The following is a 43,995-nucleotide window of genomic DNA, read 5'->3' as shown; positions in this document are numbered from 1 at the left end:
CCAGTTCTTCTTTGGATAACTGGCCCAAACTTTCTTTTTCTAGTTCTTGAGGCAGGTTTTGGTTCATATTTGTGATACTCCACCTCAACTGTCCCCTTTGTCAATACTCTGTTACCTGAATCCTTACGTTAAAAGTAACTTTTTTACAGCAGAATTTAACGTGACTTGTGTTAGATTATATTTTGTGAGTTATGAGTTATGGAACGCATAACTTCTACTAGTATTTTAAGACTATTCCATATGTCTCCGTCAGATGAATACCCTAGATATAAAGATAAAAGAACGGAGAGATTTGCTTTAGGAGAAAGGGTTAAAGAGTTTCAATCTTTTGAGAGACAAGCACAAAAATGGCTAGATATCCTAGAAGCCGCCCCCAACAAAGAAGCTTTAATGCAGCTACCAAGTAATCGTTTTGAGTCTTTAGGAGGGGATAGGAAAGGTCAGTACAGTATCCGAATTAATGACCAATGGAGAATTTGCTTTAACTGGCCTGATGATTTTCCCAAGCCCTTCAACATAGAAATCACAGATTATCACTGAAGGAGAGTTAAATGGCACGTCCACCCATCCACCCAGGAGAAATTCTTGCTGACGAAATTACTGAACTCGGAATGACAGCCAGTGATTTAGCTCGTGTTCTTCATGTTCCAAAAAATAGAATTACCGAAATCATCAATGGAAAAAGAGGGATTACAGCTGATACAGCTTTGCGATTAGGGCAATATTTTGGAACTGGTGCAGAACTCTGGCTAAATCTTCAGAAAAACTATGAACTGAGGTTAGCTGAACAAACAGTAGGCAAGGAAATTCAGGAAACAATAATTCCTCGTGTCTTAGTATCTTAATTTGTCAACCTTTTGTTTAACACAAGGGTTAGATAAAAGTTAAACCAGTGTTTAATTTTAGGAAAGTGCATAATGTTAGCAGAGTTATCAAGATAAAAAGCAAAAACTATTTCTGTCTAAATTCAACTCGGAAATTGTTTGCCCCAATATCCAATAAAGCAAAAGTGTTGAATCTCGCAACACAACTTTACAATCTTTGTGTTTTACCCAGGTAAATTTCTTGTCCTATTGAGAATAAAGTCATTAAACACTCGAATTTGGTATCACCAACACCAATGCACATCTTGAGCAATATCCTCAAAATCTTAACATTCAACACTTTTGCAACTGATGATAAATCTTTTGGAATGTTTCTTGACTTCTATGTATGTTAGCTTGGGAAAATGTTGAAATACTTACGTCGATTCCTGTATTATTTAATCGTTTAAATAAGTTCCGCATACTTGTTAAACTATTATCCAAGGCATAAGCCAACCAACACTCAACGTAAAGACGGCTGTTCAAAACCGGATAATCATTTTTTGGTAACGGTCTGAGTATATCTTTGACAATCTTGGGAAATGAATTTACAATCATTATCAATCAATTTGTTTTAATCTTTTGCCCAAAATTTACCATATTTTGGGCGTTTTTTATCACATATTTCTTAACATTCAACACTTCTGCCTTTATCCTAACCTCTCACGGATGCTACTTTCCTGCTTTGTATGCTTGATTGGACTCACGGCAAGCTTATCCTTCTAATTTAGACTAACGGCAAACTTATGGTTCCAAACTGCCAATTTCATTCAAAATTAGCTGACGCAAGAATGAGGGTTATAGTATTGTTTGCGGCAAAGTTATGCTTCCAGGGGTGGCAAAGTTATGGGTAAAGTCACATTTTACCCATCAATAGCCGTGAAATAATGTAGGCGATCGCACACCATAATTTACCCAGCAAGACCAACCAATAAATCATTCTCGTGGAGAGAAGAACATCTGCCAGAAGTCAGAGGTTTTTGATATTGCAAGCAGCAGACTGTTAATTATACCGATTTGTTGTCTCAGGAATTCGCTGAGGTATCAGAAAGATGTTAATTACATTCTTCTCTATTTCTAAACACAATTGCTGAAGGCAACTTCGGATTTAAATAGATTCTCCGGGGTAAACAACAATGGTTAAGCTGTCTAACCCCGCTCTCCACGAAGAACCCCGTTACCAGCCAGCAGCTATCATACCTCTCAAGCAAGAACAATCCTTGCTCGATTGGTTAGCTAGTACTGGTCGATTAGAACCTTACGTATTTGTGGAAAACTATTACGAAGATGAGGAAGAGGACGAGGAAGAAGAAGTGGTAGAGCTGATCAATACCTATGAATATGAACCAGAGGAAATCGATCATTTAGAGGGGTGAAATTAACCACCAATAGCAAATAATGCTGTTGGTGGTAACTTCTCTAGGTTTTGGGTGTAATGTAAGTAGCTCGATGTTAAAAATTGTCGTTATGACAGGGCAGGAGGCAGAGGGCAGAAGGCAGAAGGAAAGAGGGTTTTAGGTAACTTTACTTTTCGTTACATACTTCGGTTTATTTAAACTGTTCTACTTATTTAAGTAATTAAACAGAATGAATTACACAAATTTTTGACTGTAACCTGCGGTCACTGAGCGGCGGGTGAGCGCGGTCAAACCATGCCGAAGTGTAACCTATCTCCACCTATGACTTTACTTGTGTTCGACTACTTACCCAACTCCTACCAAGGATGGAGATGGTTCTGTTTTCCGTCGGACTGATTCGCCTGTAATTAGTTCCACTACATCCATTCCATTACCAATCACACCCGGCACACTGGGATAACCTGCACTCGCCCCCACAAAAAAGAGGTTAGGTATTTCTGTGACATATCCCAGACGATTTAAACCAACTTGTTGAGGTACTAACTTCGCGCCGTAAATATTACCGTGGGGTTGTCCTAGATAAAACTCGCTAGTAGTTGGTGTACCGTAAACTTTCATCCGAGCATATTTATCTACATCGGGAATTATATCCCGCACACTGGCCATGATTTGCTGATAAACTTCCCGCTTTTTAGTTTTATAAGCTTTTAGATTAGTTTTGTGGAGATTTTCAAAAGATGCGTGAGGGCAGACTGTAGCAATTTCTAAAACATGATGGCCTTCTGGAGCCATTCCTGGTTCACTAGATTTCATTGTTGGACAAGACAGGAAAATCCAAGAACGGCTCAAATCTCCTGCTAATTGCTGTTGATATTCTTTATTTAAGTCACCTGTAGGATAGTACCAGATATTCCAATTACCAATCCCGTAACGTTGCGGATCAAAGCGACTATCTAAACCCAAGTAAATGTTAAATGCACTAGCAGAATATTCATAGTTGGTTAACCGTTGACGTTCTTTGCGGCTGATAGCTTGAGGGTTACGCATCAACTCTACTGTTAATTTAGGGTCGATATCGCTGATATAAGCTTTGTTTGCAACATAAGTTTTACCATTGGCAAGTACGCCTTGGATAGTGCGATTGCTAACTTGAATATGCTCAACTGGTGTTGAATATTCAATCACACCTCTACCTGAAGTAATAGCTGCAACAATGGTGTTTACAAAGTGTTTGAAATGATGTTTTGGATAGTAAGCGCCTTCTGAATAGTCCCAAACTAAAGAAGTGTGGGTGAACAGTGCAATTTCTTCGGGTGGAAGTGCATAGTCACCACTTTGCCCTGCCAAAATTGCTTGCAGTTTGGGTGATAAGCCGACATAGTTATATAAGTCTTGCAGAGTCCAATTTCGTTTTCTAAATAGATGCCAATATTTCGGCAATTTTAACCAGTCAGACCATTTTTGATCGTACCAACGCACTTCCTGTACAAGATGGTGAATTTCTTGATGAATTTGCTGAATCTCATTGCAGTAGCGGTTGATAGCATCTGTTTCTTCAGGAAAACTGGAGAGCAAACGCGATCGCAAATTCTCCCATCCTAAAGGAATTCTAAAATCTGTTTCTGGTGTGATGACTCGATCTATACAATCTGGGTCAAGGCTATTAAAAGGTACATCCCGTTCAATATAGTCGAGAAATTGAGTGATAGTCTGACCAATTCCGCATTGAGAAATATAATGCACGTCAGCACAAAAACTATATTCACCATAATCAAATGTGTGGCAACAGCCTCCAGGCAAATAATGTTTTTCTAAAACGGCAACCCTGTATCCTTGTCGAGTTAAGCAAGCAGCCGCAGAAAGTCCACCGAGTCCGGCTCCTAAAATTACATAATCAAAAATTTCCATTTTAGCTTCCTCTGGTAATCTTGATTTTTCTCGATTTTGGCAGTATGGTTCTTTATTGGTATTTATTTGGCTAAAGAAACGCCAAAATCATTCACCCAGATGGCAATTTTGGGGAATTTATCTGAAAAATGTATGCCTGAAATCTGAAAACAAAATATTAATTAAATTGCCTAAAAGCAATTACAAATCTTGGTGAAAGCTTTTAGATGAAATCTACTTATTGCATTTAAGCTTAACAAAATAAAAGAGTTTGGTTAGCTAAAATTTAATATTTTTTCAGTCACTTTATTTCCATACATAGATTGATGATGAATAATAACGCCACTAGATCCAGATTGATTTTTGAAGTTAAACAATGTTTGCTGTTAGCTGTGCCTCTAGCAGCAGCACAACTAGCTCAATCAGCAACTGGCTTTGTAGATACAGTGATGATGGGCTGGCTAGGAAGTCAGACTATTGCATCTGGAGGTTTGGGTGCTGCAATTTTTATCTTTTTTCTGCTGATCACTACGGGTATTATTGTCGCTGTCAGTCCTTTAGTTGCGGAAGCATACGGAGCCGGAAAGCCTGAACGGGTTGGCAAGATTGTGCAACAAGGGTTAGGGATATCTCTGCTGTTGGGGATACCGATTACACTCCTCCTGTGGCATGGAGGCGCTTTACTACTATTGTTGGGACAGAATGCCACCACAGCATTATTAGCACAAACTTATTTAAGAGCGATCGCTTGGGGTTTTATCCCTGGTTTGGGTTTTGCTGTGCTTAAAAGCTTTCTTTCTGCTCTCTCGCAACCACAGTTAGTCATGGTAACTGTTGTCTTGGGTACTCTGCTGAATATTACAGCTAACTATGTTTTAATGTTTGGCAAATTGGGACTACCCGCTCTAGGACTAGCTGGTATCGGTTGGGCAAGCACACTGTCACTTTGGAGTATGTTTATTGCCTTGACTGTTTATATATTTAGTCAACGTCGCTTTGCAGTTTACAAAATTTTTCACCCTTCACCTAATTACAGTTTTAATCAACATAATCGCCGCATTTTTTGGGAGATTTTTCAGGTTGGCTTGCCCATTGGTGGACTAATTACAGTGGAAGCTGGATTGTTCACTGTTGCGACGTTTCTCATCGGACAATTGGGGACAACTGCCCTAGCTGCTCATCAAATTGCTTTACAAACAGCTTCTATGTCATTTCAGATTGCACTTGGCATTTCTCTAGCAACAACAGTACGTGTTGGACAGTTAGCCGGAGAGCAAGACTTGAATGGTGTCCGTCTGGCTGGATATGTGGGAATTGCTCTGGGAGCTTTGTCTATGGCTGTTGCAGGTATAATTTTTTGGTTAGTTCCGGAGTTAGTTGTTTCTCTTTACCTCGACATCGACAATCCGAATAATCAAGATGTGGTTGCCTTGGCGGTGAAATTGCTGGCTGTAGCAGCGATTTTTCAGATTGTTGATGGGGTACAAGTCACCGCAGCCGGAGCATTACGAGGACTAAAAGATACTCGAATCCCGATGCTGATTGGGATTTTTGCTTACTGGTGTGTTGGTTTATTAACTGGTTACGTCTTGGGAATTTGGTCAGGTTATGGAGCTATTGGTCTTTGGTGGGGGTTAGCAATTGGTTTAGCTAGTGCGGCTACAGTTTTGACTTGGCGGTTTAGCATTTTGCCATCTCCGCGTACAGATATACACCCCTATTAGCTAGTCAGTTCTAAATCACTCAATGTCAAAGTAAACATCGTCCATCCTTGGTTGCTTGTGACTTGAATGCTACCTCGCAGCTGTTCTACTAACTTCTGCACGATCGCTAATCCTAACCCTGTACCACCTTGGTTCCAAAAGTCAGCATTGGGGATGCGGTAAAATTTTTCAAAAATTCTGGGTAATTCTGCGGCAGGAATTTCTGCTGAGTTACTGACGGTAATGATAGTTTTGATCGGAATTTCAGCAACTTCGCGGCTGACACTCAAAATAATTTCACCACCAGCGGGGGTATATTTACAGGCATTATTGAGCAATTCGACTAAGATGCGTTCTAAGCTAGTACGATCAGAGAATAGTGAAGGCAAATTGAGCGGAAGATTTAGCTGCAAGGTTTGTTGATGTTCTTGAGTGCGGGTTTGAAATGGCTCAATTACCCAAGGCAGCCACTGTTGCAGGAGTAACAAATCAGGCGCAAGCTGGAGATAAAATGAATTTTCCAGTCGTTGTAAGTCTAGTAAATCGTTGATTAGTTCCATTTCACGATCGCACTCTGCTTCCAAAACCTCTAGAAAGTGTTGCTGTTCTTGAACAGTATTTGACATCTGTAACATTTGAATCATCCCTTTCATGTGGCAGAGGGGCGATCGCAATTCATGAGAAACTAAATTTAAAAAGTCATTTTTGAGTTGGTTCAGTTCTTCTAATTGTGCTACAAGTTGCTCCTGTTCTGTTTGCTTTTGCCGATCTGCCACTGCTTGTAGGCGTTCCGTTACATCCCGAAACACTAACACCGCCCCTGTAATGTTATCTTTGTTATCTTTGATGGGTGCGGCGCTATCATCGATTGGTGTTTCTGCACCATTTTTAGCAATCAGTATAGTTGCTACCGATAAAGGCGCGATCGCACCTGATTGTAGAACTTTGTTGATCGAATTTTCTAAAGGTTCACGAGTGGTTATATCAATAATTTTGAATATTTCTGATATATTTTTTTCACTGGCTTCTACTTGTGTCCATCCTGTCAACTTTTCCGCTACAGGATTCATAAAAGTTACTAGTTGATTGACATCGGTGGCTATCACACCATCACTGATACTGTTCAGGAGTGTGGATAACCATTGTTGGTTAGTTTTTAATTGTTTTTCTAGTCTGTGCTTGGTGAGAGCTATTTCAATATTAGTTTGTAGTTCTCTTTCTTTAAAAGGTTTGAGTAAATAACCAAACGGTTCTGTGATTTTGGCTCTTTCTAGAGTATTTTCATCTGCATAAGCAGTTAAATAAATAATAGGAATATCTAAATATTTATGAATTTCTGCCGCAGCTTCTATGCCATCCATTTGCCCTTTTAATCTAATATCCATTAGCACTAAATCAGGGCTGATTTCTACAGCTTTATTAATAGCTTCTTGTCCTGAAGAAGCAATGGCAGGCACTGTATAACCAAATTTTCTAAGTCTATTTTGTAAATCTTTTGCAACAATAGATTCGTCTTCTACAACTAAAATACTCGCGTCTGTCATGTATATATTGTAAATTTAAGTAACAATGTTAAATATTTACGCCCATCTAATTATATTAAAGGAAATGTTATTTGGAACTCTACACCTGAATGACTTTGAATATTTATTTTACCTGCTATTTGCTGAGTCAACGCATCGACTAACTGCCAACCTAAGGATGCTGTATTTTTGAAATTGAAATTTTGCGGTAATCCAACACCATTATCGCTGACAATGATGGTAAAATGTTGGTTAAAATTTTCGGCAATTTCAATATAAATTTCTCCTTCTCCACCTTGAGGGAAGCCATATTTTAAGGAGTTAGAAACGAGTTCATGAATAATTAAACCACAGGGAATAGCTAAATCTAAACCAAAAAGAGCATGACTATCGATGTTGAGATTTAGAGAAATAGCTCCTTCATTGACTTCATAAGAACTAAACAAACTAGCAACTAAATCTCGAATATATTCACCGAAATCAATCCGCGCTAAGTCTGGAGATTGATACATTTTTTCATGAATCAAAGCCATTGAGGCAATGCGCTGCTGACTTTGTTGAAAAATTTCTATGTCTTGTTTGTCTTTGATATACTCACATTGCAAACTGAGCAGACTAGAAATTACTTGTAAATTATTTTTTACTCGATGGTAAACTTCTTTGAGTAGGACTTCTTTTTCTCGAAGTGATGCTTGAATTTGTGCTTGAGAATGTTTGCGATCGCTAATATCTTCGACAACAGCAATAAAATACTTTGGTTCTCCCGAAGTCTTGCGTGTTAAAGATACAGTGAGATTAATCCAAATAAGAGAACCATCTTTGCGGAAATAGCGTTTTTCCATTGCATAGGTTTGAATATTACCTGTTAATATTTCTTCAACATACTTCAGAGACTGAGTTAAATCGTCTGGGTGAGTAATTTCCTGGAAAGTGCGTAACTCTAGTTCTTCTGGTGTGTAACCAACAATATCGCAAAGTCTTTGGTTAACTAATAACCATTTTCCATCTAAACCTACATGGGCAATACCAACGGCTGCTTGATGAAATGCCGTGCGGAATCGCTCTTCACTGTCTCGTAATGCCTTTTCTATTTGTTTACGTTTAGAGATTTCTGCCTCTAATGATTCGTTGATTCTTTTTAACTCAGATGTCCGTTCCTCGACTTTGATTTCTAGTTGAGCGAGTAATGTACCAAGAGTTTCTTCGGCTTGCCTACGCTCGGCAATTTCTGCTGCTAGTTGAGAGTTTGCGGCCTCTAGTTGTGCAGGACTAGGCAAAACTAGTGCCTGAGGTATCAATGGTAAAAGTTTTATGGCTGTAGTTACCGAAACAAAGGCTGTGATTGCTTTAATTAATCCTGATAGCCAATAGGTGGGATGCCACAGTGTCCACACATCCATGACATGGGTTGTGCCGCAAGCAATAATAAATGCGCCAAACATTAAAAATATCCAGTCAAAAGGCACATCTCTTCGTTTGCAGACAAAATACACCAACATCATTGGAATAGAATAATAAGCTAGTGTAATTAGCGAGTCTGAAACAACATGCAGCCAGACTAATCCTGGCTTCCAGAGATAGCAATGTCCGTGAGGTATAAACTGGTTAGGAAAAAAAAATTATCTAAAAACGCCATCCTCAAAACCTATTTATTGTAAAAGTCTTTACCAGAGCATCAAGGCTGATGGAGAGTTTTCTATCTCCTACGTGTGCAAATACTCATAGAGTACCCATATCCTTCATACCGCACAATAATTAGCTTTTTAATTAAGTAATGTAATAAATATTGATTGTTATTAAATTATCTCAAAAACTAGTTTATTGTTACCGTAAATATTCTGAAGTTACTGTTTATTACATAATAAATATTACATATTGCTAAGAGGATTTTACAGTATCTATCTAATAGGCTGTTAATCTTTAAGTTAAGAGATGCAAATATACTTAAGTACTATTAATTACAACAGAATCCAGAAGTCTAACACGTTGTATTCTGCTGGCTTACTGTTGGTTAACCATTTTGTGTGCAGTTAAGCTACATTTTTAGTGAATAACTAGCTTTAATTGGAGAATAAGAGCAAAATGAAGCGTTTTTTGAGTGGAATTATTGTATTAACTAGCCTATTAATAGCTCCTGGTTGCTCATCAGTGACAAAATCTGGCGAAGCGCAGGTATCTGGTGGTGAATCAAATCCTACTGATCATTCGCACAATGTATCGAGCGGCCATCAGGGACACTCAATGGAACATATGAGTCATGAAGCTAATACAAAAATTACTACCCAAGCTAAACTGACTGCACCAAAGAATATAGCACCGAATCAGCCTGTAAATTTAGTAATTAATATTCAAGATACTACGGGAAAGTCCATCGACAAGTTTGATACTTTTCAAGAAAAACTGATGCACTTAATTGTCATCAGAAATGATCTAGCAACTTATGATCACATTCATCCTACCTACAAAGGTAATGGTCGTTTTGAAGTTAGTGCTAACTTTTCTAGCCCTGGTGAATATAGCTTGTTTAGTGACTATAAACCATCGGGAAAACAAGAGGTAGTGTCATTAATGCAAGTCAAAATTCCTGGTTCAATTCCCCTACCTAAAAATTTAGAAAAGTTTGAAAAGACTAAAGTATTATCTAACACTAAAGTTAATCTAAGTGTTGCCAATAAAAATATCCAAGCGGGTAAAGAAGTAACCTTAAACTTTGGTATCAAAGATGCGGTAAACAATCAGCCAATTAAAGATTTACAACCTTATTTAGGTGAAAGAGGGCATTTAGTGATTCTGAAAAGTTCGTCACCCTTGACAGTCTCCGATTATATCCATGCCCATGCTCTCAAAAATAGCTCAGATGGACAGATAGAATTTGTCACGAGCTTTCCTCAGCCAGGAACTTATAAACTTTGGATGCAGTTCCAGCGCAATGATAAAGTTGACACAGCCGATTTTTGGGTAAATGTAGTGTAAGCTTTGCGATCGCCCATGCAAAAATTGCTAATTTTTGAGCTGATACGAAGTCTGTTGCATATGGATTGCAATTGACTATCAATCAGTTTATCGTGTTTGATTAAATCATGTAAATTTATACTGTTTGTTGAGAAAAGCTGGTAAAGAGAGTGGTAGGGAGAATAAATATATAAGTTCACCCTACTACCTCATTACTTCATTAAGCCTTAACTTTACAGTATTAAAATTTATCTGAAAGTGATAAAACCGTGTTGCAGCATGTAGCGTTCTGTTTAATTGGACGTACACGAAACTATAAGGGCTTGCTGGCATGAGACTATCTGAACTAGATCCACTCATCCCGCTAAATGATTTAAGAGAAGAACTTCTGAAATTACCAAAAGGCTACTTATTTTACGAAGAAGAATTGGTAGATTTTTTATCTCGCAGAAGATGGCCTGAGAGCGATCGCCGTATTGACCGTACCACTTTTTGGCGTTGGAGAAACGATAACGGAATTGAACGTCAAAAAGTCTTTAGTCGATTGGATGTCCTCAAACTCTGCCGCATCTGCGATCACTACCGTGTAGATGGAACTCGCAATGAGTATTTAAACATTATGAAACAGAAAAAAGAATTAGCGTTTAATAAATGAAGTCGAATCTTTAAGACGGAGGCACACAAAACCCGATTTTGGCAATAATCGAGCCAAAAAATCGGGTTTTACTAACTGTTAAGTAGTCGATGACTTATTAAGAATTTATATATTGCCAATTTTAATTTTTGGATTCTGACATCTATCTATAGTAAGAAACTAAATAAATATAAGATACTTCCTAAGCATAAATTAAATCATGCTGTGGGGATGAGGCTTTTATTTGTCTCTTTACAGAGAATTTATAAAAAATCATGTATTTACAAACGTTGAAGTGCCATTATGTTCACCATTGGTGATTATGTGCTAAATCAACAAACAGGTCATCTAGGAAAAGTTATTGGTTACGGGCATGAAATTATTAATCATAATATACAGACCGTAACTCTGAAAGTACTAGTAGCTGAGACTGCTAATTCTCACAGGAGAGAGTTTGTCTACGAAGATCAAGTCTCAGCATGGGTAAGATGGTCTGTAGCATAAAACTTCCACTGACATGTGAAAAATCACATTGCAATTTATTGTGTTAGTTTGCCTAAATAGACCAAGGTTAAATCTTATGGTGCAAGATGTTATTTTCTGCCTACAAGAAGCAGCTTCGGAGATAATATTTCAAAATTATTCAACACCTAAAAAACTAAGCGAATGCTTCATTTCTCCTCCCTGTGGATGTGCTAATCCAGGGAAAGAACTTAAATGTGAAGACTGTCCTTATCTTGAGGCTTGTTTGTCTAGGATTAAGTTAGGGAATAGGGAATAGGCAGAGTGTAGAAATGAAAAGACTTTCATACCTTTTTTGTAGGCTATGACTTCTAGCTTTTTTCTACAGCAAACTAGCAGAATTAACATCTAAAAATAACGTGGCTTGTGGTTGATGGCGTAGGATAGAAGCAGGACAATCGGTAGTAATAGTCTGTTGTAGCATCTGTTTAATTACCTGGGCTTTACGTGTTTCTGGTGCTAGGCAGATGATTTTTTTGGTCGAACAAATTAAAGGGAGAGTAACAGTAAAAGCGTACTGCGGTACACTGTCAATATTGGGAAAATGACCAGTATTTACTTGTTGCTGGCGATTTAGGATATCTAATTTGACCAACTTTACACTATAAGGATCTTGAAAATTGGCGACAGATGGATCATTAAAAGCCAAGTGTCCGTTTTCGCCAATACCTAAACAACATAAATCAATTGGCTGTGCTTGCAGCAGTTGAGTGTAGCGATCGCATTCTGCTACAGGCTCTAATGTATCACCTTCTAGATAATGAAATTGCTGCGGATAAAGTTTCTTTTCTACACGTTCCCGCAGATAACGCCGGAAACTGGCTGGATGGTCGGCAGTAATTCCTAAATATTCATCTAAATGAAACAAAGTAATTCTTGACCAATCTACACCACCCAACTCTATCAACGCATCGAGAAATTTGAGTTGAGAGTTACCTGTTGCTAATAATACGGCTGCTGTATCCTGTTTTTTCAGGATATCTTCTAAATACTTGCGTGCGATTTGTGCAACATCTATAGCCATTTCAGCTTCAGAGTCGTAAATCTGCACTGATAAATCATCAACACGAAAAAAATTGTTAGCAGCGATCATGTTTTGAAGTATGAAGTGTGAAGTGCTAGTAGCTAGTAGGTTGGGTTGACGCAAGGAAACCCAACAAAGTCCTGGTGATGTTGGTTTTGCTATCACTCTACCCAAACTACTTCTTTCGTAATTGCGAATTGCAAATTGCTACTAGTCCAGTATAGATTTCTAAAACTTCACCAACAATTTTGAGTTCTGATCTCGTAATCACTCAATAACAATCACTTAACGAGAATCAAACAATGTAAACTGTGTAAAGAAAGTTAATAATTATTTACAGTTAAAGAATTATGCTGGCTGCCATTCTCTTTGACTTAGACGGCACTATTGTCAACACTGACCCGATTCACTACCAAGCTTGGCAACAGATGTTGTCTAGCTATAGCCTAGAGATTGATGAAACATTTTACAAATCTCGGATTAGCGGTCGCTTGAACCCGGAAATTGTCAAAGATATCTTGCCACAATTATCAGCAGCAGAAGGGCAAAAATTTGCTGACGACAAAGAAGCGCTTTTTCGCCAACTTGCTTCCCACCTACAACCATTGAGTGGCTTTGCTGAATTAATAGCGTGGACGGAGGCACATCAATTACAGCGTGCATTAGTAACCAATGCCCCTAGGTTAAATGCAGAATTTATGCTAGAGGTTTTGGGCATTAAAGAAGCCTTCCATACAGTGATTTTGGCAGAGGATTGCACCGCTGGTAAACCTGACCCAGCACCTTATCAAGTTGCCTTAGACAAATTGGAGATTAACGCAGAGAATGCGATCGCCTTGGAAGATTCCCCCTCTGGCATTCGTGCTGCTGTTGCTGCTGGTATTCGTACCATTGGCATCGCTTCCACCCACGATCCTGAAATTCTACAAGCGATCGGTGCATTTATGGCAATTCCCGATTTTACCGATTTGCAGTTGTGGACGTTTTTAAATTCCTTGACTGAAACCGATTTGAGTGCGATTAGATTGTGAGACAACAGAATCACTACTGAACTTGTTCGCTGCTGAGATGGGCGATCGCTTGTTTAATCCAATCTTCCACATAGGCATCTTTTGGCAGTCCAATGTCTTCACTCACGACATGTAAGGCGTGACTGACTTCATGGGCTGTGTAACCTAACGCAAACAAAGTCATTTGCACTTCTTCCAAAATCCCTGGTGCTGGGCCATCGGTGGCGACGAAGAATCCGGCCGATTTGCGCCACTCAATTAACTTGCTTTTCAATTCCAAACAGATACGTTCTGCGGTTTTTTTGCCCACACCAGGGGCTTGAATTAAGATTTGGGTGTTGCCGGCGATAATCGCTTGGACTAAATCTGGTAATTCCAAAGTGTCTAATAAAGCGATCGCTAAAGCTGCACCAATACCACTCACCGTTAGCAAGTGACGAAATAAATCACGTTCTGCTGGCGAAGCAAAGCCATAGAGTAAAGGCACTTCTTCCCGAATTTGGTAATGGGTGAAAATTTGTGCCACCCCTCCCGATTCTGGCAACTGCTGTGCCAACCGTTGAGGAACTTGCAAATCATACCCAATATTATTGACTTCGAGAGTCAAAATAACGCGATTACCACCAACTGTCTGAATACCAGCAACAATGCCTTTGAGATAGCTAATCATTCTAAAAAACCAAAATAATGTAGTCCTTCTAGAATTCCCCCAGCACAAAAACCTTGTGCCAAGTATCGATAGTCATTAGGATACTCAGTATGCCATTGCAATAATTCTGCTCTGGCATTCCCGACTATGATTCCCCGTTCATTGCCTACAGCGAATAAAGCAATATCATTACCCGAATCACCGCAGACAACTGTTTGTTCTGCTGCAAATTTCCATTTTTGACGGAGAAACTGCATTGCCTGACCTTTATCGCTGGAAAGCGGTACAATGTCAAGGTCAATACCACTGCTATAGATTAACTTTATATTTAAAGCATATTTTTGTAATTTTGTCTCAATTTCTGGTAAAATTTTATCTGCTAATTCTTGTTTGACGAAAAAACTCACCTTAAAAGGGCGTTGTTCCGAATCTGGTTGCGGTGTCAACTCAGAAAAAGACTTAGCTGCTGAAAATACTAATTCGCGGTTCCACCCAGGCGCGAGGATATCTGACCAGCCTGTATCTGGATGATCACTGCCATTGAGGTAAATTTCTGTACCCACAGAACAGACAAGCGCATCTGGTTCTATCAGATTTTGTTCAACTTGCAATTCCCGGTAAAGCACAGGCGATCGCCCTGTGGCGTAAACTATTTTCGTGCCGTAATCTTGACGATGTTGACTCAGTATTTTACTTAGTTCTACTAAAGCTTGATCATTACCTACGAGGGTGTGATCCAAGTCAGTGACAAAGAGAAAAGGTTTCATAGTTTTTCCCAAGTTAGTAGTTGCCTAAACACCTGAAAATTACCATATTGCCCAGATAGCATCTGCGGAAACGGATTTTCAGCTTACGTTCCGAGTTACTCTACCAGATTTTTGCTCTTATGTATTCGGCTGAATGAGTGGAATCCTTTTAAAGAGTCATTTGCTTCTACTCTCTAGTTTCTCGTGGTGTATGGATGCGCCACCAACGGATAAAGCCGTAGACACTTCCACCTAAAATGAACAGATAAGGCGTGTAAACCATTAACCATATACCCAACTTTAATAAACCAACAGTAAATCCACTTAAAGATTGGGTGGACTTGTTCCAAGTTTCCTGAATTTGTGAACCAGTGGCACGTTGAGGACTAGTACTAGATACTGCGGCTTCCAGGTTTAGGGTAATCGTGGAGTATGCTACTTGATTTTGTAAGTTTTTGAGTTGAGCGTCAATTTGCTCTATGGATTGCCGGACTTGACCGAGTTCTTGAGCAACATTTAGCACATCGCGGACTGAACTAGCTCGATCTAGAATTTTTTGTAAATTAGCTTCAGTTTTGCGGAGATTAGTTAATCTAGCTTGGAAATCCACCAAGCGATCGCCTACATCTTCTGCCGTAATATTACGATTTTCTATTGTGCCTAATTTAGCCAATTCTGCTAATGTCAGTTCCAGCAAATTCTGTGGAACTCGCATCTGTATGGATGCAGTGTGGCGTAAATTGTCTTTAGTTGGTTGGCGTTCGTTTAATCCGATTAAGTCACCTTGCTGTTTTTCAATAATTTGCGAGACAGCATCAATGCTTTGATCTACAGAGTTCACAATTACCTTCATTACTGCCTTTTTGATTAATTGGGGACGCGCACGCGGTATTGGTGCATCTGCCGCTTTTTGGCCGATATTGGTGGCAATGTCGGCTGCTGGTTGACTGGCTAATTCGGTGTTGGCTAAACTCGGCGGTAATGATGTGCCAGAGAAATTTTGCGGCGCAGAAGCACAACTGGTGAAAACAAAGCCTCCCAGTAAAGCACTCACAAGTAAAGCAGATTTGCGTGGTAACGGCAGAGAAAAATTCATAATCTAACCTCGGATAGATGAAAGTAATTTCAGTATCACCGAGGAAAATTTTCCAGATGAGGTTGTTGCAATTTATGTAACAAGTATTTTGCTGAACCTGTATAAGTAGTCGGACACAATAAAATTCATGGGTGGAGATAGGTGACAGGTTAAAGGTTACAGGTTACAGTCAAAAATTTGTGTAATTAATTCTGTCTGATTACTTATGTGAGATAAATCACAGGAATTACCAGATTACTGAAATAGACTCAAAGTTACAGTGTAAAAAAATACTCAGTTAAAAATGATGAATTTATTTGAGCTACTTTTAGTTCTGGCTACAGTAGTTGGTATAGGGGATAGCAATATAATTCGCGTTAAAGAGGATACAGGACAAATCCAGACAGTTAAACTTACTTGTATTAATTTACCGAATGCAACACAAAAACCATATAGTTTAGCAGCCACGCAGGAACTCAAACAAGTGTTACCAGTGGGTAGTCCTGTAGTTATTAGAAGAGTTACACAAAATGAAGGCGATCGCATCATTGGCGAAATATTTGTAGATAATCAGTCCGTTAATCTCCGCTTAGTAGCAAAAGGTAATGCTGTTGTTGACCAAGATTCTATCGACAATTGCGAAGAAACTAAAACTCAATACTTAATCGCCCAAGCCAATGCTAAAAATAAACGACTAGGAATATGGCAGCAGATAACTCCAGCCACGACTAGAAAATCACCACGATAATCATAAAATTTTTACCTTGGTTAATACCAAAATAACTTCAGAGCCATGACTAGGATTGACCTTTATTAAGTCCATTTCCCTATTAGCAGCCTAAGTAAGTAAATTTGATGTTTTATGGCTTATCTGTAGTTACACAATTTGGGGTAAGATCAAAAGCCTGCCTATAAATAATCATGATGCTTGCTGACAGGAGATGCTTCTATGGCCCGGATGTACTATGACGAAGATGCCAATTTAGACCTTTTGGCTGGAAAAACTATTGCTATTATCGGCTATGGTTCCCAAGGTCATGCTCATGCCCTGAATTTGAAAGATAGCGGTTTGAATGTGATTATCGGGCTATACCCAGGAAGCAAGTCAGCACAAAAAGCCCAAGCCGCTGGGTTAACCGTAAAAAATGTGGCAGATGCGGCGAAAGCGGCTGACTTCATCATGATTTTGTTACCAGATGAAATTCAAAAAACCGTTTATAAAACCGAAATTGAACCTAATTTAGAAGCAGGAAATGTGTTGGCTTTTGCCCACGGATTTAATATTCACTTTGGGCAAGTTGTACCACCAGCCGAGGTAGATGTAGTGATGGTAGCACCCAAAGGCCCTGGTCATCTGGTGCGGCGGACTTATGAACAAGGGCAAGGTGTACCTGCGTTGTTTGCTGTTTATCAAAATGCTAGTGGTCAAGCACGCGATCGCGCGATGGCTTATGCTAGAGGTATCGGTGGAACCCGTGCCGGTATTCTCGAAACCACTTTCCGCGAAGAAACCGAAACTGATTTATTCGGCGAACAAGCAGTATTATGTGGCGGTTTAAGCGCCTTAATCAAAGCTGGTTTTGAAACTTTGATAGAAGCTGGTTATCAACCAGAATTAGCTTATTTTGAATGTCTGCACGAAGTCAAATTGATTGTTGACTTGGTTGTAGAAGGTGGTTTAGCCACAATGCGCGATAGCATTTCCAATACCGCAGAATACGGCGACTACACCCGCGGCCCTAGAATTGTCAACGAACAAACCAAAGCCGAAATGCAGAAAATTCTCCGCGAAATTCAATCAGGACAATTTGCCCGTGAATTCGTTTTAGAGAATCAATCTGGTAAACCAGGATTTACTGCCATGCGTCGTCAAGAAGCCGAACACCCCATTGAAGCAGTTGGCAAAGACTTAAGGGCAATGTTTAGCTGGTTGAAAAAAGTCTAATTCATTTCAAACTTGAAATTTTTCATGCTAGAGACGCGGTTAACTGCGTCTTTACGCATAACTACAGCAGTTCGCCAACTTCAATCATCTAATAAACTCATCAACGCTTGCATTTCAGTGTCTTGTGACTCCGATAGCTTACGTCGTAAATCTAATATTTGATTATTTAACGCTTCAGATGTATGAAGCAGATTAGATTCTTGGGCAATTTTTAATTGACTTTCCTTAATTCTGATTTTTCTAAGCAGTTCATCGACAGCATAGACTGAATCATAATCTTGACAAATCATAGCCTTGCACTTATTAAAAATTTTCAGTAGTACAGTTAAACTTGTGGTTTATATGTTGATTAGTTTGCATTGTGGGAATTTCAAGTAGAAATCTTACATTGTTTTAGAGCAGACTGATCATGAGATTGATTACATTTAGTAAAGCAAAAAGCTTTGAGTGCAAAAGCGTAACGCCATCAGGAGAAACACAATCGGATAAGCCCACTCAGATGGTGAATTAAAATTTATACATACTGATCTGATGTTAAACTTCCTACACATCTCTCTGTTTGACTTGATGAGGATGTCAATTACAACTTAATTAAGATAATTTTTGGCAAAATTACTGAGTACAAGCCTATAGACATAGGCTCCTACAGCAGTCTGAGTTGAAATATTTTCCCCTCTTTTATGTTTTTAGTACATTATTGTTGTAGGTAGACAGTGGATATTACTTAAGTAAATCCCTATGATGCTTTGTAAAAAATACGTGAATTTACTAAAAAAGTGTTGCCATTTATCAAAGTCACTGTTTATATTGGCTATAGATTGTTCACGATTACTAAATTATTCATCAAAATTCATATTTCAAAGCTCAAAGACAGCTTAAGTATGTAGATTTTTTCCAAAAACAGAATGGATTCCTATATCTAATTCCAGTTTGAAATAGGAACGCGACAAATATCGCAGAGATACAAAGTTTTGTACCTCTACAGATAATTGATGAGTTGTAAATATTGTTGAAATTAACCAAGTTTCAACTAAATTTTTGTGCCTCAAGCACTGCCAAAATTACTCATTGCAAAAAATAGGAGTCGAATATGAAAGAAGTTCTAGAATATATTAAACAGCAAGAAAAAAAATTTGCCCAATTACCTTTTTTTCAATTCTTAACAGATAACAGTATTGACCCTCATCAGCGATTAGCTTGGGTTCCCTGTTTAGCTCACTTTGCCATGAGTTTTAAAGATTTGAATAATGACATCCTCAAAGATGAGTCTAGCGATCATCCTCTACAAAAAATGATTAACCAGCACTCCCTTGAAGATGGTAGTCACTGGAAATGGTATCTTAAAGATTTAGAATCGTTAGAGATTGATCAGGTAATGCGATTTAGTGATTTTCTAAAATTTATGTGGAGTGATAAAACACTTAAAACTCGCCGTCTTTCTAATAATTTAGTAGCAATGTGTCGCTATGAAACTGACATATTACTAAAAATAGTTATTATTGAAGCAATTGAAGCAACAGGAAGCCCAGCACAGAAAGCAATGGCACAAGTCAGTGAAGAATTACGGGCAATAACTAATAAAAAATACTACTATTTTGGTACACACCACATGAAGGTAGAAACTGGGCATATTCAACTTGGAATGGAAGACGAGGAAACTGAAAATTTTCTCTACAATATTGAATTAGATGCAGAACAAAAAGCCAAAGCATTAGTGTTGATTGACTATGTTTTTGATAGCTTCACAGAATGTATGGGTGGACTAATGCAATTTGCGAATCAACATACATTTAAAGAATTATTGGCTAAACCTAAGTATGCTCTACATAGATAGAATTTGCAGCTAAGACTATTGTGATTTCTGCTTTGTGCCATTTTTTAATGCTTGCATAAATTGCTCTGTGGTCAGAGAATTTAACAAACTAACATTGAAAGGTGCTTGACTAAAATATTGAGTATATGATGGTTGCAAATAGAGGCTGTATTCAGAGTTATTGACGAGATGAGTTTCCATAAAAGCTACACCTAGGGCTTTGAGATAGGAATAAACAGCAGTAGGATCTGGGCCTAACAATCCGGTAGGCACGGGTAAAACATTATTCTCAGGAGTGGACTCTCCTAAAGCAGAAAAATGGGTGGCATTTTCAATTAAAACTAGATATTTGTTCGCTTCAGTCAGCCAGGTAAAAGGGCGAATTTGTTCTGGTATTGCTGGGGCGAAAATATCTTGACTACCGGTGACTAACATCGCAGGAACTTTGATTTCACTCAGACCACTTTCACCCAAGATGGAACTGTTAATCGGATTAATGGCCATGACGGCCTTAATACGCGGATCTTGTAGTGCATAATCTGCTGGTGATAACTCAGCTGCTTGGCATTGCAACAATAGAGATAAATTTAAGGATCTATTGGGATAACAATCCCGACGCAGTTGAGCAAAGTTAAGTTTAGCTCCTGCTAGAGTCAAAACAGTATAACCACCAAAGGAATGTCCAATGGCTCCGACTTGCTGAAAGTTGAGTTTCCCTTTGAGGGCAGGATTGAATGTTTCTAAACGTTGGAGTTCATCGAGTACATACTTGACATCTAAAGGTCTGTCGATAAATTCTTTAGGTTGTGGTGGCTTTGCCAAACCTGAAAAGTATTGCTGAAAGCGTTCGGCATTACTACCAGGGTGTTCCAATACAGCCACGGCAAAGCCATAGGAAACCAAATGTTCCGCCAGGTAAGCTAAAGCATAACGATCTGAGGCTAAACCATGAGAAATCACAATTAAGGGAAAGGGAGTTTGGGTTGTGGCTTCTGGTAAATAAACATCTACTGGTAAACGACGATCGCGTTTAGCGTCATTTAGCTCAAAGTAAAGTTTTTGAAACCGAAATTCTCCTGGCTGGCGCAAATCTGGCTTTTGAGAAAAATCGATGTTTGCATTGCTGGCTGAGGCGATCGCTTGCTTTTGCAAATATGCTACAACTGCATCTCTATCTTTGAATAATTCCGATAAGTTATTGACTATCTTTACTCCTTCAGAGAAATTTAATCTAATAGTCGGAGAAGGAAATTTACGCATTATATTAACAACAGTCAAGCCTTCTTGAGAATCGGCAGCAGCTAAAATAAAAGCAGCACGGAGGGCGTAAAAACCATTTTGACGAGATTCGGTTAGCAATAATTCTCCTAAACGTTTTATTACCTGTTCACCAATAGGGGAATAAGTAAACTGAGATACTAAGGTAGGTGTGGCACTAAAGCGCTGCTGGAGTAGTTCTCGCAGCTGTGCCAGTTGTTCAGGTGTGGCACGTTGGGCATAGGTTTCCAACTCCCCAGTAATTTTGCCTTCTTTTGCAAAGGTTTCTAAAGCTTCAGTGGTTAAAGAAAATTCTCCGAAAGGAGGATAAAAAAAGCTAATGCGCTCGGCTCCGAAGCCAGGAGTAGCTGATAAAACTGTGGACAACAGCCCTAAACTCAGGTATTTGAGGAATTTTTTCATAAGTTGTCGATAAATCCAGAATTATCAAGATTATGTAGGGACGCAATCGTTAATATAAAAGGTTTTGAAAGATAAAAGTTACACTATTACCTAATATTGTTTTTAGAGCCAGGTAGAAAAAATCCTAACTGTCCTTTGTGTAAAGTTTTGCAGTTAAAAGCGATCGCGGGAGCGATAATTGATATAGAACTCAATTTAATACTTATGTCTACAGTTTCTTGCACTAGTTGTGTGGTGGTTCTCAACCAACAACAGGAAGAAAATATCTCTCATCAACAGCAGTCCCAGGATGAGTTAGTCAACCACTGTAAGAATACTGGTAAAAATTCGACTGTGGTTAAAGATGGTCGAGTTGTGGTTGTCCCCGCGCAACCACAACCACAAGAGACTGCCAATATCAGCAATGAGTGAAATTAATAGTAAGCTAGGACTTACGCACGAGTCACGGAATAACGTAGACGCGGTAGCGGCTTGCCGCAGGCTACCACAGAGGCGCAGAGGTCACGGAGAAATGAGAGTTTCAGAGATATTTTGCGTAAGTCCTATAAGCATTCAACGAGATATGATATGACTAACTAGCTCACAAAATCCTTCTGCTTCAGCAAAACTAGTGACATAAGTAGGTTGATATTGTAGCTGGTTCGCATATTTCAGTACGTTAGCTACGCCTACAGAAACGGGAAAATAATGTTGAGCAAATAAACTTTCATCATTAGGGCTATCACCAACAGTCACAACTTGTTCTGGTGAGTATTCAGCCCAATATTCTTGCAATACTTGTAATAAACCAATAGCCTTATCTTGACCTTGGGGTTTGATATGACACTGCACTGTACTGTAAGTAAATCCCCAACCCATTTGTTGACACAGATGAGCTAAAGTTTGTAGTTCATTTGAATTTAAAGCAGCTACATCAAATGTCCAATCAGTAATCCGAAAGCGATTGTCAGCAGATTCTTGAATTTGAGGAAATTTTAGTTTTAATTCCGCAAAAGCTGCGGCTAATTGTTGGCGATGCAATTTTAAGTCGGGAATAGATGTTAAACCTATGGGCTGCTCACTGCCATTTGGATAAAATATACCACCATTTTCTGCGATCGCACCTGCGATCGGCATCAAGCTACTGATTCCACTTACCCAACCAGCAGAACGCCCAGTCACAATCAATACTTTAATTCCAGATGCAGTTAAATCTTCTAAAGCTTGTAACAAAGCAGCAGAAAATTTACCTTCCTTTGTCAGAGTACCATCCATATCTGTAGCAATCAGGCGAATATTGCTCCAGCAAGTAGATGCAGCTTGGGACAGTGGGTTAAGATTTGCAGACTGCCCAACAGATACATTTGATTGTAAGTACATATGCGGTTTATAAAAAGCTATTAAAAATACCAATAACACAGCAAGATGATATTGATGATTTGGGCATTCTAAACAATGACAACTTAAGTTATCGTCACCATGCTAAATCCTATACTTCTTGCCCAATCTCCACCACCGAAGACGAAAAAAGTAACTCAAAAACCACCAGCCAGCGAAGCTCCGCAAGCTCCACCTTTTTTGCTCATTACCTCTGGAGGGTTGGCTGTAGCTGTGATTGCTTTGATTGTGTTTGGTAAAATCCAGAAGGATAGGTTAGAGAAAAAAATCAAGTTTGAAAAATTCCGCGCTAGAGAACTAGAGAAAAAGTTCAAACTCGCCCTAGACACTATCCGTAAAATGGAAACTAATCCTGATTTGGTAAACTCGCGGGACTTTAACCTAGATTATCTGCGGATGCGGATGTCTGAAGAGGTGTTTCATTTTGCGATTTTGAATCAAATTAAAATCAAAGTTAAGGATAAAATTTCTCAAGCCCTACGTCCAAACCAAGCTCAACAAGGAACAGTAGGGATAGCTAATAGTACCGGGCGACAGGTAGACGAAACTTTTGATGTTGAGTATGAGAGTGGTACGCCGCCAAACATTGCTAGACGAGTGCTGTTTCGGATTGAAATTAAGCTCATGAAGCTACCGACACAAGCGACTTCTGCCACAATTAGCCAAATTATTGACTGTATTGAAACTTATCTTAGCCCGATGGATGATGAGGATACTTGGCAACCAACAATTCAAGGTCGAATTGCCCACATGCACTGGGATCAAAAAGCTAAACCCACACCTTTACTGGTGTTGGAACAATCTAATGATGGCGTGAATGTGACTTTTCGGACTAGTCGCCAAGCAAATGCGCCAAGCCCTCAAGTCAAATAGTTATGGCTTCGGGGTGCAGCTACAGATGAAGGTAGGAGAGGAGGGAAGAGAGTTTTTAAACGCAGCGAAAAGTTCTAAGGAGGGTTTCCTTCAGTAGGAACGCCACCTGCTACAAGCCGGGAAAACCATCCAACGCAGTGGCTCAACTTTTCAAGACAGAGGTATGCTGAGTCTTTTTGCAAATTTTTGCTGAAGTTTGTACTGAGTTGATAGTTATAAATTATTGGTATTAAGTAGGTCGGGGTTAAAAATTGTCGTTATGACAAGGCAGGAGGCAGAGGGCAGAAGGCAGAAGGGAAGAGGTTTTCAAGCTACTTTACTTTCCGTTACATAGTTCGGTTTATTTGCACCTTTCTACTTATTTATGATTTTTCGCTCCATGCTCCCGAATCGTAACTAATGACTGCGCTTTGAGAGTCACGGGCTAAAAGACCATCTTCCATTTCGACAATGCGATCGGCTATGTCTAAAATCCGGTTGTCGTGTGTCACTAACAAAATGGAAGTTCCTTGATCTTTGGCTAGACGCTGCATGATTTCTACAACGTCACGTCCTGACTGTTTATCTAAAGCTGCTGTTGGTTCGTCCGCCAGCACCAATGAAGGATTATTCACTAGAGCGCGAGCGATCGCAATTCTTTGTTTTTGTCCTCCAGAAAGATTATCTGGGTAGTAATTAATTCGGTTTTGTAAACCTACAGCAGTTAGCATGGTTTCTGCTCTGGCGATCGCTTCATTTTGGCCAACTTTGTCCTCTAACTCCACAGCCATCTGTACGTTTTGCCTAGCTGTTAAGAATCCTAGTAGGTTGTGGGCTTGAAAAATATAACCAATGTTTCGCCGGATTTGGACTAATTGATTTTGACTAGAGCCGAATAGTTCTACACCTAAAAATTTCAAACTGCCTTCTTGGACAGACCTTAAGCCACCAATCAAGCTCAGTAATGTTGTTTTTCCTGATCCAGAAGGCCCTGTCATAATCACAATTTCTCCTGGATAAATCTCCAGGTTAATATCAAATAAAATCTGTCTTTTTAGTGAGCCTTTGCCATAGTAGTGATTCAAGTCTTTAATGGCAATTACAGGTTCTTGTCTCATGATAAATTTGGTGTTGTAAATTATTGGTTTTCTCGAAATTATAGAGATTATCTGCAAGTATTCATGATATTTTAACTAGTAAATTAAAATTGTATAAATTCAAAAAAATCATTAATTAATGCTGGATTTATCAGATTTAGTTAAAAGATATCAGCAGGGTCAGCAGAACGTAATTTACGCACTGCGATCGCGCCAGAAATAAAACACATAATCATTGTTAATATTAATACACTAACTGCCCGTTCAAAAGTCATAAAAATTGGTAAAAGTGTAGCTTCTTTAGCTTTTTGGTACATTAACATTGTAAAAAACCAGCCAGGAAGATACCCTAGACAAGCTAATAACATTGCTTCTTGTAAAATCACTATTAATAAATAGTTTTGTGTATAGCCAATAGCTTTTAAAGTTGCATATTCTGATAAATGGTCGGAAACTTCCGTATAAAGGATTTGATAAACAATTACGGTTCCAACAATGAAACCCATAATTGTACCTAAGCTGAAAATAAAACCTATGGCGGTACTACTTGCCCAATAATGACGTTCTAAATCTATAAAATCTTGTTTAGTTAATACATTGATATCTTGAGGTAAATATTGACGTAAATCTTGGGCTACAGCATTAGTATCTGCTCCTGGTTTTAATTTAATTAAACCAATATCAACTAATCCTTGCTGACGGGTATTAAAAATTCGCAAAAAGTTAACATCACTAGTAATTAAATTACCATCTGCACCAAAAGATGTCCCTAAAGTAAACAATCCTGCCACCTTAATTTTGCGTCTTCTTAATTCTGCTGTGACATTTTTACCTTTTTCAAAATTATCAGCAATTGGTCCATATTCCTGTCGAGATGAACGGTCAAATAACACTACATCAGGTAGCTTTAATTTGTCTAGATTTTCTTGAACTCCAGGCAAATTAAATAAATTATGTTCTGGGTTAATTCCAAAAACAAGTAGGGTGCGTGACCGACCTGTAACAGGGTTTTTCCAAGCTGTATAATCTAAATATATAGGATGTACTGATTGCACTGCTGGTAAATCTAATGCTTTATACAACCGCCGTTGAGAAAAGCTTTTCATTGACAAAATAGCATTCGACTGGCGGTTAATTAAAACAATGTCACCCTGTAAACTACTATGTAACTGAACGTTACTGTAATACAACGCATCTCGGAATCCGAGTTGTGTAAACATCAGAATATCGGCAAAGGCAATTCCAGCTAAAGCTACGGCTAAACGCGTTTTTTCTCGCGTCATTTGTAGCCAGGCTAAAGGTATTTTCTGAGTCATTTTTCAGATGAATGGAGAGTATTATTTCTGCTTAATTAGAACCTGATGCGTTATTAATATCAACCAGTACTTTGGCGTTGGTTAGGCCAGAAACTTTGCTACTGTCTTCTGATGTAAGGGCAATTTTAACCTCTACAACTCTGGCATCTATATCAGCGGCTGGATCGGTATTCAGTACATCCTTTTTGCCGACTTTTCTGCCAATTTCAGCGACAGTTCCTGTTAATTCGCCTTCAAAAGCGCCATTATCGCTACTAACAGTAACACTTTGACCAATACGCACTTTACCAATACTGTCTTCGGGAACTTCAGCAATGACCATCATTTGTTCAGTTTGTCCAATTTCAGCAATACCATTAGCGCTGATGGCTTCGCCTGACTTGGTGTAAACTTGTAGAATTTCTCCAGAAGTTGGTGCTTGGACGTAGCTTAATCTTAGTTCTGCGTCGGCTCTTCTGACATTAGCGATCGCATTACTGATTTGTGCTTGTGCCATCTGCACATCAGTCGGATTAACTTCTAGCAATCTTTTGAGTCTCGCTCTTTCTTCGTCGAGTTGTCTTCCTAACGTGGCTACAGTTTTATCTCGGTTGACTTTAGCTTCAATCAACTGCTGTTGTAAGGTACTTAAAGTCTTGATTTGGTTTGCTCTAGCTTCCGCAACTTGCTGACGCAAAGTGGCTATTGCTTGTCGGAGAGTAGCTTGAGTTTCGACTACCTGCTGTTTAGCCGTAACTGCACTCAATCGTCGTCTATCCCGTTCTTGCTGAGAGATAGCACCTTGTCCATACAGGAAATCGTAACGTCCAGCATCAACTTGAGCATTGCGCTGTTCGGCTTGGATGCGTGTCAAGGTAGCTCTTAAACTATCGCTTTGACCTCGCAATTCGGCTTCGAGGCGCTCGACTGTCGCCTGTTGAGCTAATTTTTCTCCACTTAACTGCGCCGCAATTCTGGCAATCGTGGCTTGTTGAGCATCCCTTTCGCCACGTAACTGAGCATCTAGTCGCGCAATTACCGCTTGTTGCGCTTGAACGTCCCTAGGTGAACCAACTCGAATTTGAGCTAAACCGGCGCGAGCTTCTTGTAATTTGGCTTTTGCTTCTTCTACACCCGCTAACTGAGTTTCGTGATTGTCTAAAATTGCAATCACTTGCCCTTTTCTTACCTGTTCTCCTTCTCTGACAAACAGCTGTTTAACTCGCGACGCAGATTGTAACCCCGCAGCTGGAGCAGAAAGTTTGATCACTTCCCCTCGCGGTTCCAAACGCCCCACAGCACTAATGCTGTTAGCAACTGGTTTGACGGGTACCGATGAGCCTATCTTTTTTAACTGCTCAACTTTAGCTGTAGTTAGTAACCCCGCAGCGATTACTATTGGTAAGGCTACAGCAATGCCCCACCAAATCTTAGGTTGTTCTGGATCAAGTATCTGTTGCCTTGATCTTGGCTTTTCAGTCACCCTTGACATGGTTGTTGCCTGTTTATTTAAAAATGTGTTGATGGATATAAAAAAGGCATTAGACCTAGTAGAGATGTGATGAATTACCTCTACTAAATAACGCGTAAAACCGCTTCCAATGAATACTTAGCGCCAAAATTTTTTAATCATGGTGCTACTGGTAGCTATGCAATAATTACTAATTCGTAATGCGTAATTCGTAATTAAAAGACTGGTGAGAATCCATCGCTTTTAGAAGCAACCCCGGTTCAGATGGAAACTCAATCTTTATCAAAAACTTAATTATGAACTACCAATTACGAATTTTCAATCAATTTTCTCAAATAGAGCATCCCTAACATCACAGTTTCCTTAAAATTGCTAGTGAACCAATAATTAGGTTTGGTAACTCCTAATTTATTTGGATATTTGCTCCAAATAAGCTAAGGCTATGGTCAGACTCCATCAAACTCTCGTTAACTGAATTCTACATTTATCAGTTACAGGAAAACGTAACAGAACCTACAGATGGGGAAGGGAAAGAGGTAAGGGAGCGGAGGAGCAGGGAGCAGAGGGAAAATAACTATTGACTCATTCTGGTAAGTCAAATAATACTGTAGTCATATAATTTTCTGCCCATTCATGGCCAAAGGCTTTTTCGAGGACGCGACGAGTTTTGTCATTTTGCTGCTGTTGGGTACAGTAGTTGCGTTGTCCGGCGAGAATTTGTTCGGCTTGTTCGGGGGAAACAGGCGTAGCTGCGATCGCCTGAGTACAATGCACCTCTAGAAAGTCTTGCACACGAGAAAGGAATATCGCTTCTTCTTCTGGAGAACTGGGACGCACAAAGAGGCAGAACTCTGAGAAAATGTGACCCCATTCCGGTAGTTCTCTGGGTTGGGAAAAGTCAAGGGCTTTGAGTGTTGACAGTTGAATGGTATAGGATTCTGGTAAAGTTCGATCTAAATGGACAGGAGATAGATCCACGATCGCCGCACTAATTTGACCTCTACCTCCAACTAAATCACAACCAAACATCGGTAGGTCATATTCTGGATGCGGAAACATCACGCAGTGCAGAATATCCAGCATATTTCCCACCTTCGCCAGTTCCAAGTGCATTTTCCGAAACTGCGGTGTTTGATAGCAGCGGTTTTCAATTGTCAGCCTTTCACCTTCTAATCTACCTTCCACATACCCTAACTCTACTGCCAAATTGTATGGCGATAGTTGCAAATGCTTATGCCAAACACCCTCAATACTATCAGCTAACTGGCGAATTAGGGGATGTTGTTGTTCACGTAGTGAGGGAGTAGAAGTAAATGACATATTTTTGTGAGAAATACTATCTAAGGTCAGTCTACAACCAGCCGCATCACTTCTGTCCTGCCCCGCAACATTAAGACAACTGTCACGCCCAGTTACGTAAAATCATAAGACTATTATGAATTTTTAACAACTCTGACTTTACTAAGTATTACTTTCTGATGATAATCTCAGTGATGATTGTGTAAAAACCATGAATTAGTTTTGTGTTTAACATAAAGCCTTTAACCTTTTCAAAGCTCTATATTTTACCACAGAGGAGTTAAGATTGTTTAAGATTAGTAACATTCTTAAATCTTACTTAGTCCTGGGATTGAGTGTTTTTAGTGGTTATCTCATTATCACAGGACAAACAGAGACAGGACTTGTTGGCATGGGTAATGTAATTGCACTTGCTAGTATGAAAGATGATAGCAGTGAAGAAATGAAAGAAGTACAGAAAAAACTAGAAAAATCACAAGAAGAAAAACTAGATACTACAATTAAGTTGGTAAAGCTGGAAGAGGAGCGTAAGTATCTACAAGTAATACACAAAAAAGAATTAGAATTTCAAAAAGAAAAAAGTGAACTGGAACTTTTTTCATTCAAGAAACAAATTCAGTTTTTACCTGAAGGAAATACTCCACTGATGAATAACCAAACAGATACACATCAGACAGACGATGAAACTGGTATGAATTCATAATAAATAGTTAAGCATTTAATAAAAATAAACTTGAAAGAGGTTAGTGATGAGAGAATCAAGTAATAGTGAAAATAAGAGTAATGCTCTTTCTTCTGGCATGGTAATGACTATAGCTACAGTTCTACTGATATTTGTTATAAATTATTTACCTCAAAATGGCGCTAGAAATGTTGCGTCTCTAGTAGCAGGAATGTTTGGTTTTACAGCTGTTCAAGCATTACGCAAAAGTTTTGATGGGTAATTGCAATATTTTCAAAACTTTGTAACGTATTGGATCAAAGTAACTAGTTTCCAAAGCACTATATACAGCTTATTTTACTTCTAATTCCTAGTACCAATTCTTTATGAAGATCCTTATCAGTGGATTGTAGAGACGTTGCAATGCAACGTCTCTACAGGCATTTTGGGTTTGTAAAAATTCTTACCCTAACCGTATTGAGAGCGATCGCTGCTTGACCAAAAGTTTTAGCTAAATGCTAATTTCTTCCTAGAATGCTGGCATTTAAAGAAGAAACATCATTTTTCATCACAACTAAACTAGCTCTTCGATATTTTGTCGTTCTCCCACTGTTGTTTCACTGAAGACTGCTAGGTACAACCATCCTGCCAAAATTGCGCCCAAGATAGGCGCTAACCAAAATAGCCAGACTTGGGAAAAAAGTTCTACACCAGCAAACGCCCTAACTTAGGAGACTGATAAAACAGCTTGCAGGCTTTCTCAATAAGGAATCTGGTTTTATTCTCCGCGATGATGAGTACTAACTCTCTGGGGATTCAGGGTAACTAAGTAATGAAGAGCTGTTATTTTATCTTGGGAAAGTAGGGATAGGTTGGTAATTAGAGTTAGATTTTAGTTGAATAATCACAAACATTGTACCAAGAGCTAAACACATGGATACAATTGCGATCGCTAAACATAGTTAGCTAATTATCTGACAACAGATACATTACTATATCAAGCATTTTTTCAGAACTTATACCTCTAACCATCTTTTTTCCATGCGGCACTTTAATCCTTTCCATTAAATCATTTATGGATTTAAACTGTTCTTTCTCACGTTCATGTACTGCTGTTTCTGCTATCTGTTCAGCTTTAGCTTTATTCATCAAACCAGCACTTAATAATCTATAAGATATTTCAGCTTGTGGAAGTTTTTGAAAAAACTCTAACGGTTCTACTTTCTTAGCTATTTGTTTTTTTAACTCTTTGATTTCATTTTCTAATTTTATATTAGTAGTTGCCTGTTCCAAAAGTTGTGTAGTTATCTTTTCAAAGCGTGACTCTAAATTGTTTAGAAATTTTTCTAAATCTTTTGAATTGAAGGTTTCCGCTCCTGAAGTATTATTGTTTATATTTCTGAATAATTTAACCTGCTTTGTTAAGTTATCCTCATTTTCAGGTTCAATAATAAATACTCCAATCATTTCACCTTTACGAGGATCTATTTCTCTAGCTCTAGCAGCAGCATAATACTCAAAATCTCCATCTACTACCTCATACGATTGCAGATTTATTCTACGAACAACTATAGGATTAATAACACCTTCAGATTCCAAAATTAACTGAGCAGCCTTTTCCAAATCATCATCTGCAAAAATAGAACGAGGCTTGTTACAAGTAATTTTCTTGACAGCAACAAGTGATGTAGATAATTTCATTAAGATAAACCTATTTTTTGTAAAACTTCTATTGCTAATAATTCAAATTCCTGTGCAGCAGTTGAATCTGGCTTAAAATCAAGTACGGAAATTGGATCAGCTATCTCCATATCTCCAATGATTTGGATTTTCTCTGCACACTTAGCCAAATCATCTCTCTCGTAAATCACGGTATCCATTACATCAACACCATATCGACTAGAAATCTTTTCTATTCGATTTTTTAATGTTGATTGCACAAACCTAGCGTTTGTAGATATTTTACAAGGTAAAACACCTATAACTTCAATTGTTGGTTTTTTAATCTGTTTTCTAAACGCATTAATAGTTTTGACAAATTCTTTAACATTAGTTAATCCTTGATTAGCAAATGGTTTTAAATCAGATGGAATAATGAGATAATTTGCGGCTATCAAGGCAATTTTGGCATACAAATTTAAAGAAGGAGGAGTATCAATGAGTACAATATCATATTGTTCTTTTACTTCTTGTAGTTTTTCAATCAGGATAAGTCGGCTGTAATCAAGTGCATTAAGTTCTGTTTCCTGCCGGATCAAGTTTATGTGTGCAGGAACAACATAAATTTCTGGATTACTAAAATTAGATTTTCTAGCAACTTCTGAGATTGGATAAAAATCTTCTGATGACAATACATGAAAAATATTAGAGTCTTTAATATCATCAAATTCTTCATCATCAAATTTCACTAAACCAGTAGCAAATGTAGTATTAGCTTGACTATCTAAATCAATGACTAAAACTCTTTTACCTTTCTTTCTAATAGCTGCTGCTAGGTTAACTACAGTAGTTGTCTTGCCTACTCCGCCTTTATTATGATAAACCGCAATTATTTTCATTGAGCTTTGCTCCTTAATTTCAACTGTATGATTATCTGGAACTACTGAAATTTCTGTTTCATCCAGCAGTTGCTCATCTTTGTAAGTATCTCTACCGATTAAATATTTAATTTCATCTATTTTTATCTCAACTTCCTTCCCAGAACATGAAAAAATTAACTTAACATCATCTCCGAATTTTTCATAAATTCTGATTTCCTTTCCATTAGTCAACAAACCATATTTCACATTCAAGCTTGTTAAATAATGCCTGAGTCTGAGAAAATGATTATTTAAGTTTTGTTTAGGATGCTTTGCTTCCATAACCACGCTTAGTGGTGAGTTAGCATCTACGACAAAGGGAAGGACTTGTGCAGCAAATGCTAGAAAATCTAAGCGGATGCTACCAACGGCTACTTCTTGATGCCAGGTATCAGGAGTATAACCTAGCTGTGGTAGCAAATATTGAACTATGAGTTTGCTTTCAACTTCACTTTCGTTACGGCACAACTCAGGATTAAAAGGCAAATTATTTACCTCTCAAGAATTTAATTTGTTGTGAAACGCTTGCATGTGTTTGATTATGGCATAAACTTACTTATAAAAGTATGTATCATTAATATTTAAATTTTTGTAAAAAAATGAAATATATACAGCACTGCTATAATTTGACAGCATTTGTTTTTGATTTTCCGCAAATATTAAATTTAGCGGAAGTTTCAAGTGTTTAAGATGGGTGTACGCTACCTAGATGGGAATGCGTCATCAGAGGAATTCACTAATGGGATATGTAATTGCTACTGCCAATATGAAAGGCGGCGTTGGTAAAACAACCATCACCGTCAACTTAGCTACTTGCTTGGCGAAAAATCATGGTAAGCGGGTGCTTGTCTTAGATTTAGATACGCAAATCAGCGCTACACTCAGTCTGATGTCGCCTTTGGAATTTGCCAAGCGCCGCAAAAACAGACGGACATTTAGATATTTAATAGATGAAGTTATCAATCCAGAATCTAACTCAACACAGACGATTAAAGATATTATTCAAGAACAAGTCTGTGGACTTCCTGGACTAAATTTGTTACCAGGAGATATTGATTTATATGATGAGTTTGTTGTGTCAGAAATGCTGCATAAACAAACCCTTGCTTTTGGCGAACAAAATTTTGAAATAATTTGGAATCGCTTTGAGAGGGTGTTAATAAATAATATCCTCAAACCAATTCGTGATGAGTATGATTTTATTTTGTTAGATTGTGCGCCTGGCTATAATTTATTGACTCGTAGTGCTTTAGCTGCTAGTGATTTTTATATTCTGCCAGCCAAACCAGAACCTTTGTCTGTAGTGGGTATTCAATTATTAGAAAGACGGATTGGGCAATTAAAAGATAGTCACGAACATGAAGCGAAAATAGATATTAAAATGTTGGGAATTGTCTTTAGTATGTCTACTGCTAACTTATTAAGTGGTCGATATTACAAACAAGTGATGCACCGCGTTGTGGAAGATTTTGGTGTAGAAAAAATTTGTAAGGCGCAAATTCCAGTTGATATCAATGTTGCGAAAGCTGTTGATAGTTTTATGCCGGCTGTTTTGAATGCACCGCAGTCGGCTGGTTCTAAGGCTTTTGTGCAGTTGACTCAAGAGTTGTTGCAGAAATTATAGGGGAGAGGTGACAGGTTATAGAAAATGATCTGTCACCTGTCACCAATTCTCTACTCCCTACTTCTTAAAACTCGCCAGCTATAGCAGAAACGCAGCGTTCGCATAATAGGGGATGCTCTGTTGATTCTCCCACATGGGTTGAATAGTTCCAGCAGCGATCGCATTTTTCACCATCTGCATTCACTACCCCAATTTCCCAATTATCCTCGCCTTGAACACGTAAAGTTTTCAAAGCTTGCAGTTTGTCAGCAGAGTCTAACAATTCTACTTGGGAAGTTAGGAATAAATAACGCAGTTCATCCACACCATTACCGATATCAGGGTTTAACACTGCAATCCCTGTACGTAGCGTTTCATTATTGACATAAATCAAAGCTTTAGCTTCTAGGGAAGAACCAATCATTTTTTCTACCCTAGCTTGTTCTAACACCTTATTTACATCAGTGCGAAGTCGTCGCAATGTTTTCCAAAATTCAGCTAATTCGGAATTATCCCATTTATCCTCTACCTGCACCCAACCAGCTTCAAACACTGATTTATATGGTGTTTTATAAGGGAGATATTGCCAGATATCTTCGGCAGTGTGACATAAAACAGGTGCGATCGCTCGTGCTAAATTTTCTAAAGCGATGTGTATTACTGTCTGACAACTGCGACGGCGGAAAGAATTGCTTGCACTGATATATAACCTATCCTTAGCTACGTCTAAGTAAAAGTTGGATAAATCCACCACGCAGAAATTCTGCACAGTTTGGAAGAAGCGGAAGAATTGGAAACTGTCAAAAGCTTCTGTCACTTCCTGAAATACCTCACGGATGCGGTGCAGCATGTATTTATCTAACTGCGGCAAATCCTCGAAAGGAACTGCATCTTTTTCTGGGTCAAAATCGTGCAAACTACCCAACAAAAACCGCGCTGTGTTGCGAATCTTACCTCTAACATCGTTGAGTTGCTTAATGATATTGCCACCCAAACGCACATCAGCAGTGTAATCAACCGATGATACCCACAACCGCAGCACATCAGCACCATAGGCGGGTTCTTTCTTCTGGTCTTTCCCTCCCAAAATCATCACCTGTGGGTCAACCACATTCCCCACTGATTTACTCATTTTTCGCCCTTGTTCGTCCAAAACAAAGCCGTGAGTTAATACAGTTTTATAAGGTGCAATGTCATTCACCGCCACACTAGTCAGCAAACTCGACTGGAACCAACCGCGATGCTGGTCGGAACCTTCCAAATACATATCTGCGGGGTAGTGTAACTCTGGACGTTGTTTAACTACAGATGCCCAAGATGAACCAGAATCAAACCAGACATCCATTGTGTCTGTACCTCGGCGGTAAGACTTGCCATTATTGCGATAAGACTCTGGTAATAATTCCTCTATCGACATTTCCCACCAAGCATCGGAACCTTTTTCGGCAATGATGCTTTGAACATGGGTGATAGTTTCCGCATTTAGCAGTGGTTCGCCTGTAGCTTCATCGTAGAATACTGGGATGGGTACACCCCAAGCCCGTTGACGAGAAATACACCAATCAGAACGTTCCGCCACCATTGGGGTGATGCGATTTTCACCTTGGGCTGGAATCCATTTTACCGCTGCGATCGCCTTTAATGCTTCATCCCGAAATCCTTCCACCGAAGCAAACCACTGTTCTGTCGCGCGGAAAATCGTCGGTTTCTTCGTCCGCCAGTCATAAGGATATTTGTGTTGGTAAGGTTCCTCCTTCAACAGCGAACCCGCCGCCATCAACGCATCAATGACCGCTTGATTGCCATCACCCAGCACATTTAACCCAGCAAACTGTCCCGCTTCCTCGGTAAAGTTGCCGTTATCATCCACCGGCGCAAGGATAGGCAAACCATAACGCTGACCAACTATGTAGTCTTCTTGACCATGACCAGGGGCAGTATGTACCAACCCAGTACCCGACTCAGTTGTAATATAATCACCGCCAATTACAACTGGACTTTCCCGGTTATATAAAGGATGACGGTAAGTAATATGTTCTAACTCCTTCCCTTTAAAAGTAGCCTTCACCGTCAACTCAGCTGAGATAGTCACAGCAAGACGTTCCACCAAATCCGCCGCTACAATGAGATATTTAAAATTACTTTGAGCGTCTGTACTTGAAACTTCCACCACAGCGTAATTCAAATCCCCATTCACCGCCACAGCCAAGTTACCGGGAATTGTCCAAGGCGTAGTAGTCCAGACAGCCACACCCAAATCTGACTGATACTCTCCCAAAACAGATTTTGCAGCCTCCGACAAACCAGTGACAGGAAAAGCCGCATAGATACTGCGCGAAGTATGACCTTCTGGATATTCCAATTCCGCCTCAGCCAAAGCTGTCTTAGAACTAGGACTCCAGTGAACCGGCTTCAACCCACGATAGATGTATCCTTTTAACACCATCGCACCAAACACACCAATCTGCGCCGCTTCATATTCCGGCTTCAGCGTCAGATATGGGTTATCCCAATCACCCCAAACACCGTAGCGTTTGAAACTTTGGCGTTGGTCATCCACCGTTGCTAAAGCAAATTCCTTAGCTTTTTGGCGCAATTGCAGAGGTGTTAAATTTAGCCGTTCTGCCGACTTGAGATTCTGCAAAACTTTCAATTCAATTGGTAAGCCGTGACAGTCCCAACCAGGTACATAACGAACCTTACGCCCTTGTAACAACTGGTAGCGATTAATAATATCTTTGAGAATTTTATTTAAGGCATGACCAATATGCAGAGAGCCATTTGCGTAGGGTGGGCCATCATGCAGTATAAATATTTCGCCTGGATTTTCTTGCGACAGGCGTTCAAAAATTTGATTGTCTGCCCAGAACTTTTGGATTTCAGGCTCGCGCTTGATGGCGTTTGCCCGCATATCAAAATTGGTCTTGGGTAAATTTACAGTATCTTTGTAGCTTCCAGGTTCTGTCACAGTCTCATGCCTAAGAATATATGTGCAGGTTTATCAATTATAGAAGATGGCAGGAAGCTCAAAAAATTAACTTGACAATATGTTCTCAGTTTGAGAACATATTGGAGTTCGACAAAATAAAAGATATTTAGTTTTGATATCAAAGATCAAAAATGCACTTAATCAGCATTCGTAATTTACGTGCTGATGCTGGTAAATATCCAGATGCAGTAGAGTCAGTTAACTCTTGGTATCAAGTTGTGAAATCTGCATCATGGCAAAACTTCAACGAAGTTCGACAATTTTACCCAACAGCAGATGTAGTAGGTAATTTTACAATCTTCAACATCAAAGGTAATACTTATCGTCTAATTGTTAGCATTGATTATGAAATTCAAACTGTCTACTATAAATATTTTTTAACTCATGCTGATTATGATAAAGAAAAATGGAAAGATGACCATTTCTTTTGATATGTTTCAGATACAATTAATCTTAGGTTGCACTATTTGATAGGGGCTAAAAATCATACTTACTTTTGAGGATTAGAGTAAGTCATGATACGGGTCTTCGCCGTTAACGGATGTCAATCCTCCTAGTACGGGCCGCCGCCGAGCGGGCGATAAGGTATATGACCACTTCTTTTAATACAACCACTTACAGCCAACTTTTAGTAGAGCTTCAGCCTAAAGTTATCACAACAGAAGAAGAATACGATCGCACTCTAGAAACTGTGGAAAAATTAATGGCGTGTAAAAATCGTACACCAGAGCAAACCGCCATACTACAGCTTTTAGTTACTCTCATTGAAGAGTATGAAAATAAACATTATCCTATTGAAGCATCATCACCTCATGCAATCTTACAACATTTGATAGAAGCACGAGGGATGAAACAATCTGACTTAGTAGGAATTATTGGTTCTAAAGGCGTAGTTTCAGAAGTGGTAAATGGCAACAGAGCAATTAGTAAAGCTCAAGCAAAAGCACTAGGAGAATTTTTTCATATCTCCCCAGGATTGTTTATTTAGTAGTGAGGAGGTTGAGAATTTTCTACTATATTCCAGGTTTCTTTACGGGTTTAATAAAAAATTTCCACCCTATAGATACTGGCGTTTAATTGGAGCGATCGCTAGTTAAGCTAGAATTCCCACTTACTGTCTGTAATTGTTATAGTGCGGTGGGATCGCTAAAAGAGTAATTCTAAATTTTTATTAATAATTTTAGGAAATTTTTGCAAGTTCCTTCTGCGTGAATCTGGATAGTTGCTTACGTTTCAGCGCTGAAGCTGCACCGAGAGTACCTAGGGCAAGTAAGCTAACGATGGAAGTAGGCTCAGGGATAGTGACTATAGTTGCAGAAAAACTAATAGGTAACTCACTATCTTCCAAATCCAGATTTTCAAAACCTGGGACAATTGGCGGTGCTGAAAAAACTTCTAAATAACCAGGAGTCGCCAAAAAACTAGCGAAAAACGGACTAGAAAAGTTACCACCTGAAGTAGAATACCCAAAACCGTCACCAGTTAACTGTTGAATATTAAGACTAATTAAATTGTCAACCTCAAAAGGTTCGTTTCCTGGTATTGGAGTTCCAGTAGTTTGCAGACCAGTAATTGTTTCACCATTACGTGTCCCACTAATTCCCAAAATCTGGTAAAAACCCAAATCGTCAGGAATATCATTAGTAATAAAATTACCGTTTGCTGTTATGCCAGTACCCGAATAATTCCATTGCCAAGTTAAAGAAGCAGCAGAGGCAGCTTGCATTGTCCCGAAAACTAATCCAGATGTAACCGCAAAGGCGGAAGCAGATAGTAGAGGTAAATTTTTCATAGAGTCGTTAGTGCGATCGCCGATCTTGTAGGTTAAGTTAAGCAACAGTGCAACCCAAAACCAATCGCAGTTTAGCACCAAAGATACCTATCCTGTTAGAAGGATAACTGGAAGATGTAGTTAATACATTAAAATCTAAAGTCAATTTGCATAACGCTGAGTTTCACTAAATTCAATTAATGGCGGCGGGAGAAACGCCATTTCGGTACTGGGTATTAGGTGATAGCTGCGCTATTTCATTTTTCATACCCAATACCCAATTACTTTTACGTAGTCTAACTATTCGGCGGTATCTGTTCCGGTGGTGCTTCTGCGGGGGGAGCTAATACCGCATCAGGAGCAATTTCTTCCACAGGAATCGCTGGTTTTTCCTCAGATTCTGTTTGTGCTGCTTCTACCAATTCAGGCGACGGAGGATGTGGTGGAACTACTTCCGGTACACTCTCGGTTGTAGGTGCAATGTCTATATCAGCAGACTGTTCTGGGATGGGCGTAGTTTTGTCAATAATCTCAACAGTTGGTTTTTCTGCTGGTGGATTTTTACTGACAGTCTGTTGTACCTTATTTTTCACACCACCAAAGGTGCTACTAAAACCCTGTTGCAACTTTCCTAGGCGTTCCTGAAAAGATAACTTTGTTACCTGTTCTTGAATTGAAGTTTTCACGGCTTCCGAACTGGGAACTAGTGTCTGTTGTATCTGCGGCGTTAATTGCCGACGGAGTGATAAAGTTTGCCAGCCAAACCAAACTAAAAGAGCCACACTAGCCACATGACCCAGTAATAATCCTCCCCAAATGCGTGGCGCAAACACCCATAATACTAAAGCGTAAAACATTCCAATGCCACTCCAAATAAAATCATTCTTGCGATGGATTTCCGGGAAGAAGAAAGCTGATATGTAGAGTGCTAAACTACCAAGACCGACCACCAAAGCTAGTATGTATGCCAGCATTTTTGGTTACTCCTTAACTATTTTTTATTGGGCATTAGGTATTGGATACGGGAAAAATTATCTTAATTTAATGAAAAATTATTCTTAATTTAATCCTTTATCCCTGTAGCCTAATCCCTAAACTAGATATTCCAATTTTGCAAATTTTCCGTCACAATTGTTGACTTAGATACAATTTAAAACTTGTTGTATGTGTTGTTAGTTCTGAGCTTTTGCCAATCCCAGTAACTCTTAATGTCTTCTTTAGGGGATAAGAGAAACTCTCGGATTACCCTTAAAGATGAAAGAATCTGCAAGAGTTAGCCAAACTAGTTATGACACTACAAAGCTTTGGTGTGATTGGATTAGCCGTTATGGGCGAGAATATCGCTCTCAATGTAGAACGTAATGGCTTTCCAATTGCAGTATACAACCGCTCCCGCGAAAAAACCGATGCTTTCATGGCCGAGCGTGCGCCAGGACGGAACGTTAAAGCTGCCTTTACTTTAGAAGAATTCGTCGCAGCATTAGAACGTCCTCGCAAGATTTTGGTGATGGTACAAGCTGGTAAACCCGTGGATGCGGTGATTCAGCAACTAAAACCTTTGCTAAATGAAGGCGATATAATTATTGATGGTGGCAACTCTTGGTTTGAAGATACACAAAGACGTACTGAAGAATTAGAACCCCTAGGTCTGAGGTTTCTCGGTATGGGTGTGAGTGGTGGTGAAGAAGGAGCGCTAAACGGCCCGTCACTAATGCCCGGTGGAACCCAAAGTTCTTACGAGTATCTCTCACCAATTTTCAATAAAATTGCTGCCCAAGTTGATGACGGCCCTTGTGTAACTTACGTTGGCCCTGGTGGTTCCGGTCACTACGTGAAGATGGTACACAACGGCATTGAGTATGGCGACATGCAGCTGATTGCTGAAGCCTACGACTTGCTAAAGAATGCTGGTGGACTTGACCACAATCAGCTTCACGAAGTGTTTGCTGAATGGAACACCACCGACGAACTCAACTCATTTTTGATTGAGATTACAGCTAATATCTTCCCCTACATTGACCCAGGCACCAGTCTACCTCTGGTAGATTTGATTGTGGATGCAGCAGGTCAAAAGGGAACTGGTCGTTGGACTATACAAACTGCGCTGGAATTAGGGGTCTGTATTCCGACAATAACAGCAGCGGTAAATGCTCGGATTATCTCTTCTATTAAAGAAGAACGGGTAGCAGCATCTAAGCAACTCACAGGCCCTAGTGGCAAATATAACGGCGACACCAAAGACTTTATTAACAAAGTCCGGGATGCCTTGTATTGCTCTAAGATTTGTTCTTATGCTCAAGGGATGGCGCTGTTGTCTACAGCTTCCAAAACATATAACTGGAATTTGGATTTGGGCGAATTAGCCCGGATTTGGAAAGGTGGCTGTATTATTCGCGCTGGCTTCTTGAATAAAATCAAGAAAGCATTTGGCGAAAATCCTGCATTACCTAACTTGCTATTGGCTCCTGAATTTAAACAAACAATTCTCGACAGACAAACAGCTTGGCGGGATGTCATCGTAACAGCTGCACAACTGGGCATTCCAGTACCAGCATTTAGCGCATCTTTAGATTATTTTGACAGCTATCGCCGCGATCGCTTGCCCCAAAACCTGACTCAAGCACAACGCGACTACTTCGGCGCACACACCTATCTGCGTCTTGATAAGCCAGGTAGTTTCCACACTGAATGGGTTCCCATTACAGAAGCCGGAAAATAAACTTTCACTCATTTAAGTTATGAGTACATTGTGAAAGTTTAAATTGCTGTCGCCTGAAGATTTGAAAGTGACTCTGAAATTCAGAGTCACTTTCTTTTATGGCAAAAGTTCAGAGTTATCATAAATCCACTACAAATAAGTTGATAGTGTCAAAATATTAGGTGTACAGTTTACTCGTAAAATCACTTATGCCTAAAGCAATTTGGAACGGCGCAACTCTAGCCGAAAGCGATAATACTGTAGTTGTGGAAGGTAATCATTATTTTCCTGCCGACGCAATCAATAAGCAGTATTTTCAAGAAACTGACACTCACACAACTTGCCCCTGGAAAGGTTTAGCCAGCTACTACAGCATTGAAGTTGATGGACAAGTCAATAAAGACGCTGCTTGGTATTATCCCAGCGCCAAGGAAAAAGCTAAAAATATTGAAGGCTACGTAGCTTTCTGGAAAGGCGTGAAAATAGAAGCATAAGACAAAAGCCGAGGGCAGGATAATCCGTAATTATTCTGCCCTTGTAGGCGTTTTAACGCACATCTTGCGAAATCGCCAGGTTTGAGTGTTTAAACCTGAATATCCAAAGTCCGCACCAAAAACGCCCACTTATCCGCAGCTTCCTCAATTATCTTGGTTGTCGGTTTACCTGCACCATGTCCCGCCTTCGTCTCAATTCTAATTAACACTGGTGCATCACCTTGATGGGCGGCTTGCAAAGCGGCGGCAAATTTGAAACTATGAGCAGGTACAACGCGATCGTCATGATCTGCTGTAGTAATTAAAGTGGCAGGATAAGCTGTATTGGCTTTGAGGTTGTGCAAAGGTGAATAAGCATAAAGGGTTTTGAAATCTTCGGCATTATCTGGCGAACCATATTCAGAAGTCCAAGCCCAGCCAATGGTAAATTTGTGGAAACGCAACATATCCATTACGCCGACGGCTGGCAAAGCTGCACCAAATAAATCAGGGCGTTGCGTCATACAAGCACCCACCAATAAACCACCGTTACTACCACCAGCGATCGCTAGTTTGGCAGGTTTTGTATATTTATTCGCAACTAGCCACTCAGCAGCAGCAATAAAGTCATCAAAAACATTCTGTTTTTTATCCTTCATTCCTGCTTGATGCCATTCTTCACCGTATTCCCCGCCACCGCGAATATTGGGCATGGCATAAACACCACTCATTTCCATCCATACCAACATACTCACAGAAAAACTCGGAGTCAGCGGAATATTAAAACCACCATAAGCATAAAGATAAGTGGGGTTATTCCCATCTAACTTAATGCCTTTTTTGTGAGTAATAAACATTGGCACGTTTGTGCCATCTTTACTGCTGTATAATACTTGTTTTGTTTCGTAGTCATCAGAACTAAAATCTACCTTTGGCTGACGGAAAAGTTCACTTTTTCCTGTCACCATGTCGTAACGATAAATCGTTCCTGGTGTAGTAAAGCTGGTGAAACTATAAAAAGTTTCTGTATCATGACGTTTACCATTAAAACCACCTGCTGAACCAACTCCAGGTAATTGTACTTCACGCACAAATGAGCCTTTAAGGTCAAAAATTTTGATTTGCGATCGCGCATCTTGCAAATAATCAGCCACAAACTGATTATTCAAAATATTGACACTTTCTAATGTTGCTTCACTTTCAGGAATAATTTCTTGCCATCCTTTCTTCGCAGGGTTTTGAGTATCAATGGCAATTACTCTACCGCGTGGCGCATTTAAATCTGTGCGGAAATAGAAGACACTATCATCGTGATCAATAAAGCTATAATCAGCCTCAAATTCGTTAATTAGTTCTACAACTTTAGCATTAGGCTCAGTTAAATCTTTGTAGAAAACTAAATTTCGAGGATCAGTTCCTAGGGAAACGGAAATGATTAAATAGCGTCCATCCTCCGTCACGCCGCCACTAAATCCCCATTCTTTCTCATCATCACGATGATAAATTAATATGTCTTCCGATTGGGGTTTACCTAGTTGGTGATAGTAAAGCTTTTGATAGTAATTGACATCTTCTAACTTAGTTTTTGCATTCGGCTCATCATAGCGACTGTAGAAAAAGCCTTGATTATCAATTGTCCAAGACGCACCAGAAAATTTAATCCACTTTAAATGATCTGCTAAATCTTTACCTGTTTCCACGTCGCGGACTTTCCACTCTTGCCAATCTGAACCAGAAGTAGAAAGACCATAAGCTAAAAGTTTACCATCATCGCTAATAGATAAACCTGAAAGCGCAACAGTACCATCATCTGAGAGTTTATTCGGATCAAGTAAAACTTTTGGTTCCGCATTGAGGGTTTTTAATGTATATAATACGCTTTGGTTTTGCAGTCCGTCGTTTTTAAAATAAAAATAGCGAGTCTCCGCAATACCTTCCTTAAATGGGATACCATACTTTTCATAATCCCAAAGTTTAGTTAAACGTTGTTGAATTGTGTTTCTAGCAGGAATTTCGTCTAAAAAACCAAAAGTAATCTTATTTTCGGCTTCAATCCAAGCCTTGCTTTCTTCTGAGTCGGGGTTTTCTAACCAACGGTAAGGATCTGCAACCAAAGTACCGTGGTAATTATCCACTTGGTCGCTTTTATGAGTAGCTGGGTAAGTAAACTGTTTTGCTGTTGACATAGTTGGGGATAAAATTCTTCTGCAAAAATTTTTGGCTAAAAAATTTAAGACTGATGAAAAGCACCTCCTTTAAGAGAGTGCTTTTCATCAGTCTTGCTTATTAGAATAGACGCTAGTGTTTCTATCTCAGAAAATTAACCGTTGATAGAAGGAGCAGTAAGTGCAACAGGAGCAACATCACCAGCAGCCAAATCTAAGGGGAAGTTGTGAGCATTACGCTCGTGCATAACTTCCATACCCAGGTTAGCGCGGTTGATGAT

General features: G+C 39.3%; 40 protein-coding genes and 2 pseudogenes. 20 read left to right on the top strand and 22 right to left on the bottom strand.

Annotated features, from left to right (window positions below; all coding sequences use genetic code 11):
• The first annotated feature begins 198 nt into the window (after positions 1-198).
• Together IQ259_RS18520 and IQ259_RS18515 are read left to right on the top strand one after the other, a co-directional pair.
• A complete protein-coding gene (locus IQ259_RS18520) occupies positions 199-540 on the top strand; it encodes a type II toxin-antitoxin system RelE/ParE family toxin (protein WP_228014625.1) in 342 nt (113 codons plus the stop codon).
• Positions 541-551: 11 nt separating this feature from the next.
• Positions 552-845 carry a HigA family addiction module antitoxin gene (locus IQ259_RS18515; RefSeq protein ID WP_193887406.1) on the top strand — a complete coding sequence of 98 codons (294 nt, stop codon included), beginning with the start codon at positions 552-554 and terminating at the stop codon, positions 843-845.
• Between the two features lie 318 nt (positions 846-1,163).
• Here IQ259_RS18515 and IQ259_RS18510 read toward each other — a convergent pair.
• A pseudogene (locus IQ259_RS18510) lies at positions 1,164-1,421 on the bottom strand (IS4 family transposase); the annotation flags it as partial.
• Positions 1,422-1,999: 578 nt separating this feature from the next.
• Between IQ259_RS18510 and IQ259_RS18505 the strand changes: the two are divergent.
• Positions 2,000-2,239 carry a DUF3134 domain-containing protein gene (locus tag IQ259_RS18505; RefSeq protein WP_193887404.1) on the top strand — a complete coding sequence of 80 codons (240 nt, stop codon included), beginning with the start codon at positions 2,000-2,002 and terminating at the stop codon, positions 2,237-2,239.
• Between the two features lie 327 nt (positions 2,240-2,566).
• Here the strand turns inward: IQ259_RS18505 and IQ259_RS18500 are convergent, their stop codons facing one another.
• A complete protein-coding gene (locus IQ259_RS18500) occupies positions 2,567-4,129 on the bottom strand; it encodes an NAD(P)/FAD-dependent oxidoreductase (protein WP_193887402.1) in 1,563 nt (520 codons plus the stop codon).
• Between the two features lie 305 nt (positions 4,130-4,434).
• On the opposite strand from IQ259_RS18500, the gene IQ259_RS18495 reads away from it, so the two are divergent.
• Positions 4,435-5,832, top strand: a complete 1,398-nt coding sequence (locus IQ259_RS18495; protein ID WP_228014624.1) for an MATE family efflux transporter — start codon at positions 4,435-4,437, stop codon at positions 5,830-5,832.
• Here the strand turns inward: IQ259_RS18495 and IQ259_RS18490 are convergent.
• Both IQ259_RS18490 and IQ259_RS18485 read right to left on the bottom strand, forming a co-directional pair.
• Positions 5,829-7,355, bottom strand: coding sequence for a hybrid sensor histidine kinase/response regulator (locus tag IQ259_RS18490; protein WP_193887400.1), 1,527 nt, complete (start codon positions 7,353-7,355; stop codon positions 5,829-5,831). The two genes, IQ259_RS18495 and IQ259_RS18490, sit on opposite strands and share 4 nt — an antisense overlap.
• A 50-nt stretch (positions 7,356-7,405) precedes the next feature.
• Positions 7,406-8,776: a PAS domain S-box protein gene (locus tag IQ259_RS18485; protein ID WP_193887398.1), complete on the bottom strand. Its 1,371-nt coding sequence runs from the start codon at positions 8,774-8,776 to the stop codon at positions 7,406-7,408.
• A 640-nt stretch (positions 8,777-9,416) separates the two neighbouring features.
• Here IQ259_RS18485 and IQ259_RS18480 point away from each other — a divergent pair.
• The 3 genes from IQ259_RS18480 (at position 9,417) to IQ259_RS18470 (ending at position 11,424) form a co-directional block, all read left to right on the top strand.
• On the top strand, positions 9,417-10,307 hold the full coding sequence (locus IQ259_RS18480) for a hypothetical protein (protein ID WP_193887396.1): 891 nt from the start codon (positions 9,417-9,419) through the stop codon (positions 10,305-10,307).
• 310 nt (positions 10,308-10,617) lie between these two features.
• Positions 10,618-10,941: a hypothetical protein gene (locus IQ259_RS18475; protein WP_193887394.1), complete on the top strand. Its 324-nt coding sequence runs from the start codon at positions 10,618-10,620 to the stop codon at positions 10,939-10,941.
• Positions 10,942-11,223: 282 nt separating this feature from the next.
• Positions 11,224-11,424, top strand: a complete 201-nt coding sequence (locus IQ259_RS18470) for a hypothetical protein (protein WP_193887392.1) — start codon at positions 11,224-11,226, stop codon at positions 11,422-11,424.
• A 340-nt stretch (positions 11,425-11,764) separates the two neighbouring features.
• On the opposite strand, the gene IQ259_RS18465 is transcribed toward IQ259_RS18470, so the two are convergent.
• Positions 11,765-12,535, bottom strand: a complete 771-nt coding sequence (locus IQ259_RS18465; protein ID WP_193887416.1) for a glucosamine-6-phosphate deaminase — start codon at positions 12,533-12,535, stop codon at positions 11,765-11,767.
• A 281-nt stretch (positions 12,536-12,816) separates the two neighbouring features.
• Here IQ259_RS18465 and IQ259_RS18460 point away from each other — a divergent pair, with 281 nt between their 5' ends.
• Positions 12,817-13,497 (top strand): HAD family phosphatase, encoded by a 681-nt coding sequence (locus IQ259_RS18460; RefSeq protein WP_193887391.1) that lies wholly within the window; start codon positions 12,817-12,819, stop codon positions 13,495-13,497.
• A 13-nt stretch (positions 13,498-13,510) separates the two neighbouring features.
• On the opposite strand, the gene ruvA is transcribed toward IQ259_RS18460, so the two are convergent.
• The 3 genes from ruvA to IQ259_RS18445 form a co-directional block, all read right to left on the bottom strand.
• Positions 13,511-14,146: a Holliday junction branch migration protein RuvA gene (ruvA, locus tag IQ259_RS18455; protein WP_193887389.1), complete on the bottom strand. Its 636-nt coding sequence runs from the start codon at positions 14,144-14,146 to the stop codon at positions 13,511-13,513.
• Entirely contained in the window at positions 14,143-14,892 is a 750-nt protein-coding gene (locus tag IQ259_RS18450) for a sucrose-phosphate phosphatase (protein ID WP_193887387.1), read from the bottom strand. The genes ruvA and IQ259_RS18450 overlap by 4 nt, the downstream gene beginning before the upstream one ends.
• A 166-nt stretch (positions 14,893-15,058) precedes the next feature.
• On the bottom strand, positions 15,059-15,967 hold the full coding sequence (locus tag IQ259_RS18445; protein WP_193887385.1) for a DUF4349 domain-containing protein: 909 nt from the start codon (positions 15,965-15,967) through the stop codon (positions 15,059-15,061).
• Between the two features lie 283 nt (positions 15,968-16,250).
• Between IQ259_RS18445 and IQ259_RS18440 the strand changes: the two genes are divergently transcribed.
• Positions 16,251-16,694, top strand: a complete 444-nt coding sequence (locus IQ259_RS18440; RefSeq protein ID WP_228014622.1) for a thermonuclease family protein — start codon at positions 16,251-16,253, stop codon at positions 16,692-16,694.
• Between the two features lie 201 nt (positions 16,695-16,895).
• Positions 16,896-17,891: a ketol-acid reductoisomerase gene (ilvC, locus tag IQ259_RS18435; protein WP_193887383.1), complete on the top strand. Its 996-nt coding sequence runs from the start codon at positions 16,896-16,898 to the stop codon at positions 17,889-17,891.
• A gap of 80 nt (positions 17,892-17,971) precedes the next feature.
• Here the strand turns inward: ilvC and IQ259_RS18430 are convergent, their stop codons facing one another.
• Positions 17,972-18,181: a hypothetical protein gene (locus tag IQ259_RS18430; RefSeq protein ID WP_193887381.1), complete on the bottom strand. Its 210-nt coding sequence runs from the start codon at positions 18,179-18,181 to the stop codon at positions 17,972-17,974.
• A gap of 800 nt (positions 18,182-18,981) precedes the next feature.
• Here IQ259_RS18430 and IQ259_RS18425 point away from each other — a divergent pair.
• Positions 18,982-19,725 (top strand): hypothetical protein, encoded by a 744-nt coding sequence (locus IQ259_RS18425; RefSeq protein ID WP_193887379.1) that lies wholly within the window; start codon positions 18,982-18,984, stop codon positions 19,723-19,725.
• Positions 19,726-19,740: 15 nt separating this feature from the next.
• Here IQ259_RS18425 and IQ259_RS18420 read toward each other — a convergent pair whose 3' ends face one another.
• Positions 19,741-21,384, bottom strand: coding sequence for an alpha/beta hydrolase (locus IQ259_RS18420; RefSeq protein ID WP_193887377.1), 1,644 nt, complete (start codon positions 21,382-21,384; stop codon positions 19,741-19,743).
• 96 nt (positions 21,385-21,480) lie between these two features.
• On the opposite strand from IQ259_RS18420, the gene IQ259_RS18415 reads away from it, so the two are divergent.
• Complete coding sequence (locus IQ259_RS18415) at positions 21,481-21,795, top strand: hypothetical protein (RefSeq protein WP_228014621.1); 315 nt, start codon at positions 21,481-21,483, stop codon at positions 21,793-21,795.
• Between the two features lie 141 nt (positions 21,796-21,936).
• On the opposite strand, the gene IQ259_RS18410 is transcribed toward IQ259_RS18415, so the two are convergent.
• On the bottom strand, positions 21,937-22,743 hold the full coding sequence (locus tag IQ259_RS18410) for an HAD family hydrolase (protein ID WP_193887375.1): 807 nt from the start codon (positions 22,741-22,743) through the stop codon (positions 21,937-21,939).
• A 99-nt stretch (positions 22,744-22,842) separates the two neighbouring features.
• On the opposite strand from IQ259_RS18410, the gene IQ259_RS18405 reads away from it, so the two are divergent.
• Complete coding sequence (locus IQ259_RS18405; protein WP_193887374.1) at positions 22,843-23,634, top strand: hypothetical protein; 792 nt, start codon at positions 22,843-22,845, stop codon at positions 23,632-23,634.
• 362 nt (positions 23,635-23,996) lie between these two features.
• Here the strand turns inward: IQ259_RS18405 and IQ259_RS18400 are convergent, their stop codons facing one another.
• The 4 genes from IQ259_RS18400 to IQ259_RS18385 form a co-directional block, all read right to left on the bottom strand.
• Positions 23,997-24,731, bottom strand: a complete 735-nt coding sequence (locus IQ259_RS18400) for a DevA family ABC transporter ATP-binding protein (RefSeq protein WP_228014620.1) — start codon at positions 24,729-24,731, stop codon at positions 23,997-23,999.
• Positions 24,732-24,871: 140 nt separating this feature from the next.
• Entirely contained in the window at positions 24,872-26,026 is a 1,155-nt protein-coding gene (devC, locus tag IQ259_RS18395; protein ID WP_193887372.1) for an ABC transporter permease DevC, read from the bottom strand.
• A gap of 31 nt (positions 26,027-26,057) precedes the next feature.
• The gene (locus IQ259_RS18390; protein WP_193887370.1) at positions 26,058-27,497 is read right to left on the bottom strand and encodes an HlyD family efflux transporter periplasmic adaptor subunit; all 1,440 of its coding nucleotides are present in this window, start codon (positions 27,495-27,497) and stop codon (positions 26,058-26,060) included.
• Between the two features lie 561 nt (positions 27,498-28,058).
• Positions 28,059-28,796, bottom strand: a complete 738-nt coding sequence (locus IQ259_RS18385) for a phycocyanobilin:ferredoxin oxidoreductase (RefSeq protein WP_193887368.1) — start codon at positions 28,794-28,796, stop codon at positions 28,059-28,061.
• Positions 28,797-29,061: 265 nt separating this feature from the next.
• Between IQ259_RS18385 and IQ259_RS18380 the strand changes: the two genes are divergently transcribed.
• Both IQ259_RS18380 and IQ259_RS18375 read left to right on the top strand, forming a co-directional pair.
• Positions 29,062-29,478, top strand: a complete 417-nt coding sequence (locus IQ259_RS18380) for a hypothetical protein (protein ID WP_193887366.1) — start codon at positions 29,062-29,064, stop codon at positions 29,476-29,478.
• A gap of 46 nt (positions 29,479-29,524) precedes the next feature.
• Entirely contained in the window at positions 29,525-29,719 is a 195-nt protein-coding gene (locus tag IQ259_RS18375; RefSeq protein WP_193887364.1) for a hypothetical protein, read from the top strand.
• Between the two features lie 683 nt (positions 29,720-30,402).
• Here IQ259_RS18375 and IQ259_RS18370 read toward each other — a convergent pair.
• Entirely contained in the window at positions 30,403-31,137 is a 735-nt protein-coding gene (locus tag IQ259_RS18370) for a ParB N-terminal domain-containing protein (RefSeq protein ID WP_193887362.1), read from the bottom strand.
• Positions 31,137-32,501, bottom strand: a complete 1,365-nt coding sequence (locus IQ259_RS18365) for an AAA family ATPase (RefSeq protein WP_193887360.1) — start codon at positions 32,499-32,501, stop codon at positions 31,137-31,139. The genes IQ259_RS18370 and IQ259_RS18365 overlap by 1 nt, the downstream gene beginning before the upstream one ends.
• 253 nt (positions 32,502-32,754) lie before the next feature.
• Here IQ259_RS18365 and IQ259_RS18360 point away from each other — a divergent pair, with 253 nt between their 5' ends.
• Positions 32,755-33,639: a ParA family protein gene (locus tag IQ259_RS18360; protein ID WP_193887358.1), complete on the top strand. Its 885-nt coding sequence runs from the start codon at positions 32,755-32,757 to the stop codon at positions 33,637-33,639.
• Between the two features lie 64 nt (positions 33,640-33,703).
• On the opposite strand, the gene ileS is transcribed toward IQ259_RS18360, so the two are convergent.
• Positions 33,704-36,586, bottom strand: coding sequence for an isoleucine--tRNA ligase (ileS, locus tag IQ259_RS18355; RefSeq protein ID WP_193887356.1), 2,883 nt, complete (start codon positions 36,584-36,586; stop codon positions 33,704-33,706).
• A 152-nt stretch (positions 36,587-36,738) separates the two neighbouring features.
• Here ileS and IQ259_RS18350 point away from each other — a divergent pair, with 152 nt between their 5' ends.
• Positions 36,739-37,038, top strand: coding sequence for a type II toxin-antitoxin system HigB family toxin (locus IQ259_RS18350; protein ID WP_193887354.1), 300 nt, complete (start codon positions 36,739-36,741; stop codon positions 37,036-37,038).
• A 158-nt stretch (positions 37,039-37,196) separates the two neighbouring features.
• Positions 37,197-37,595 carry a type II toxin-antitoxin system HigA family antitoxin gene (locus IQ259_RS18345; RefSeq protein ID WP_193887352.1) on the top strand — a complete coding sequence of 133 codons (399 nt, stop codon included), beginning with the start codon at positions 37,197-37,199 and terminating at the stop codon, positions 37,593-37,595.
• Positions 37,596-37,787: 192 nt separating this feature from the next.
• Here IQ259_RS18345 and IQ259_RS18340 read toward each other — a convergent pair whose 3' ends face one another.
• A complete protein-coding gene (locus IQ259_RS18340; protein WP_339383937.1) occupies positions 37,788-38,477 on the bottom strand; it encodes a PEP-CTERM sorting domain-containing protein in 690 nt (229 codons plus the stop codon).
• Positions 38,478-38,674: 197 nt separating this feature from the next.
• Positions 38,675-39,352 carry a Ycf66 family protein gene (locus IQ259_RS18335; RefSeq protein WP_193887350.1) on the bottom strand — a complete coding sequence of 226 codons (678 nt, stop codon included), beginning with the start codon at positions 39,350-39,352 and terminating at the stop codon, positions 38,675-38,677.
• A gap of 314 nt (positions 39,353-39,666) precedes the next feature.
• Between IQ259_RS18335 and gndA the strand changes: the two genes are divergently transcribed.
• Both gndA and IQ259_RS18325 read left to right on the top strand, forming a co-directional pair.
• Entirely contained in the window at positions 39,667-41,097 is a 1,431-nt protein-coding gene (gndA, locus tag IQ259_RS18330) for an NADP-dependent phosphogluconate dehydrogenase (RefSeq protein ID WP_193887348.1), read from the top strand.
• A 188-nt stretch (positions 41,098-41,285) separates the two neighbouring features.
• Positions 41,286-41,570, top strand: coding sequence for a DUF427 domain-containing protein (locus IQ259_RS18325; protein ID WP_193887346.1), 285 nt, complete (start codon positions 41,286-41,288; stop codon positions 41,568-41,570).
• Positions 41,571-41,659: 89 nt separating this feature from the next.
• On the opposite strand, the gene IQ259_RS18320 is transcribed toward IQ259_RS18325, so the two are convergent.
• Complete coding sequence (locus IQ259_RS18320) at positions 41,660-43,735, bottom strand: prolyl oligopeptidase family protein (protein ID WP_193887344.1); 2,076 nt, start codon at positions 43,733-43,735, stop codon at positions 41,660-41,662.
• Between the two features lie 134 nt (positions 43,736-43,869).
• Positions 43,870-43,995 (bottom strand): annotated as a pseudogene (locus IQ259_RS18315) (photosystem II q(b) protein); the annotation flags it as partial.

Source organism: Fortiea sp. LEGE XX443 (assembly GCF_015206815.1).
In the GTDB taxonomy this organism is placed as follows: Bacteria; Cyanobacteriota; Cyanobacteriia; order Cyanobacteriales; family Nostocaceae; genus Nostoc_B.
This window is presented reverse-complemented; position numbering and strand designations above follow the sequence as displayed.

Coding starts and splice junctions, on each gene's coding strand:
- IQ259_RS18505 (WP_193887404.1), top strand. CDS start 2,000: ATGGTTAAGCTGTCTAACCCCGCTCTCCACGAAGAACCCCGTTACCAG.
- IQ259_RS18485 (WP_193887398.1), bottom strand. CDS start 8,776: ATGTTTGGCGCATTTATTATTGCTTGCGGCACAACCCATGTCATGGAT.
- IQ259_RS18475 (WP_193887394.1), top strand. CDS start 10,618: ATGAGACTATCTGAACTAGATCCACTCATCCCGCTAAATGATTTAAGA.
- IQ259_RS18490 (WP_193887400.1), bottom strand. CDS start 7,355: ATGACAGACGCGAGTATTTTAGTTGTAGAAGACGAATCTATTGTTGCA.
- IQ259_RS18350 (WP_193887354.1), top strand. CDS start 36,739: ATGCACTTAATCAGCATTCGTAATTTACGTGCTGATGCTGGTAAATAT.
- IQ259_RS18390 (WP_193887370.1), bottom strand. CDS start 27,497: ATGTCAAGGGTGACTGAAAAGCCAAGATCAAGGCAACAGATACTTGAT.
- ruvA (WP_193887389.1), bottom strand. CDS start 14,146: ATGATTAGCTATCTCAAAGGCATTGTTGCTGGTATTCAGACAGTTGGT.
- ilvC (WP_193887383.1), top strand. CDS start 16,896: ATGGCCCGGATGTACTATGACGAAGATGCCAATTTAGACCTTTTGGCT.
- IQ259_RS18440 (WP_228014622.1), top strand. CDS start 16,251: ATGATGAATTTATTTGAGCTACTTTTAGTTCTGGCTACAGTAGTTGGT.
- IQ259_RS18425 (WP_193887379.1), top strand. CDS start 18,982: ATGAAAGAAGTTCTAGAATATATTAAACAGCAAGAAAAAAAATTTGCC.
- IQ259_RS18335 (WP_193887350.1), bottom strand. CDS start 39,352: ATGCTGGCATACATACTAGCTTTGGTGGTCGGTCTTGGTAGTTTAGCA.
- IQ259_RS18405 (WP_193887374.1), top strand. CDS start 22,843: ATGCTAAATCCTATACTTCTTGCCCAATCTCCACCACCGAAGACGAAA.
- IQ259_RS18385 (WP_193887368.1), bottom strand. CDS start 28,796: ATGTCATTTACTTCTACTCCCTCACTACGTGAACAACAACATCCCCTA.
- IQ259_RS18320 (WP_193887344.1), bottom strand. CDS start 43,735: ATGTCAACAGCAAAACAGTTTACTTACCCAGCTACTCATAAAAGCGAC.
- IQ259_RS18470 (WP_193887392.1), top strand. CDS start 11,224: ATGTTCACCATTGGTGATTATGTGCTAAATCAACAAACAGGTCATCTA.
- IQ259_RS18480 (WP_193887396.1), top strand. CDS start 9,417: ATGAAGCGTTTTTTGAGTGGAATTATTGTATTAACTAGCCTATTAATA.
- IQ259_RS18370 (WP_193887362.1), bottom strand. CDS start 31,137: ATGAAATTATCTACATCACTTGTTGCTGTCAAGAAAATTACTTGTAAC.
- IQ259_RS18400 (WP_228014620.1), bottom strand. CDS start 24,731: ATGAGACAAGAACCTGTAATTGCCATTAAAGACTTGAATCACTACTAT.
- gndA (WP_193887348.1), top strand. CDS start 39,667: ATGACACTACAAAGCTTTGGTGTGATTGGATTAGCCGTTATGGGCGAG.
- IQ259_RS18345 (WP_193887352.1), top strand. CDS start 37,197: ATGACCACTTCTTTTAATACAACCACTTACAGCCAACTTTTAGTAGAG.
- IQ259_RS18430 (WP_193887381.1), bottom strand. CDS start 18,181: ATGATTTGTCAAGATTATGATTCAGTCTATGCTGTCGATGAACTGCTT.
- IQ259_RS18410 (WP_193887375.1), bottom strand. CDS start 22,743: ATGTACTTACAATCAAATGTATCTGTTGGGCAGTCTGCAAATCTTAAC.
- IQ259_RS18445 (WP_193887385.1), bottom strand. CDS start 15,967: ATGAATTTTTCTCTGCCGTTACCACGCAAATCTGCTTTACTTGTGAGT.
- IQ259_RS18450 (WP_193887387.1), bottom strand. CDS start 14,892: ATGAAACCTTTTCTCTTTGTCACTGACTTGGATCACACCCTCGTAGGT.
- IQ259_RS18420 (WP_193887377.1), bottom strand. CDS start 21,384: ATGAAAAAATTCCTCAAATACCTGAGTTTAGGGCTGTTGTCCACAGTT.
- IQ259_RS18500 (WP_193887402.1), bottom strand. CDS start 4,129: ATGGAAATTTTTGATTATGTAATTTTAGGAGCCGGACTCGGTGGACTT.
- IQ259_RS18460 (WP_193887391.1), top strand. CDS start 12,817: ATGCTGGCTGCCATTCTCTTTGACTTAGACGGCACTATTGTCAACACT.
- devC (WP_193887372.1), bottom strand. CDS start 26,026: ATGACTCAGAAAATACCTTTAGCCTGGCTACAAATGACGCGAGAAAAA.
- IQ259_RS18495 (WP_228014624.1), top strand. CDS start 4,435: ATGATGAATAATAACGCCACTAGATCCAGATTGATTTTTGAAGTTAAA.
- IQ259_RS18360 (WP_193887358.1), top strand. CDS start 32,755: ATGGGATATGTAATTGCTACTGCCAATATGAAAGGCGGCGTTGGTAAA.
- IQ259_RS18325 (WP_193887346.1), top strand. CDS start 41,286: ATGCCTAAAGCAATTTGGAACGGCGCAACTCTAGCCGAAAGCGATAAT.
- IQ259_RS18375 (WP_193887364.1), top strand. CDS start 29,525: ATGAGAGAATCAAGTAATAGTGAAAATAAGAGTAATGCTCTTTCTTCT.
- IQ259_RS18465 (WP_193887416.1), bottom strand. CDS start 12,535: ATGATCGCTGCTAACAATTTTTTTCGTGTTGATGATTTATCAGTGCAG.
- IQ259_RS18515 (WP_193887406.1), top strand. CDS start 552: ATGGCACGTCCACCCATCCACCCAGGAGAAATTCTTGCTGACGAAATT.
- IQ259_RS18520 (WP_228014625.1), top strand. CDS start 199: ATGGAACGCATAACTTCTACTAGTATTTTAAGACTATTCCATATGTCT.